Origin of the sequence: Acetobacter papayae JCM 25143, assembly GCF_000613285.1 — a bacterium.
Taxonomy (GTDB): domain Bacteria; phylum Pseudomonadota; class Alphaproteobacteria; order Acetobacterales; family Acetobacteraceae; genus Acetobacter; species Acetobacter papayae.
On record NZ_BAIN01000003.1, the window covers coordinates 57,672 to 98,850 of the forward strand.

General features: G+C 57.3%; 32 protein-coding genes, 1 tRNA gene and 7 pseudogenes (1 of these 40 running past the window's edge). 22 read left to right on the plus strand and 18 right to left on the minus strand.

Going from position 1 to position 41,179, the window contains the following annotated elements; genetic code table 11:
- Together atzF and JCM25143_RS01650 are read left to right on the plus strand one after the other, a co-directional pair.
- Positions 1 to 976: the 3' portion of an allophanate hydrolase gene (atzF, locus tag JCM25143_RS01645; protein WP_025859802.1), read on the plus strand. The gene continues 836 nt to the left of window position 1, outside the view; only the last 976 of its 1,812 coding nucleotides appear in the window; the start codon falls outside the window, past its left edge; the stop codon is at positions 974 to 976.
- Between the two features lie 244 nt (positions 977 to 1,220).
- A complete protein-coding gene (locus tag JCM25143_RS01650) occupies positions 1,221 to 2,189 on the plus strand; it encodes an ABC transporter substrate-binding protein (protein WP_035370325.1) in 969 nt (322 codons plus the stop codon).
- 70 nt (positions 2,190 to 2,259) lie between these two features.
- Here the strand turns inward: JCM25143_RS01650 and JCM25143_RS15885 are convergent.
- A pseudogene (locus JCM25143_RS15885) lies at positions 2,260 to 3,572 on the minus strand (PQQ-dependent sugar dehydrogenase).
- 170 nt (positions 3,573 to 3,742) lie between these two features.
- Between JCM25143_RS15885 and JCM25143_RS01660 the strand changes: the two are divergent.
- From JCM25143_RS01660 to glnT, 3 genes are all read left to right on the plus strand, one after another.
- Positions 3,743 to 4,759 carry an alpha/beta fold hydrolase gene (locus JCM25143_RS01660; RefSeq protein WP_025859804.1) on the plus strand — a complete coding sequence of 339 codons (1,017 nt, stop codon included), beginning with the start codon at positions 3,743 to 3,745 and terminating at the stop codon, positions 4,757 to 4,759.
- Between the two features lie 148 nt (positions 4,760 to 4,907).
- Positions 4,908 to 5,240, plus strand: coding sequence for a hypothetical protein (locus JCM25143_RS22565; RefSeq protein ID WP_199897789.1), 333 nt, complete (start codon positions 4,908 to 4,910; stop codon positions 5,238 to 5,240).
- Positions 5,177 to 6,289 carry a type III glutamate--ammonia ligase gene (gene glnT, locus JCM25143_RS15890; protein WP_199897790.1) on the plus strand — a complete coding sequence of 371 codons (1,113 nt, stop codon included), beginning with the start codon at positions 5,177 to 5,179 and terminating at the stop codon, positions 6,287 to 6,289. Before JCM25143_RS22565 ends, glnT begins: the two co-directional genes overlap by 64 nt.
- Positions 6,290 to 6,386: 97 nt before the next feature.
- Here glnT and JCM25143_RS01670 read toward each other — a convergent pair whose 3' ends face one another.
- The 3 genes and pseudogenes from JCM25143_RS01670 to JCM25143_RS15900 all read right to left on the minus strand — a co-directional run bounded on the left by JCM25143_RS01670 (position 6,387) and on the right by JCM25143_RS15900 (position 11,178).
- Positions 6,387 to 7,022 (minus strand): TetR/AcrR family transcriptional regulator, encoded by a 636-nt coding sequence (locus JCM25143_RS01670; protein WP_025859805.1) that lies wholly within the window; start codon positions 7,020 to 7,022, stop codon positions 6,387 to 6,389.
- 246 nt (positions 7,023 to 7,268) lie between these two features.
- Positions 7,269 to 9,589 (minus strand): annotated as a pseudogene (locus JCM25143_RS15895) (TonB-dependent siderophore receptor).
- A 342-nt stretch (positions 9,590 to 9,931) separates the two neighbouring features.
- A pseudogene (locus JCM25143_RS15900) lies at positions 9,932 to 11,178 on the minus strand (serine hydrolase domain-containing protein).
- A gap of 199 nt (positions 11,179 to 11,377) precedes the next feature.
- Between JCM25143_RS15900 and JCM25143_RS01685 the strand changes: the two are divergent.
- Together JCM25143_RS01685 and JCM25143_RS01690 are read left to right on the plus strand one after the other, a co-directional pair.
- Positions 11,378 to 12,325 (plus strand): SGNH/GDSL hydrolase family protein, encoded by a 948-nt coding sequence (locus JCM25143_RS01685; protein WP_035370314.1) that lies wholly within the window; start codon positions 11,378 to 11,380, stop codon positions 12,323 to 12,325.
- Between the two features lie 488 nt (positions 12,326 to 12,813).
- On the plus strand, positions 12,814 to 14,139 hold the full coding sequence (locus tag JCM25143_RS01690; RefSeq protein WP_025859807.1) for an MFS transporter: 1,326 nt from the start codon (positions 12,814 to 12,816) through the stop codon (positions 14,137 to 14,139).
- Positions 14,140 to 14,307: 168 nt separating this feature from the next.
- Here JCM25143_RS01690 and JCM25143_RS20550 read toward each other — a convergent pair whose 3' ends face one another.
- Both JCM25143_RS20550 and JCM25143_RS20555 read right to left on the minus strand, forming a co-directional pair.
- The gene (locus tag JCM25143_RS20550; RefSeq protein ID WP_051542744.1) at positions 14,308 to 15,435 is read right to left on the minus strand and encodes a methyl-accepting chemotaxis protein; all 1,128 of its coding nucleotides are present in this window, start codon (positions 15,433 to 15,435) and stop codon (positions 14,308 to 14,310) included.
- Positions 15,436 to 15,449: 14 nt separating this feature from the next.
- The gene (locus JCM25143_RS20555; RefSeq protein WP_234394868.1) at positions 15,450 to 16,016 is read right to left on the minus strand and encodes a CHASE3 domain-containing protein; all 567 of its coding nucleotides are present in this window, start codon (positions 16,014 to 16,016) and stop codon (positions 15,450 to 15,452) included.
- A 591-nt stretch (positions 16,017 to 16,607) separates the two neighbouring features.
- On the opposite strand from JCM25143_RS20555, the gene JCM25143_RS01700 reads away from it, so the two are divergent.
- The 4 genes from JCM25143_RS01700 (at position 16,608) to aspT (ending at position 22,314) form a co-directional block, all read left to right on the plus strand.
- Positions 16,608 to 17,708: a hypothetical protein gene (locus tag JCM25143_RS01700; RefSeq protein WP_025859808.1), complete on the plus strand. Its 1,101-nt coding sequence runs from the start codon at positions 16,608 to 16,610 to the stop codon at positions 17,706 to 17,708.
- 87 nt (positions 17,709 to 17,795) lie between these two features.
- Positions 17,796 to 19,139 (plus strand): hypothetical protein, encoded by a 1,344-nt coding sequence (locus tag JCM25143_RS24570; RefSeq protein ID WP_199897791.1) that lies wholly within the window; start codon positions 17,796 to 17,798, stop codon positions 19,137 to 19,139.
- Positions 19,094 to 20,503: an aminotransferase class I/II-fold pyridoxal phosphate-dependent enzyme gene (locus tag JCM25143_RS22575; protein ID WP_199897792.1), complete on the plus strand. Its 1,410-nt coding sequence runs from the start codon at positions 19,094 to 19,096 to the stop codon at positions 20,501 to 20,503. Before JCM25143_RS24570 ends, JCM25143_RS22575 begins: the two co-directional genes overlap by 46 nt.
- Before the next feature lie 122 nt (positions 20,504 to 20,625).
- Complete coding sequence (gene aspT / locus JCM25143_RS01710) at positions 20,626 to 22,314, plus strand: aspartate-alanine antiporter (RefSeq protein ID WP_035370316.1); 1,689 nt, start codon at positions 20,626 to 20,628, stop codon at positions 22,312 to 22,314.
- 222 nt (positions 22,315 to 22,536) lie between these two features.
- Here aspT and JCM25143_RS01715 read toward each other — a convergent pair.
- The 4 genes from JCM25143_RS01715 to JCM25143_RS01730 form a co-directional block, all read right to left on the minus strand.
- A tRNA-Ser gene (locus tag JCM25143_RS01715) sits at positions 22,537 to 22,627 on the minus strand.
- A gap of 86 nt (positions 22,628 to 22,713) precedes the next feature.
- A complete protein-coding gene (locus JCM25143_RS01720; RefSeq protein WP_025859810.1) occupies positions 22,714 to 23,346 on the minus strand; it encodes a phosphoribosylanthranilate isomerase in 633 nt (210 codons plus the stop codon).
- Position 23,347: 1 nt separating this feature from the next.
- Positions 23,348 to 24,061 carry an orotidine-5'-phosphate decarboxylase gene (gene pyrF / locus JCM25143_RS01725; protein ID WP_025859811.1) on the minus strand — a complete coding sequence of 238 codons (714 nt, stop codon included), beginning with the start codon at positions 24,059 to 24,061 and terminating at the stop codon, positions 23,348 to 23,350.
- On the minus strand, positions 24,054 to 24,410 hold the full coding sequence (locus JCM25143_RS01730) for a LapA family protein (protein WP_025859812.1): 357 nt from the start codon (positions 24,408 to 24,410) through the stop codon (positions 24,054 to 24,056). The genes pyrF and JCM25143_RS01730 overlap by 8 nt, the downstream gene beginning before the upstream one ends.
- 249 nt (positions 24,411 to 24,659) lie before the next feature.
- Between JCM25143_RS01730 and pdxA the strand changes: the two genes are divergently transcribed.
- The 7 genes and pseudogenes from pdxA to JCM25143_RS01770 all read left to right on the plus strand — a co-directional run bounded on the left by pdxA (position 24,660) and on the right by JCM25143_RS01770 (position 30,552).
- Positions 24,660 to 25,649 (plus strand): 4-hydroxythreonine-4-phosphate dehydrogenase PdxA, encoded by a 990-nt coding sequence (pdxA, locus tag JCM25143_RS01735; protein WP_025859813.1) that lies wholly within the window; start codon positions 24,660 to 24,662, stop codon positions 25,647 to 25,649.
- Positions 25,646 to 26,385 (plus strand): annotated as a pseudogene (locus JCM25143_RS15915) (pyridoxine 5'-phosphate synthase). The gene pdxA and the pseudogene JCM25143_RS15915 overlap by 4 nt, the downstream one beginning before the upstream one ends.
- The gene (locus JCM25143_RS01745; protein WP_025859814.1) at positions 26,382 to 26,777 is read left to right on the plus strand and encodes a hypothetical protein; all 396 of its coding nucleotides are present in this window, start codon (positions 26,382 to 26,384) and stop codon (positions 26,775 to 26,777) included. Before JCM25143_RS15915 ends, JCM25143_RS01745 begins: the two are co-directional and overlap by 4 nt.
- Positions 26,778 to 26,784: 7 nt before the next feature.
- Positions 26,785 to 27,960 (plus strand): anhydro-N-acetylmuramic acid kinase, encoded by a 1,176-nt coding sequence (locus JCM25143_RS01750; protein WP_081773436.1) that lies wholly within the window; start codon positions 26,785 to 26,787, stop codon positions 27,958 to 27,960.
- Between the two features lie 51 nt (positions 27,961 to 28,011).
- Positions 28,012 to 28,521 carry a hypothetical protein gene (locus JCM25143_RS01755; protein WP_025859816.1) on the plus strand — a complete coding sequence of 170 codons (510 nt, stop codon included), beginning with the start codon at positions 28,012 to 28,014 and terminating at the stop codon, positions 28,519 to 28,521.
- A 383-nt stretch (positions 28,522 to 28,904) separates the two neighbouring features.
- The gene (locus tag JCM25143_RS01765; protein WP_025859817.1) at positions 28,905 to 29,084 is read left to right on the plus strand and encodes a DUF3311 domain-containing protein; all 180 of its coding nucleotides are present in this window, start codon (positions 28,905 to 28,907) and stop codon (positions 29,082 to 29,084) included.
- A complete protein-coding gene (locus JCM25143_RS01770) occupies positions 29,074 to 30,552 on the plus strand; it encodes a sodium:solute symporter family protein (protein WP_051542750.1) in 1,479 nt (492 codons plus the stop codon). The genes JCM25143_RS01765 and JCM25143_RS01770 overlap by 11 nt, the downstream gene beginning before the upstream one ends.
- Before the next feature lie 83 nt (positions 30,553 to 30,635).
- Here JCM25143_RS01770 and JCM25143_RS01775 read toward each other — a convergent pair whose 3' ends face one another.
- The 5 genes and pseudogenes from JCM25143_RS01775 to JCM25143_RS15925 all read right to left on the minus strand — a co-directional run bounded on the left by JCM25143_RS01775 (position 30,636) and on the right by JCM25143_RS15925 (position 34,548).
- Positions 30,636 to 30,947, minus strand: coding sequence for a hypothetical protein (locus tag JCM25143_RS01775; RefSeq protein WP_025859819.1), 312 nt, complete (start codon positions 30,945 to 30,947; stop codon positions 30,636 to 30,638).
- Positions 30,948 to 31,050: 103 nt separating this feature from the next.
- Positions 31,051 to 31,233: a hypothetical protein gene (locus tag JCM25143_RS01780; RefSeq protein ID WP_025859820.1), complete on the minus strand. Its 183-nt coding sequence runs from the start codon at positions 31,231 to 31,233 to the stop codon at positions 31,051 to 31,053.
- Positions 31,234 to 31,380: 147 nt separating this feature from the next.
- Positions 31,381 to 32,514: an acetoin dehydrogenase dihydrolipoyllysine-residue acetyltransferase subunit gene (locus tag JCM25143_RS01785; RefSeq protein ID WP_148299971.1), complete on the minus strand. Its 1,134-nt coding sequence runs from the start codon at positions 32,512 to 32,514 to the stop codon at positions 31,381 to 31,383.
- Positions 32,514 to 33,540, minus strand: a pseudogene (locus JCM25143_RS15920) (alpha-ketoacid dehydrogenase subunit beta). Before JCM25143_RS15920 ends, JCM25143_RS01785 begins: the two are co-directional and overlap by 1 nt.
- A gap of 43 nt (positions 33,541 to 33,583) precedes the next feature.
- Positions 33,584 to 34,548, minus strand: a pseudogene (locus tag JCM25143_RS15925) (thiamine pyrophosphate-dependent dehydrogenase E1 component subunit alpha).
- 253 nt (positions 34,549 to 34,801) lie between these two features.
- On the opposite strand from JCM25143_RS15925, the gene JCM25143_RS01800 reads away from it, so the two are divergent.
- Positions 34,802 to 35,797 (plus strand): helix-turn-helix domain-containing protein, encoded by a 996-nt coding sequence (locus JCM25143_RS01800; protein WP_025859822.1) that lies wholly within the window; start codon positions 34,802 to 34,804, stop codon positions 35,795 to 35,797.
- 4 nt (positions 35,798 to 35,801) lie between these two features.
- Here the strand turns inward: JCM25143_RS01800 and JCM25143_RS01805 are convergent, their stop codons facing one another.
- Positions 35,802 to 36,290 (minus strand): PACE efflux transporter, encoded by a 489-nt coding sequence (locus JCM25143_RS01805; RefSeq protein WP_234394869.1) that lies wholly within the window; start codon positions 36,288 to 36,290, stop codon positions 35,802 to 35,804.
- 91 nt (positions 36,291 to 36,381) lie between these two features.
- Here JCM25143_RS01805 and JCM25143_RS01810 point away from each other — a divergent pair, with 91 nt between their 5' ends.
- The 3 genes and pseudogenes from JCM25143_RS01810 to JCM25143_RS01820 all read left to right on the plus strand — a co-directional run bounded on the left by JCM25143_RS01810 (position 36,382) and on the right by JCM25143_RS01820 (position 40,309).
- On the plus strand, positions 36,382 to 37,311 hold the full coding sequence (locus JCM25143_RS01810) for a LysR family transcriptional regulator (protein ID WP_025859824.1): 930 nt from the start codon (positions 36,382 to 36,384) through the stop codon (positions 37,309 to 37,311).
- A 130-nt stretch (positions 37,312 to 37,441) separates the two neighbouring features.
- A pseudogene (locus JCM25143_RS15930) lies at positions 37,442 to 38,943 on the plus strand (aldehyde dehydrogenase family protein).
- An 82-nt stretch (positions 38,944 to 39,025) separates the two neighbouring features.
- Positions 39,026 to 40,309, plus strand: a complete 1,284-nt coding sequence (locus tag JCM25143_RS01820; protein ID WP_025859825.1) for an NAD(P)/FAD-dependent oxidoreductase — start codon at positions 39,026 to 39,028, stop codon at positions 40,307 to 40,309.
- A gap of 9 nt (positions 40,310 to 40,318) precedes the next feature.
- Here JCM25143_RS01820 and JCM25143_RS01825 read toward each other — a convergent pair whose 3' ends face one another.
- Entirely contained in the window at positions 40,319 to 40,933 is a 615-nt protein-coding gene (locus JCM25143_RS01825; protein ID WP_025859826.1) for a TetR family transcriptional regulator, read from the minus strand.
- A partial coding sequence (locus tag JCM25143_RS23160; protein ID WP_234394870.1) for a hypothetical protein occupies positions 40,869 to 41,179 on the minus strand: 311 nt, incomplete at its 5' end. The genes JCM25143_RS01825 and JCM25143_RS23160, both read right to left, overlap by 65 nt.

A 41,179-nucleotide genomic window follows, 5' to 3' on the forward strand; every position in this document is an offset into this window, starting at 1 on the left:
CCGGTGCGAGGCCCTTGGCGGCACCGCAGTAGAACTGGATTACACCCCCCTGCGCGAAACAGCGGAACTGCTTTACGGCGGGGCGTTTGTGGTAGAGCGTCTGGCGGCGATAGAGCCTTTCTTTACCGCGCATGAGGCGGCCATGGACCCGACCGTTGCGGGTATTATCGGCTCTGCCAGACGTTATAGTGGTGCGGATGTGTTCCGCGCGGCTTACCGCCAGCATGAATTGCAGCAGGTAGCAGCCGATATGTGGCAGCAGTTCGATGTCATGCTGCTGCCCACCATGCCAAGGATTGTCAGCCGTGAGGAAGTGGCGGCACAGCCGGTAGCGGCCAACAGCCTGCACGGGGTGTATACCAATTTCGTCAATCTGCTGGATATGTCCGCCTGTGCGGTGCCAGCGGCTTTCCGCGATGACGGTCTGCCCTTTGGTGTAACCTTTGTGGCACCCGCTTTTGCCGATCATGATCTGGGCCTGCTGGCCGGGCGTTTCCATGCCGCCAGCCAGACCGGGGCAGGGTTGGCGCGTGTAGCCATTGGTGCAGGTGATGAGGCTCCCCGCCCTGCGGCGGAAGGCACGCTGCGCCTTGCTGTTGTGGGGGCGCATCTCAAGGGGTTGCCGCTGCACTATCAGCTTGAGCAGGAAAACGCCGTTCTGGTGCGCACAACCCGTACCGCACAGGATTACAAGCTGTTTGCCCTGCCTGCCTCCGTACCGCCCAAGCCGGGCCTGTTCAGGCAGCCCGGTTTTGAAGGCCCCGGTCTGGAAGTGGAAATTTACGAACTGTCCGCTTCTGGCTTCGGGCGGTTTGTTGCCTCGGTTCCGCAACCAATGGCTATCGGGCGCATTACCCTTGCAGACGGGCAGGAAGTGGATAGCTTCCTGTGTGCCGAGGCGTTTGCCAGCAAGGGGCAGGATATTACGGAACTGGGTGGGTGGAAGGCCTACCTGAAGACCGTGCAGGCCGGATAAGGCCAGCGAGCTAATACCCCATGGCGGGGGAAGGAGCCACCTGCGCATAGGTGGCCCTTTCCCTGCTGGGGCGAATTGCTCCATGATGGCGTCAGGCCGCCATGGAGGATGGTTTTTCCCGGCAGGTTTGTCGGCCTGTATGGGGGAATGGTTTGTCTATATTGTTCCTTTTACGGAATAACATTGAAGGAGAGTCATGCAGATGAAGACCAAGACCATGGGATCCAGGTTTCGCAACTTTCTCATGACCTGCTGCCTTGTCGCGGTAGGTGGCGTGGCAGGCAGTCTGGCACAGGCCGAGGCCGCGCCGCTCCAGGTTGGTTACAGCGACTGGCCGGGCTGGGTGGCCTGGCAGGTTGCGCTGGACAAGGGCTGGTTCAAGGAAGCCGGCGTGGATGTTTCCTTCCAGTGGTTTGATTATTCTGCCTCGCTTGATGCCTTTGCCTCGGGCAAGCTCGATGCCGTAACCGCTACCAATGGCGATGTGCTGGTAACCGGTTCCGGTGGCCATAAGGGCGTGATCGTTCTGGTGGATGATTATTCCAACGGTAACGACATGATTATCGGTGCGCCGGGTGTGACCAGCGTAAAGGACCTCAAGGGCAAGAAGGTTGGCGTTGAACGCGGTCTGGTGGACCACCTGCTGCTGCTTAACGCCCTGCAGACCGCCGGGATGAAGGAAACCGACATCACGCTGGTTGATACCAAGACCAACGAAACCCCGCAGGTTCTGGCTTCGGGCGATGTGTCGGCCATTGGTGCGTGGCAGCCCAGTGCCGGGCAGGCGCTGCGGCAGGTGCCGGGCTCACGCCCGATCTATACCTCTCATGACGCACCGGGCCTGATTTACGACGTGCTGGCAGTTGACCCGGCAAGCCTCAAGGCCCACCCGGATGACTGGAAAAAGATCGTAGGCGTGTGGAAGCGCGTTGTGGCGTTTATTGAAGACCCCAAGACCCAGCCGGAAGCACTGGAAATCATGTCCCGCCGCGTGGGGCTTGAAGCGTCCAGCTACAAGAAGCTGCTCAAGGGCACGCATCTGCTGACGCTCGAAGACGACGTGAAGGTTTACGAACGGAACGACACGCTGGCTTCCATTTATGGTTCGACCCAGAATGCCGACAACTTCAACGTGAAATACGAGGTCTACAAGACCCCGCAGAACATCGACACCTATATCGACCCGGCTCTGATTCACGCACTGGTCAAATAAGCCTTTTCCTTACAGGATAAGGTCTGGGGCGGGGTTTTATAAACCCCGCCCTTTTTGTTTTGGCAGGGGCTCAGGGCGCTGCTTTGACCTGCCATACAACGCCCCCCACATCGTCTGCCACCAGCAGGGCACCCAATCCATCAACCGTCAGGCCCACGGGGCGGCCATGTGCATGGCTGTCGTCAGGGCTGAGAAAATTCCCGAGCACTTCTGTTGGCGGGGCCATGGGCTGGCCGTCGGCAAAGGGGATGTAAATCACCTGATAACCGCTTTTTGGGCGACGGTTCCATGAGCCATGCTGGGAGATGAAAACCCCATGCCGCCATGTTTCGGGCAGGGCTATGGCATTGGCGGAAAACGCCAGCCCGAGTGAGGCCGTATGTGGCCCAAGCGCGTAATCGGGCACAACGGCGCTGGCCACGAGGTCGGGCCGCTGCGGTTGCACGCGCGTATCCACATGCTGGCCGTAATAGCTGTAGGGCCAGCCATAGAACGCACCGGGCCTGACGGAGGTAATGTAGTCAGGCACAAGGTCACTACCGATTTCATCGCGTTCGTTCACCGCAACCCAGAGCGCGCCGGTCTGGGGTTCCCATCCCAGACCGTTGGGGTTGCGCAGGCCTGTGGCGTAAGGGGTTAGCGCACCTGTTGCCAGTTCGAGCCGGGCGATCTGGCGCGGCCTTCTTCGGCCTCTATGCCGTGTTCGGCCACATTGCTGTTGGAGCCGACCGTAACATACAGAAACCGTCCATCCGGGCTGGCTAGCAGGTTTTTGGTCCAGTGGTGGTTATAGCCTGCAGGCAGGTCGGCCACCTTGGTGCCGGGGTCATGCACGAAGAGTGTGCCCGGCGTGTAGGGAAACGCCACGATGGAATCGGCATTGGCGACATAGAGCGTCTGCCCCACCAGCGCCATGCCAAAAGGGGAGCGCAGATGGTCAAGAAACACCGTGCGTGTATCGGCGGTGCCATCGCCATTCGTGTCCCGTAGCAGAACGATCCGGTCGGGGCTTTTTTCTCCTGCTCCGGCCCAGCCCATGACAAAACGGGCCGCTTTGTTTTTGAGCGTATCGATATCCGTGCCGGGCGAATTGGTTTCAGCCACCAGAATGTCGCCATTCGGCAGGGTATAAAGCCAGCGCGGGTGATCCAGCCCGGTTGCAAAGGCATGAACCGCCAGCCCGCGGGCCGGGTGTGGTGTCTGCTCCTTTTCCCAGCCAACGGGGGTTGCGACATTGATCGTGGGAACCAGCGTGGGGTTGGGGGACGGGAGCGTGGGAGTGGGGCCAAAGCCGCTGGCCAGAGGCAGGCGGGCCTGTTCGGGGCGGGCGATCACCTTCCAGCCTGCAATCGCACCGGCACCGAGCAGGGTGCCAGCGATCATCAGCGTGGCCAGTCGTGTGCGGGGTCTGATGACCATGGGTTTTTCCTGTGTTTCGGGAGTGACGAAAATTCGTTAATCAAACAATTAATAATTGACCTTTCCCCCCCACGAAGCTGAATATCGGGCGTAATCAGACAATACAGCACACAAAGCCGGGGGAACGGGAAAGAATGCAAAGCGGATATTTTTCCTGTGGCGATGTCAGGCTTGCCAGCGGGCAGACCCTGCACGATACGCGACTGGCATGGCGGATGTGGGGCACCCTGTCAGACAGGGCGGATAACTGTATTCTGGTGCCCGCTTATTATGGCGGCAGTACCGGGTCTTATGCCCCGCTAATCGGGCCGGGCAACGTGTTCGACACGGATCGTTACTGCGTCATTACGCCCGGCCTGCTGGGTGCTGGCGAATCCACATCGCCCAGCACGTATGGCGGGGGTGTTTTCCCGCTGGTGGATATGCGCGACAACGTGCGTTGCCAGCGCCGGATGCTGCGTGAGCAGTTCGGGGTAGAAAACCTGCCTCTGGTGGCCGGGTGGTCTTTGGGGGGCATGCAGGCCCTTTACTGGGCGGCCATGTACCCGCAGGCGGTTAGTCGGGTGCTGGCGACCTGTGCCACGGCAAATTGCTGGCCACAGAACAAGGTTTTTCTCGAAGGTATGGAAAGTATCCTGACGGCGGATGCAGGCTATGCCAAAGGCGGGTTTGCCGCCCCCCCTGTGGCGAGCGTGAAAGCATTTGCGCGCAGTTATTGCGGCTGGGCGTATTCCCCCGATTTTTTCCGCACACATGGTTATCGGGAACTGGGTTACCATACGCTGGAGAGCTTTCTGAACTATTGGGAGGAAGATCATCTGGAACAGAATGCGGCTGATCTTCTGGCGGTTCTGCGCACATGGAAATCTTCCTCTTTCCGGCATGGGCCGGGTGATGATGTGCTGGATCTGGCTGATATCACCGCCCGCGTGCTGCTTTTGCCTTCGGTTAATGATGCCTATTTCATTGAATCGGAGGTGAGGATGGAGGCTGCGTGGATCGCGCAGGCGGATGTGTGGCCTCTGGTTACCCGTTACGGGCATTGCGCGGGTGCGCCGGGGCGGTTTGATGAGGCCACGGTGCCGCTAGCCCGTGCTGTAACCAGCCTGCTGGCAGGAGAATCGAGCGAAACGGGCACCGTAAAAGGGTAAAAAACAGTTTTAAAACAAAGACTTGAAAAATTCTGCGTGTGAATCGTCGTTTCTTATTGATTAAACGTTCAATTAATTGATATGCAGGAAACAGAAACGGCGGTTCGTGCAGAAAGCAGCAGAGCGGCACAACAACGGAGAAAAGACAGTGTCAAAGCAATGGATGGTGGATTCCAGCGGTCAGGACATCAAAAGCCTGATGGCCGATATGTCCGAACGCGGCATCAAATACTGCATCGGCGCATATGTTGATATTCACGGGGTGCAGAAGGGCAAGGTTGTGCCGGTGGATCATCTGGCGCACATGGCGGCAGGCTCCGAACGCTATACCGGCTACGCGCTCGATGGTCTGGGCCAGAAGCCCAATGAAGATGAACTGGTTTCCATTCCCGATCTTTCCCACATTGTGCAGTTGCCGTGGGAACCGCTCTGGCCTGGATTCCGTCGGATCTGTCCTTCAAGGGGCAGCCTTACCCGCTGAGCACCCGTGTGGCGCTGAAGAACCAGATCGAAATCGCACGCAGCATGGGTTTTGAGTTCAATCTCGGGATCGAATGCGAAGTTTTCCTGCTCAAGCCGCAGGCCGATGGCTCTCTGGTGCCGTCTGACCCGACGGATAACCTGGTCAAACCCTGTTATGATGTGCAGGGTTTTGTGAACAGCTTCGGCTGGCTGGACAAGGTGGCCTCCTGCATTAATTCGCTGGGCTGGGACCTGTATTCCTTCGATCATGAAGATGCGAACGGCCAGTTCGAGTTCGACTTCAACTATGCCGATGCCCTGACCACCTGCGACCGTCTGACCTTCTTCCGCTTCATGGCCAAGCATTACGCCAAGGAAGAAGGGCTGATCGCAACCATGATGCCCAAGCCCTTTGCCGATAAAACCGGTAATGGCGCGCATTTCAACATGTCGCTGGCTGATCTCAAAACCGGGCAGAACCTCTTCCAGTGCAGCCCGGAGGAAGATCCGCGCGGTATCGGCCTGACCCAGCTTGGCTATTACTTCATCGGTGGTATTCTCAAGCATGGGCGTGCGCTGTGCGCGGCTTTTGCGCCTACGGTCAACAGCTACAAGCGTCTGGTTCGTCGTGGGGCCATGAGCTACTTCTCATGGGCGCCGGTGTTCAACTCTTATGGGTCCAACAACCGTACCAACTCGGTGCGCGTGCCGGCTGGTGGCGGACGTTGCGAATCCCGTAATGCCGATGGTGCGGTCAACCCGTATCTGGCAGCGGCTCTGGTGCTGGCGGCGGGTCTGGAAGGTATTCGCGAAAAGCTCGACCCCGGTGCCCCCAACGAAGACAACCTGTACGAAATTTCCGAACAGGAACGGGCCGAGCGTGGGATCGAGTTCCTGCCCCAGACCCTGCAGGAAGCCGTGGCCGCGTTCGAGGAAGACCCGTTTGTTGAAAGCGTTCTGGGTGCCAGCCTCAAGGCGGAATTCGTGCGCTACAAGCTCGAAGAGTGGAACAGCTACCACCTGAGCATTTCGCCGTGGGAAATCGAGCGCTACGCTTCGATGTTCTAAGCCGGTTTTTCAGGCCGGGCGCTGCCAGTCAGCGCCCAAAAGGCGGCGCGCATCCTTGTGGTGCGCGCCGTTTTCTTTTGTCCGGCTGTGTGCGGTCTCAGGCCTTGAGATGGCTGAGGATGATATCCACCAGATCATCGATGGACTGTCTGTAATCAAAATCAGGGAACATGAAGGAACGGAAAAGACAGCCATCCAGAAAGGTGGAAATGAAGATGGAAATCTGGCGTGCTTCCACGCGGCGGAATTCGCCGCTTTCCATACCCGCTTCGATTGCGCTGTCCAGTATCTCGAACTCTTTTTGATAAAAACGCTGTATGGCTTGGTCCAGCCTGTCTTCACGCTCATGCGTGGTGGCGTAGTCCAGACTGACCTTGGCCAGCTTTTGCAGCATGATGTAGTGGGTGGCGTGTACCTGTATCCACCCTGTAATGGTATCGGTCGGGGTCTTGTTGTCCCGGCTGGCTTCTTCAAAAGTCCTGAGCGCTTCCTGTGTGGCTTTTTCCACGGTTTTGAGGAACAGGTCGGACTTATTGTTGAAGTAATAATAGATCAGCCCGGAATTGATGCCCGTCGAGCGGGATATATCCTTGATCGTAACGGATGAATAATTGTTTCGGGCGAACAGGTCGAGAGATTCCGTCGTCAGCAGGGCGATGGATTCTTCCGGTGCGCGGCGCTTGCGCCGTGTCGGGGCCGCAGAGGTATTCTGCCCGGTTGTCTTGCTCACCATGTCTGTCTGTCCTGATCGGTGCGTGCCGTATCTTTTATCAGATGTGGCTTTCTCCTTGAGCGCTGGCGCAGGCCGCGTCAAGGCTGCAACCTTATACAAACCGGTGTTTTGGCGAAAAACAGGTATCAGGAAAAAATGCGTCTACAGACTGAACGAACTGCGGTGCGTTGCTCTGTATACGATCAATGTGCTCTGGGCCACAGCACAGGGCCGGAGTGCGCCCACAGGGGCACCCCGGCGTGGTGGTTAGAACTCTGCGGAAAAGGTGAAGTGGTAGACACGGGGCAGACCGGCATAGAGGCTTTCCGCCGCATTGCTGGTGGCGCCCGGTGAACCCGTATAGACCGAAGCCCAGTAGCGCTCGTTTGTGGCGTTGCTCACCCCGAAACGGACAACCCACGGAAAGCGGTAAACATGAAAGCCATACCGCGTGCTAGATCCAGCGTGGTGTAGGAACCGACATGCAGGGTATTGGTCAGGTTTGCGGCGCGGTCACCCACATAATGAACATTGGCATTGAACGCCCAGCCAGAGGCAAGCGGCCCCAGAGAGGACGGTAGGCGATAGTCCAGCAGCAGGTTGGCCTGTATTGGGGCTACCCCAACAATTTCCTTGTTGTTGTATTGGGCTGTCTGGCTTCCCACCAGTTCCGCGTCCAGCCAGGTCATGCCTGCCAGAACGGACAGGTTCGGCAGCACTTCGCCGGAAATCTGTGCTTCTACACCGTAATTGCGCTGGGTTCCGATATAGCCATATGTCTGTTTTGTGCAGGTGGTGCCTGTCGAACAGAAGTTACCGGCGTATTGTGATGTCATGCGGAAAGCAGCAACATTGAACTGCATTTTCCCGTAGCGGAGTTTGTAGCCGACTTCATATTCTTCAGGCCGCGCTACCGGGAGTGCCTGATAGGCATTGGTGTTGGAAGCATTGGCCACGGGGCCTGCCTGTACGGAGCGGGCATAGGTAAAATAAAGGGTCTGATTGTCAGTGGGCTTGTACAGCAGGCTGGCAGTGGGGCTGAAAGCCGCCGCCGGAGGGGCCGGGTTTACCTCAGTCAGAGCGCTTTTGTAATTGCGTGCGCTTTTCTGGTCTATCCAGCTCCACGCAAATGTTCCCATAATGGCCCAGTGTTTGTTGAAGGTCATCGTATCACCCACGATGAAGGACTGGCTGGACACAACGCCAGACTGCCAGCGGCCATGGTAATAGGGCTGCGTGCCATCAACCTTGCGGGGGTTGTACATGTTCGCGGGGTCGGCGCTGGTTATGGTATTCTGTGTCGTGCCTGCGGTTGTCGGGTTGTAGGTGCCCATGATGTAACCGTTGGTGCCAATGACCAGATCATGCTTGATGGGGCCGGTGTAAACCCGACCGTTGAAATACGCCATGTTGCTGCCGGTGCGGAAGTCATCCGCAGTGGCGGCTGCTGTTACTGTCTGGGTATAATCACCGGCATTGTTGATGAGTGTGTTGGTGGAAGAGAATGACTGGCGGATGGCGTCCTGATACAGCCCACCCAGTGTAAAGCTCCAGTCCTTGTTGATCTGATGCTTTATCTTGGCAAGGAATGTATTGGTTTCCATGTTGTAGCCGCTCCAGTCCTGCCCCAGATAGGGCTTACTTAGGTCGGGGGCCTCGGGTATGTTGGTAACGGCGGTATTGCTGGAAATACCAAAGCCCGGAGCCAGACCGCGTGCGGCATAGGTGTAGTGGCTGGCATCGAGTTCGATAACGGTTTTATCGTCCAGATGGATGTCAAAATCCGCACTCACCATTTCACGGCGGATCCAGCTGCCTTCCGTATAGGCCGTGCCATCGGCATGGAGCATGTTCAGGCGGTAGCCGAACCAGCCATTTTTGCCGATACGGCCAGAAATATCACCGTTGACCGTGGGGGTGCCAATGGAATCCACACCAACAGAAAGGCGCTCTGTACGGCGGTCTGTCGGGCGTTTGAGCGTGTATTCAAATACACCAGCCGGGTTCTGGGGGCCATACAGGGAGCCCGCCAGCCCGTTAAGAACCTGAAGGTTATCCACCCATTCCGCCGGGTAGGGGGTGGTGGATACGACATTCAGCCCGTCCAGCCGGGAGTTGGAGACCACGTCAGCCTCAAACCCGCGGGACTGCGGGCGCGCTGTGTTGGGGTCGCCTCGGATTTCAAGCTGTACTGATGGCAGATACTGCGCCATGTCATTGATGTTACGGAGCTGCTGGTTGATCACAACATCATGCGGAACCCCCATGACAGAATAGGGCGTATCCAGCGTATCCCGGTTACCCAATGGGCCGAGATAGACGATCTTGTTCATGTATTTGGCACTCGTGCCATCCGCCGCATGGTGGCCATGGACATTGATGGTCTCGCCGTTTGAGCCATCGAGAATGCCAGCAATGGGGGCGGTAGTGGAGGATGCCGGGGCGTTCTGGATTTTTGTTTCAGTTTTGTTGGCAGCAGTATTTTTCACAGCGGGTTGCTGTGTGGAGGGTGCGGCTTGTACTGCTGTTGTCAGAAAAAAAGTGCTGAATGCTGCAGAGGCAAAAAGAAGCTGGTGGCGGCTGGGCATAAACATGGTGGTTTGCCTCTGAAAGGTGATGGTGCGCCCCTTCTGCCGGGCAGGGGGGCGGCTTGTCTATATCTGTTGGGGCATAAACCTATATATGAATGAATATGGACACAGGGTGGTGCAGGAATAACACACTGGGGTTACCGTTAAGAACAAATCGCGGAATTAAAGGTTTTTTCAATAGAAAAAATAGACAGTTTTATAGGGTAACGATTTCTTTGCGGTTCCCCTAAAAATCGCCTCACCTTGCACAAGGCAAGAGTCAAGGTGCTTAAACGGGCGTGCGGAAATGGCTTGTTCCATCAAAGAGTAACGCAGGCCATGGCCTGAAAAGGCTGTCCGTTACTTTTGTGGCAGACCCGGTTGGGAGGGCTGAGCAACGGGTGTCGGAGCTGCTGTGCCGTCATGCAAGGCCAGAGCCGCGGCTGTGGCGATATCGTGCCGCAGGGCAACAATGGATTGCCCGCCGCGTGGGTGCACGCGGTTGGTCAGGATTAGAACAAAGCTGCGTGTGTCAGGAACCATCCAGAGGGATGTGCCGGTAAAGCCTGTATGCCCAAATGAATTTTTTGGAAAATAATCGCCACGGGGCGTTGAGTAATGTGTGGCAATATCCCACCCCAGTCCTCGCAGGTCTGTCTTGCCCGAAGGCTGCTGCGGGGTGGACATCAGGCGTAGCGTGCGGGTCTGTAATGGAAAAGGACTTGCAAGCCCCGCGCGTTTGTCGAGAAGCGCCTGAGTGTAGCGGGCCATGTCCTGTGCGCAGGAAAATAATCCGGCATGCCCGGCAACGCCTCCCATGCGGCGGGCCGTGGGGTCATGAACGACCCCTTGCAGCATGGTGCCGTTTTCATCGTACTGGGTGGGGGCTATGGCCGGGGCGGCTTCCGGGTGGGGCAGAAACATCGTGCGGTGCAGGGCCAGTGGTGCAAAAATATGCCGTGCTGCATAGGCGGCTAGTGAGAGCCCGCTCAGCCTTTCAACAATAAGCCGAGTGTGATGAAGTTGATGTCACTATAGACAAACCGCTCCCCCGGTGAGCTGGTCGGGTGGCTGTTCATAACCAGTCGGACAGCCTGTTCATGTCCCTGCCACGGCGTATCAAGTGGCAGATCAGGGGGGAGGCCTGAATAATGGGTCAGCAATAACCGCAGGGTAATATCCTGCTTACCCTGCGCCTCAAAGCCGGGCAGGTAGCGCCAGGCTGGTGTATCCAGATCCAGCAGGCCTCGTTCCTGTAACTGCATAATGGCGGGGGCTGTTACCAGAACCTTGGTGAGCGATGCCATGTCGAACAGGGTGGACCAGAGCATGGGGGCCGGGGTTGGTAACAGCGCGCTCTGGCCGAATACACCGCGCCATACGACCTGCCCCTGATCGCCAATGGCGGAGACCGCACCGGGAACCAGCCCGCTTGATACGGCGTTTTCAAACAGGTGGTTTACGGCGGAAAAACACTCCGCAGGTATAGCGGCGCAGGCCTGTGGTCGCAGAAGCGGCAAGCCTGATCCGAGGCAGGCCACGGCAAGGCCATTCCGTACAAAGGCCCGACGGCTATGGGGCTGGGTAAACGGAAAGGCTGTGGGCATGCGAACTCCGGCAGGCTGTATGGGGCGGGGGTATTATACGTGGTTTTGGGCCGTAACGAAGGCTGTAATGGCAGGGGCCGGGCAGGGGGCGGCAAGTGCCTCAAAAACGGACACGGGTAAGGCGATTATATTCTAGCATTGTGAAAATTGAATCATGCAGGGTGAAGGGTGATCCAGAACATGACACGGAGCCGCGTTCATGCGTAGAAGCCTTTCCCGATTGTGTTTGGTTGCCGGTGTGGCCCCCCTGCTTTTGCTCGCGCCAGCAAGGGCGGCTGAACCCACAGTCAAAGCACTCTATGTTTTTGGTGATAGTTACAGCGATAACGGGGCGGCCCGAGCCCTGTCGCTGGAGGCAGTTAAGGCGAAAGTGCCGCAGGCAAGTGTTCTGCCTGCGGAAGAGAGTGCGGGTCTTTACTGGAATGGCCGCTGGAGCAACGGCCCGACCGCAGTTGAAGATCTGGCGCATGCGCTGGGGGCTCACCTGACAGATTTTGCCGTTGGTGGTGCCCGGTGCGGTAGCGGTAATTACTACACATGGCTTGATGGATGGCGCGATAGCGGTTTGCGCGGACAGGTTCTGTCCTTTGTCGCGCGGGAGCAGAAGCTGGATGCGAAGGCCCTGTATGTTTTGGGGGCCTCGGCCAATGATTTCTTTCTGCATACCGATATGGCTTCGCCTGCAACACTGGGAGAAATAGCTCAGAGCTGTGCGCAGGACATGAAAGATGCAGTACAAATCCTGCATGATCATGGTGCGAGGAATTTTCTTGTTCTTGGGGCTTATAATCTCGATCGTGTTCCCGCTGTTGCACAGGACGCCCATGCGGCGGCGGAGGCCCGGACATTTGTTGCGGATTATGACCGCATAACCCAACAGGCTCTGGCTCCTATTGCTGCGGAATCCGGTGTGCATCTCATCTGGTTTCCATGGAGTAGCGTCGTGGAAAGCCTGATGGCCGATGCACAGGGCAGTCATTTGGCGGATATAACGCATCCCTGCCAGCCAACCCAGCCTGCACCGGGTAAAGTGTGTGCTGCACCGGATACGGCATTGTGGTGGGATGAATACCACCCAACCCGGCATGTTCATGCCCTGATCGCGCAGCGGATGTTTGAAACCCTGCGCCAAAATATGCAAAAGTAATAAATATAGGAATAATCATAAAGGGTCGGAAAAAGCGTTCAGGATAACGGCGCTTTTTTCGGCTCTTTTTTGGGTGGGGGCTGGCACGCCTGCGCATGGATCGATACGGCGTGAGATCAATAACAATATCCGTTTGTTCTTAAAAAATGTTTTTTGTATTTGTAAAATAAAAATAACATAAATGCTCTATAGTAAAAAATAATAAATAAACTTATCAGGCATATTTGATCATTATTTGATTCTTATTTATAAATAAGTACTATAAAATATGAAGATAAATGGTTGAAATTGTGTTTTTTATCTGTTAGAAAACTCCACAGGCACCAAGAATCATTGTGCTAATATTTTCGTGGCGCGTGGCCTTTGCCCGCGTGTTTATCCAAATGTCCCCAAGCGCTCTCGTAGGGGACATGCACGGCGCAGCCTTTTTCCATTTTCAGGGCCATGGATGCCTGCGGGCTGCTGTCAGGTTTCAGGGAGATTGTGTCTTGTCAGAGACTTCCTCCAGCCCTTCGTCGCGTGGACTGGCTGGCCTGCTTGGTATTCCTCAAGCTCTTTTCTTTGGTTTTGTCGGTCTACTGCTCTTTATGGTCGGTGATGGTGTTGAGGCAGGGTATCTTGATACCTATATGCTCCACCACGGCCACACACAGGGCGATGTCAATCTGATGTTCACCACCTATGGTGTAACCGTCATGATTTCAGCATGGCTGGCCGGGCCGTTATCCGACCTTTATGGCCCACGCCGCACAATGTGGGCTGGCCTGCTTTTGTGGGCTGTACTGGAAGTCGGGTTTCTTTCATTCGGCCTCGGGCCGGATAACCTGTCCATGACCCTGCTGTTCTACACCCTGCGTGGCTTTGCCTATCCGCTTTTTGCCTACGGGTTTCTGGTGTGGATTGCAGCGGCAACGCCTGCGCGCATGCTGGGCTCGGCCGCAGGCTGGTTCTGGTTTTCCTTTTCCGCAGGCCTGCCCACGCTTGGTTCACAGTTTGCGCGCTACACCATTCCCGTGATTGGAGAACTCGCCACGTTCTGGTGTTCTCTGGGGCTGGTGATTGCAGGCGGCCTGATTGCTCTGCTGTTTGTGCGCGAGCCTACGGGTAGCCGTCCTCTGGCTCGGGGGGATGTGGATCGCAAAGCTATTTTCTTTGGTTCGATCAGCATCATGTGGCGGGAGCCAAAAACGCTGGTTGCCGGGATTATCCGCACGGTCAATACCTCTTCGGAATACGCATTTCTGGCAATCATGCCTGCGTTTTTTGTTGATCAGCTTCATTTTTCGCAGGGGCAGTGGTTGGATCTTCTGTCCATTATCTTCCTTGGCAACATCCTCTTCAATCTTGTCGCGGGCATGCTGGCGGACCGTCTTGGACACCGTTTTGTGGTGGCCGTGGGCGGGTGTCTGGGTTGCTGCGTGACCATTCCGCTGTTTTACTATGTGCCGCTCTGGTACCCGGGTAATTTCACGCTGGCTATTCTGGCGGGTTTTGTTTACGGCGGAACGGTTGCGGCCTTTGTGCCCATGTCAGGTCTTATGCCGCTGATCTGCCCCAAGGAAAAAGCCGCAGCCTTGTCTATTCTGGGGCTGGGTGCAGGGGCCAGTACATGGTTTGGCCCTGCTGTGGTTGGCGTGTGTGAGTCCACCTTCGGGATGGGGATGGAAGGCGTGATCTGGACTTTTGTCGGCCTCTATTTCCTGTCAGCTATCCTGACGATCTGCTTGCGGATTTCGCCTGAAGCGCGCCGGCATACGCAGATGATGGAACGTCGTGCCAGCCGGGATGAGGAAGCTCAGGGGTGTGTTGCCTGATACATTTCGGACTCTGGAAATAATGCTGCTCAAAAATCATGATGGCGCATAATACCATCGGTTTTTGAGGAGCATGCCGGGCTTCATATATGGCGACATGGCCACCCGATATAAGCACGGGTGGGCATGTCGCCATTATTGTTTTCTATGTTTTGAAATGCAGCCGTTTCAGTGGCTGTTCTGGGCCAGTTCAAACTGTCGAACCAGTTTCTCCAACTCGCCGGCCTGCATGGCCAGTGTATGGCTGGCTGCCGCACTTTCTTCCGCTACGGCCGCATTCTGCTGGGTAGTCTGTTCCATGCTGCTTACGGCAACGTTGAGCTGCGTAATGCTGGTTGCCTGATCATCCGCAGCGCCAGCAATATTGGAAATCAGGTCACTGATTGTGTTGACCTGCGCCACAATGCGATGAAGCACGTCGCCCGTTTCCACAACGGAAGACACGCCCGCCTTAACCTGTTCTCCAGAGCTGGAAATAAGGGCGGAAATATCCTTTACCGCTTCAGCGGATTGGTGTGCCAGATTGCGCACTTCCCCCGCGACAACCGCGAAACCGCGCCCCGTTTCTCCCGCGCGTGCGGCCTCTACACTGGCGTTCAGGGCGAGGATATTTGTCTGAAATGCGAGGCTGTTGATCATATCCACAATTTTTGAGATGGACTGAGAGGACTGATCAATGCGGGTCATGGCTTCTATGGCCCGGTTCACTACATCCTCGGCATGTTCTGCATCCGAACGGGATGTTGTCACCACCCGGTGCACGTTCTGTGTGTCTTCGGTTGTTTTCTGCACACGCTGCGTAATCTGCATCAGGGCTGCTGAGGTTTCTTCCAGAGTTGCAGCCTGCTGTTCTGTCCGGCGGGAAAGATTATCGGCAGCAGTCGCCAGCTCTGCCGTGGAGTTGCCGATACTGTAAGCAGAGCCGGAAACGGAGAGTAGTGTGTTCCCCAGTTGCTCAACCGAGAGGTTGAAGTTCTCGCGCAGGGGTTCCAACTCCGCGGAGAACTGGGTCCGGATCTGGATTGTTAGATCACCTGCCGCCATTTTCTGTAATCCGCCAGCCAGACTGTCCGTGGCCAGTTTCAGTTGGCGTGCGGCTTCTTCTGTCCGTTCCTGTGCTGCCTGTCGTTCGGCTTCCTGCTGGCGGCGTGTCTGTGCGGCTTCCTGTTCCAGCAGGGCTTTATCAATGGCGGCTTGCCGGAAGACCTCAACAGTCCCCGCCATCGTCCCAATTTCATCATGCCGATCTGTGCCGGGCACGCTCACGCCTGTATTGCCTCCAGCCAGCACACGCATGACGGCCGTGAGTTTTACAACCGGTGCTGCGATCGAGCGTACCAGCCCATGCCCACAAGCACCGAGAGCAGGGTGGTCAGGCCACCGCCTATGGCGAGAGTCAGTCCGCCAGTCTGGAATGCGGTATTCGCAGCCTGTGTGCGCTGGACCACGACAGCCTGTTCCTGCTGATCCAGCTTGCCAATAATGTTACGGATATCCGTGAGCCTAGCCGTGCTGGCGATTTCTGTGCGTGTCTGGTTCAGCAGGGCGGGGTTGGACATGGCGGCGACGGTTTTTGCCATCTCATCATTGAAAACTGTTATCGCCTGCCGGAGCGCTGCAAGTTCACTCTGGACGGTTTCAGGCGGGAGAACTGCTTCCAGAGTGGCAAGGCGTTGCGGCACAGAAGCCTGATACTCGTCGATACGGGTGATGAACTGTTTATTCGCGCTGGAGACATAGCCGCGCATGGCGTTCTGGCTTTCAACCAGCGTGTTCAGCAGGTCGTTAACCGTGTTGATGGTCTGATGCGCCTGATCGCTTTCCAGCTTGGCATTGCGGATCTGCCCGAGTGACGTGAACACGACAACAGAAAACAAGAAAACGGTTGCCACGACGAGGGAAAAAGAAACAATGATTTTCCCGGATATACGAATGTTCTTGAGCATTTAGATCTCGGATGCAGCGAATTAAAACCAGACGTTAAGGTATATAGCGCAGGAATCTTAAGTTAAAGTGCGCTGTTACAACTATGGTGCATCACGCTGGCAATGTTGCCTGAAAAGCACCTGAAACCCGTAACGATCCGTAATTGGCCGGGGTGATGCTGCATGGTCTTGTCCCCCACAACGCAGGGCGGACGAACGGCTGAGTGCCCGATAACGCTGTTAAGATGATATCGGGCCGATCTCACCGGATCATCGTGTGTCATGACAGGATACACAATCCTGCCTCGCGCAGCATGGCAGGCTTCGCAAGGCTGCAGTGGGGCATATGGCTGGGGGTTTTAAAGCTGCCATTTCAGGGGGCAGTGCGGCAGCACCAAGCGACATTACCCTTTGGTTTCTTATCATACTGCGCTGATTCTGCTCCGCTAACAGTGTGTGAGAGTGTAAGTTTATTTAGAAAAAATTAGATATTATCGATTACCGTCAGAGCCGATGAAAAAAATACGGCTTAGAGGGTAAGAAATGAGACGTGTAGCACTTAAAATATTGTCTCTCTCTCTTTTGCCCTTTCTGAGTGGATGTTACAGCCTAGGAAATTATCGATTAGGAAAAGATCAGGATCAGTATTCAACATCCATCATAGAATCGAATAAAAAACAGACATTAATGAATCTTATCCGCCTGCGGTATGCGGATACGCCCGGCCTGCTGGATACCACGCAGTTGATATCAGGTTATCAGTTGCAGCGTAGCGCTTTTGTCGGTGTTGCTTCTGATACATTCCCAATCAGACCAAATGGTGGTCTGGCAGCGCAGTTGCAGGAAAGTCCAACCTTTACCTTCCAGCCTGTAACGGGTGATGCCTACGCACATAGTTTCCTGCGCCCGTTGCCCCCGGCCACGTTGCTACCTTTGGCTATGGGGGGACTGCCGATAGATGTTCTGCTGCGGCTTTCCGTGCAGTCAATCAATATGATGAGTAACAATCGACCATTTTCGCGTAATAAAGGCGATATAGACGATCATATTGATCCAAAAATTGATAATTTTTTCGAACTTATTCACGATCTCCGCCTGCTTCAGGCTGCTGGTCTTCTGGGGATTCAGATACAGCAGGTGGCTGATCCATCAGGTAAGTCAGCAGCGACCAATCATGTTTATCTCAGCATTTCCTCAACCGGTGATCCTGTATTGCTGGATGTTGTTAGAAAAACGAGAGAACTGCTCAATTTTTCTCCAAAATATGATCGCATGGAAGTGGTTTATGGCGTAGGCGAGCCACGGCCGGGAGAGATCAAAATACTGAGCCGCAGCATGCTCAGCATTCTGGGGCAGGTCGCTTATCAGATTCAGGTTCCTGATGATGAAGTGACATCAGGTAGCACGACCTCACATGTGGATGTGTCTATTCATCAGGAAGACAGGTCGCTTATTACCGTTCACTCCAGTCATGATGAGCCAAAACAGGCATTTGTGTCTGTTTTCTATGACAATTATTATTACTGGATTGATAAAAGAGATTTTGAAAGCAAGCTGGCTTTTACTATCACGCAAATGCTTTTCGAACTGTCGAAGACATCACAGACGCCCGGTGCGCTCGTGACCATTCCAGTCAGCAAATAGCCCCATGCTTCACGCCTGAAGAATCACAAAGACAGAATGCGATCAGCACCCTGCGGCTGATTTCGCCATGGAAAGAGGAAACGTGCCATGACTGACTCCGTGCCGTCCAAAGAGATGCCGCATTCTCTTATAAGTTCCGCATTGGCTACACCTGCCCTGCGTGCTGATCGCTGGCTTTCAGTCCTGTCCCTTGCCCGGACATGGGCGGATTCCCATAAGGACGAAACAAAGGCTGCTCTGGTTAAGGCGCTGGCCGACCTCAAGGCTGTTGAGCGTTTTTTCGCTTATCCGGGTGTAGCCCTGCTCGATCGTTTGAATGGCTGGCTGGATGATGACGATGCCAGGGCATTCCTGCGCCTTGCTCAGCGTATTTCTACAACCATCATCTCGAAAAAATATCACCGGGATGTCGGCGCATGGAATGTCGAGGAGCTGGAAGATGAGCCGCTCAATCGTCTGCCGCAGGCCATCACACATGTTAAAAGTCGGCCGTATTTTGAAGTGTTGAGCGTTGTGCCGCACTCTCCGGCGCGCTGGCGGTTGATTCAGGAAGAAGTCGCCGGCGTCCGCAGGCCAGAGGATGACTTCATTTATCAGGCGGTTATTGTCGGCAATGCGCCTGACGCGTTGACAGCGATCCTGCTTAATCCCGATATTGGGGCGGTTGTGCTTTATGAGGGCTTTGCCGCAGAAGGGGGAGAGACCAACCCGCTTCTCGATGTCTTCCGCAATATCATCGATATCTCCCCGACGGGTGATGATGAAGTTCAGGTCATCCGGCTTGCTCAGGCTATCCGAAAAATTCGCCCTGAACTCGATATCTATCTGTTGAGTGATAGAAATATCGAAACTTTGGCCGGGCGCCCTGAAATCCGTATCATCAATCGGATTTTCTATCAGATGGAAGAGCCGCTGGAACTGCATCTGTCCATTATCGAAGGGATACGCAAGCGCTACAGAACGCCCTTTTTCGATAACCTCAAGCGTTATGCCCAACGCCCTATTGCGACATTCCATGCCCTGCCGATCGCCCGGGGGAAGTCCGTTTTTACGTCCAACTGGATCAGCGATATGGGCGAGTTTTACGGCCCCAACCTGTTTCTGGCGGAAAGCTCGGCAACAACCGGCGGGCTGGATAGCCTGCTTGAGCCGACAGGGAACATCAAGGAAGCGCAGGATATGGCCGCGCGCGCCTTTGGTGCGGATCATGCGTTTTTTGTTACCAACGGCACCTCAACCAGCAATAAGATGGTGCTACAGGCGCTACTTGCCCCCGGTGATATCGTTATCCTTGATCGCAACTGCCATAAATCGCACCATTACGGGTGTGTGCTGGCTGGGGCCCAGCTTACTATGTCGAGGCATTCCCGCTCATTGAGTATTCAATGTATGGCGGCGTACCCCTGCGGACCATCAAAGAGGCCCTGCTAAAGCTGAAAGCACAGGGCGAGCTGCATCGTGTAAAAATGGTTGATCTGACCAATTGCACGTTTGACGGTCATGTTTACGATACCCGTAGGGTCATGGAAGAATGTCTGGCGATTAAGCCCGATCTCATTTTTCTCTGGGATGAAGCGTGGTTTGGTTTCGCGCACTGGTCACCTTTGTTGCGGCAGCGTACGGCCATGGGGGCCGCCGCTGTGTTGACGGAAGAGCTGGCAAAGCCAGAAGCCGTAACAGCATGGGAAGAGCAGCAGAAAGCACTGGGTGACAGCCCTTCAGAGGATGTCCTGCTGGCCACGCGGCTTGTGCCAGACCCCCGTGCAGTGCGATTGCGCATTTATCAGACAAACTCCGTGCACAAATCCATGTCTGCCCTGCGTCAGGGATCAATCGTTCTGGTGAAGGACGTTGATTTCGAGCATGTGGAATCCCAGTTTCACGAGGCGGTGTTTACGCATGCCTCCACAAGCCCGAACCAGCAGATTATTGCTTCTTTGGATGTTGCGCGCAGGCAGATGCAGCTTGAAGGGTATGGCCTGGTTGCCAACGCTTTGCAGATTTCTCTAGAAATTCGGCGGCAGATTAACAGTCACCCGATTATCTCGAAATACTTCAAGGTGCTCAGCAATGCCGAGATGATCCCGGATTCATTCAGGCAGTCGGGGCTTGATGATTATAATGACCCCGATATCAGCTGGGGGAAGGCCATCCAGTCGATCAGGGATGACGAGTTTCTGCTGGACCCGACCCGGATGACCTTGTCGTGCGGGCATGCCGGATTTGATGGAACAACCTTTAAAAATATTCTGGCTGAAAAATTCAATATCCAGCTTAACAAGACCTCACGAAACAGCATTCTGCTCCAGTCCAATATCAACAATACCCGCAGCGATATTGCTCTGCTTATTCGTGTGCTGGTTGATATTGCGATGGATCTGGAAACAAAAATTACCGAAAATGGAGAGGGTTATCGTACGGTATTCGCGCAGCAGGTGCGCGAACTGGTTGACGACCTGCCAAAGCTGCCCAATTTCAGTTGCTTTGATGACCGTTACCGGGAAGATGCGACGGCTGACACCCTGCATGGTGATATTCGGCGCGCCTTTTACGATGCCTATAAAGAGGCAGAGTGCGAATACCTTGCTCTGGATAGTCAGGAGCTCGACAAGCGGCTCCAGTCAGGCCCTACACTTGTTTCAGCCAATTTTGTCATTCCCTATCCGCCGGGCTTCCCGATTATGGTGCCGGGACAGGTGATTACACAGGAAATCGTGGACTTCATGCGTAAGCTGGACGTGAAGGAAATCCACGGTTTCAACAAGGCTCTGGGGCTTAAACTGCTCAAGCGTTAAGCCGGGACGCGCCGTTTTATTACGTTCTTCATTCTCCACGCCTCCATCAGAAAAAACTGGTGGAGGTGTCTTGCAGGACTGGCTGCCGACACCGGGCCATCCCATGAGTAAAGGGCTGACAGATGATCTTCCATTGGGTTGAACAGACATTACGGGCCTCGCCGGAGTTGGCAATTTTTCTTACACTGGCAATAGGTTTCTGGATCGGTGCTCTCAGGTTTGGCAGCTTCAGTCTCGGAGCGGTGACAGGAACACTGCTGGTTGGTGTTCTGGTCGGCCAGATGGGAATAATAATTTCACCACAGGTGAAATCGGTATTCTTTATCATGTTCCTGTTTGCTGTAGGCTTTGGTGTAGGACCACAGTTTGTCAGAGGTATCGCGAATGATGGATTGCCGCAGGCAGTGTTTGCAGTCATCATTTCCTTTCTTTGTCTGGGCTGTATTTATATCGCGGCGCGTCTTTCGGGCTATGGACCGGGCATGGCAGAAGGACTACTTGCCGGGTCGCAGACCATCTCTGCTTCAATCGGTCTTGCAACCGATGCGATCAATCGCAGCACGCTTTCTCCAGAAAAAATACAGTCGGAACTCAATGCAATTCCGGTTGCCTATGCTGTTACCTATCTGTTCGGCACGGTTGGCACGGGTTGGATACTGGCGTTTCTCGGCCCCAAATTGCTTGGCATCAATCTTGAGCAGGAATGCCAGCGCTACGAACGAGAGATGAATATCAAGCCGGTGAACGAAAATGCCGAAACAGCCTGGCATGAATATATTGTGCGTGCCTACAGACTGAAAACAGTCGGGCTTATTGCCGGTAAAACCGTTGAAGAAGCGGAGTGCGTTACGCATTCACGCATTTTCCTCGAAAACTTACGGCGTGATGGAAAAATTATCACCTTCGACAAAACAACGGTGTTGCAGGAAGGGGATATTGTTGCGGTATCAGGTCCGCATGACGCACTGGTTTACTGGTCCAATCATGCAGAAGAGGTTTCTGACCGGGAACTGATCGATATTCCGATTGAAACAGTCGATGTTGTCGTCACTAGCAAGGCGCTAGACGGCCGCAAACTTACGGAATTGTCGGATGCTCCTTACGCGCAGGGGATTTATATCAACAGTATCCGTCGTGGGTCCATGAATGTTGAAATTCCAGTGCTGTCGGAAACAGCGATTAACCGGGGTGATATCATCAGCATTACGGGTAGCCGGCGCAATGTCGAGCGCGTTGTCAGCGAAGTCGGTTATGCTGATCGGCCAACAAACGTAACCAGTATGGTGCTGGTTGGCGCTGGTATTTTTGTGGGTGGCTTGTTGGGTTCTCTTGTTCTGCCGGTTAGGGGTATTCCCATTACATTGTCGTCTTCCGGTGGGGCGCTGATTGCCGGGCTGGTTCTTGGCTGGCTGCGCGGGGTTACACCGCGCCTAGGCAGTGTGCCTGCGGCATCCGTATGGTTCATGAACACCGTGGGGCTGAATATTTTTATTGCGGTTGTTGGAATTTCTGCTGGCCCGACCTTTATCAAAGGATTGCAGGATGCGGGCGTGAATATTTTCTTCTGGGGGGTATTTGCCAGCGCTGTTCCCATGATTCTTGCGCCGTTTATCGGAAAGTATATTTTCCGCTTTGACCCCGCCATCAATCTTGGCTGCTGTGGGGGGGCGCGTACAAGCACGGCCTCTGTCGCCATGATTGCGGATGTCGCAAAGAGCAATGTACCAATGCTGGGATATACCGTCCCCTATGCAGTCAGTAACACGCTGCTGACCATGTGGGGGCTGGTGATCGTGCTCCTCCTGTCCTGATCAATAAGACTGCTTGACTGAAGACGCACCGTTATCGGGGAGATAGCGGTGCGTTGATGTTTGTGTGCTGGTGCAGAGAGTACAATCAGGCCGAACGCACCGCTTTGCGGCTGTCAGAATAAAACTGAGCCAGGCCTCATGCTGCCCTGAATCGTATGGCATGCTAAATGCTCATGGCGCTCGGTAGCGCTATAAGTATTTTATTTTTGTGGGATTTTTTGTTGGCGGAGAGAGAGGGATTCGAACCCTCGGTACGCTATTAACGTACACACGCTTTCCAAGCGTGCGCCTTAAGCCGCTCGGCCATCTCTCCAGCGCGAGAGAGGTAATAGCAAGTTTCCGGGCGCAGGCAAGAGGGAAAGCGACTATCGGGGTGATTTTTTGATGTTTGTCCGGGTTTTATCGCGCCGCAGCGTCACGGGCATGGGTAATGAAGCGTGCAATGGCCTCAGGGTCCTTGATGCCGGGGGCTTTTTCCACGCCGGAGGAAACATCGACAGCGGGAGCACCTGTCGTACGAATGGCCTGTGCAACGCTATCCACATTCAGCCCGCCCGCCAGCATCCAGTCGAAAGGGGGCTGCCAGCCGCTCAGGAGAGACCAGTCCAGACGTTGCGCGTTACCGCCTGGCCGTGTGGCGCTCTGAGGGGGGCGGGGTTCAACCAGAATACGCTCCACCGGGCAGGATAGTGGCAGGTCCGCCTGTGTGGCTATGGGGCGTGAGAGCCAGACTGGCAGGCCAAAACGCTGGCGGATGTGCCGGGCGCGTTCATCGGTGGCATAAATCTGCAGGATATCCAGCGGCACATGGCGCAGGGTGTTTTCCACGCTGGCGTCATCCGGTTCCACAAACAGGCCAACACGCTCAGGCCCGCCAACAGTGCGGCGCGACAGGACGGCTGCCTGTTCGGGGGTGACAAAGCGGGGGGAGCGGTCAAAGAAAACAAAACCGATCCAGTCCGCACCGTGGGTTACGCAGGCATCAAAGCCTTCGGCTTCTGTCAGACCGCAGATTTTAACACCTACGGGCATGTCAGCCTGCCAGTTCCGCTGCAATGGCCGCTGCGGCTGCTGCCGGGTTTGCTGCGCGGGTAATGGGGCGGCCCACGACAATCCAGTCCGCTCCGGCATCGCGCGCCTGAGCGGGAGTCATGATGCGTTTCTGATCCCCCTGATCACTCCCAGCGGGGCGGATGCCGGGGGTGACCAGAACGGGTTTTGCCCCCAGTTCCTGCCGCAGAAGTGCTAGTTCATGTGCGGAGCAGACCAGACCGTCCATGCCGGAATCCATGGCTAGCGCGCCAAGCCGGAGGACCTGATCACGCGTGCCGCCGGTTACGCCGGTTTCTGCCAGAGCGGCATCGTCCAGACTGGTCAGAACCGTTACGGCCAGCAGTTCAGGCCGGGCATCCGTGGGGAATGCTTCGTCACAGGCGGCGCGTGCGGCCTGCATCATGGCGCGGCCGCCACTGGCATGGAGCGTGAGCAGGCGCGGACGCAGGCGGGACAGCGAGCGCACGGCTGAGGCCACGGTATTGGGAATGTCGTGCAGTTTTAGGTCAAGGAACAGGGGCTGCGTGCCCGCAACGTCAGAGACCGCATCAAACCCGGCGGCATAGGCGAATTCCAGCCCGAGCTTGATCATGTCCGCATGGCCACCTAGCTCGGATGCCCATTGCCGGGCCTGCGCTGTGTCCTGCGTATCCAGCGCCACGATAAGTTTAGTGTGCCGTGGCGTATCAGACATTGGGGTTCCGTTCGTTTTCCGGTTCGGGGAGGGGAATATGCGGGGTGCCTGCCAGTGTGGGTTCAAGCCGCATGGGGGTGGCCAGAGCCGCCTGTGCCTGTGCAAGCTGGGCTTCAAGCTCGCGCACGTGCTGCTCCGCCTTACGGGCACGGCGGCGCTGGCGCAGTTCCACCACCCATAGGCAGAACGCACCCAGCAGGAATGCAATGCAGGCCACGCTAAGGGCTAGCACCCCTGCGGAGGTCTTCCAGCTATAAGTCAGCAGCCACATGTCCAGAGGGTCCTGATTACTGGCGGTGAACGCCACGAGAACCAGCAGGAACGGCACAACAAGTATCAACCTGATCATGGAGTTGTGGTAGCCTTATCGCCCGGAAAGAACAAACGGAAAGAACAGATGGGCCTCCCTGTTCGCTCCGCTGGCGGGAACAATAACAGTTCCCGGACAGTGTGGGGCAGAAAACGCGCGGGCGGGGTGTACCGTTGCACGCAGGCCGCTGTCTGTGCCTTTACGGGCGGGCGTTTCTAGGGTTTTGTGGCCGGGAACTCAATCTGTCCCGCCTGACAAGCGCTGACCTTCCATTATTCGGACCCTGAAATGCTGGTTCTGACACAGGGCGACCCTGCAGGGATTGCGCCGGAAATTACCGCAAAAGCCTGGCATGCCCTGCGTGAGCAGGGGCCTGTTTTTGTGTGGGTGGGTGATCCAGCCCTGCTGGAAGGGCTTGCGCCGGTTAGCGTTATCCACGACCCGGCGCAGGCGGCAGAGGTTTTTGCCCATGCCGTGCCGGTGTTGCCTCTGTCTCTGGCAGTGCCTGCGGTGCCCGGCCAGCCAGACCGCCGCAACGCGCCGTCCATACTGGAGAGTATTCGCCGGGCGGTGGCGCTTGTGCAGCAGGGTGTGGCGGATGCGGTCGTGACCAATCCTATCAGCAAGGATGTGGTGCAGGGGCCGGATTTCACGCATCCGGGACATACCAGTTTTCTGGCCGAGCTCTGCGGGGCGGAAGGGCGCGAGGTTATGATGCTGGCGGGGCCATCGTTGCGGGTGGTGCCGGTAACCGTGCATGTGGCACTTAGAAAAGCCATCGAGCAGCTAACAGCCGAGCGCATTGTAGAGACGGCACGCACGGTCGCAGCCGGTCTTGCACGGGATTTTGGCCTGATGCATGCGCCCCGTCTGGCTGTGGCGGGGCTGAACCCCCATGCGGGCGAAAACGGCCTGATGGGGGATGAGGAGCAGCGGATCATTATCCCCGCCATCGAAACCCTGCGGGCAGAGGGCTATGAGGTGGCAGGCCCCATGCCGCCGGACACTATGTTTACCCCACAGGCGCGGGCGGCGTACGATGTTGCCCTGTGCATGTACCATGATCAGGGTCTTATTCCGCTCAAGACACTGGATATGGCGCAGGGTGTGAATGTGACGCTGGGCCTGCCCATTGTCCGCACCTCGCCCGACCACGGCACGGCTTTTGACAGGGCTGGGCAAAACAGGGCAGACCCGACCAGCCTTGTCTGCGCCCTGCAGTTAGCGGGCAGACTGGCAGACAACCGGCAGAAGGCAGAGGGAAGGAAGACGGCATGACAGCGGCAATACGGCTGGGGGTCAATATCGATCATGTCGCCACAGTGCGGAACGCACGCGGTGGCGCACATCCTGACCCGGTTGAAGCCGCGCGTCTGGCCGTGCAGGCCGGGGCGGATGGTATTACAGCGCATCTGCGCGAAGACCGCCGCCATATTCGCGATGCCGATCTGCGCCGCCTGCGGCATGAAATCAAAGCTCCGCTCAACATGGAAATGGCGGCCACGGATGAAATGCTGGCCATGGCGCTGGACCTGTTGCCCCACGCCTGCTGTATCGTCCCGGAACGGCGTGAGGAACTGACGACCGAAGGCGGGCTGGATGTGGCCGGGCATGAGGCATCACTGGCCGGGCCTGTGCAGAAATTAGCCGCTGCTGGCGTGCGTGTGTCGCTGTTTGTCGATCCTGATCCCTTGCAGATTGCAGCCGCCGCGCGGATTGGTGCGCAGGTAGTGGAACTGCATACCGGTGCCTATGCCGAAGGCGCGTAGGTGAACTTGAGCGCCTGCACGCTGCCGCCCGGCAGGCGCTGGCTCTGGGGCTGGAAGTGCATGCAGGCCATGGACTGACTTATGAAAATGTTGGGCCGGTTGCGGCTATTGAAGGGTTGAGCGAACTCAATATCGGCCATTTTCTGATTGGACAGGCCATATTCGACGGGCTGGCCGCTGTGGTGGTGGAAATGAAGCACTGTATCGCTTTGGGTGCTGCGGCGGGCCGGGGTGCTGGCGTATGACACAGGAAAACGAAGCTCCGGCTGAATACCGGACACCTCGCGCGCTCATGGCGGCTGTTGTCGGTATGGGGGTGCTGATTGTGGTGGGCACGGCCCTGCTGATTGGCGTGATCCTGCATCGGATGAATGGTGGTGGCCATAAGGCGCCGGCTGGCGTGCCGCTGGTGGAAGCAACGCCTGCTCCCGCAGTGGTACCTGCTCCCACCGGTCCGGGTGCGCCTGTTGTACATCTGCCTTTGGGGGTGGATGAGCATCTGTTGGGCCTGACCCGTGTGCAGGATGGGCTTGTGGCCATACAGGTGTCTGGCCCGCATGGTGATCGGGTTCTGCTGTGGCAGGTAGGAACCGGGCAGGTGCGTCCGGGGCTGGATACTGCCGTTTCGGCACCCTGAGGGGATTATGGCGCTTTCTGCTCATGCTTTTATCGGCCCGGTGAATGTTGTCGGGCTGATGAGCGGCACCTCGCTCGATGGGGTTGATGCGGCCCTGTTGTGTACGGATGGAGAGCAGGTGCTGGCCCATGGGCCTTCGCTTACACAGCTATACCCGCCGGAACTGCGCGCAAGCCTGCGTGACCTGCTTGACCGCGCTCCAATGCTGGCACCGGATGACCCTGAGCTTCTGGTGGCAACCCACGCTCTGAGCCGCCTGCATGCAGAGGCCGTGCTCCAGCTTTGCCGGAGGGCGCCGGATATGCCGCCCGAGCTGGTCGGCTTTCATGGGCAGACCATTCTGCACGCTCCCGCAAGCCTTGCCACGGGGCAAGCCGGTGCAGGGCGTACATGGCAGATTGGTGATGCCGCGTTGCTGTCCGCCATGACGGATCTGCCCGTTATCCATGATTTTCGGAGTGCCGATGTGCGGGCCGGGGGAGAGGGCGCGCCACTGGCTCCTCTTTATCATGCGGCCCTGCTGGCTGGTCAGCCACGCCCTGTGGCCGTGCTCAATCTGGGCGGGGTGGCCAATCTTACTCTTGTGCGGGGCAATGGCGCTGTACTGGCCTGCGATACCGGGCCCGGCAATGCACTGCTGGATGACTGGGCTATGCGCCACACCGGGCGGCCATTTGATCAGGATGGTGCGCTGGCCCGCGCGGGGCGGGTGGATAGCGCCGTGCTGGACGCCATGCTGGCCCACCCGTTTTTTGCCCGGCCAGCCCCCAAATCGCTCGATCGGCTCAGCTTTCACGCCCTGCTGGCCCTGCTTGATGGGCTGGGAGCGGCGGATGGAGCCGCGACCCTTACGGCTTTGAGCGCACAGGCGGTAGCCCGTACGCTTTTGCCGGAACAGCCTGCGGCATGGTTTGTCTGCGGGGGTGGGCGGCATAATCCCGCTCTTATGCAGGCTTTGGCCAATGCGCTGTCTGCACCGGTGCAGGCCGTGGAGGCACTGGGCTGGAAGGGCGATGCGCTGGAAGCCGAGTGTTTTGGCTTTCTGGCGGTGCGCAGCCTGCGGGGCCTACCGCTTTCCCTGCCAACCACAACGGGCGTGCCGACACCGCAGACCGGTGGCCGCCTTACCTGCGGGGGCATTACGCCCTATGGTCGCGCAGCATGGCTGCCGTTTACGCCGTAGCGTGAAACCGCTACCGAAGAGGCGGACCGAATCAAGAGAAGGAACTTCCGCATGAAACGTTTCCTGGCCCTGTGTGCCATTCTGCCCGGACTGGGCTGCCTTGGCACAGCCGGTCTTGGTTTGGTGACTGCCGCTTCTGCCCAGACGGTTGTTGATGGCAGCATGCCCAAGGCCCCCACACCTTTTGTTTCGGCCTCGCTCAAGGCGCTGCTTAGCCGCGCGCAGGACAAACATGCCGCCGTGCGCCACCTGAGCGTGCATGAAACGGTGGAAAAGAAACAGGTTCTGTGTGGCGAAGTCAGCACCGACCCGTCCACCCCGCCGTCTGAAGGCAGCTTCATGAAGTTTGGCGCGCTGGAAGGCGGAGATGGTCCGATCGTTTTCGAAGGGCGGGACATTCCCGCAGCCCTCGATTTCCGGGAAGTCAACCAGTGGATCAACTATGGTGCGGACATGGAAGATCTGGAGGAAATGGGCTGCGTGCCGGAGGGGAGCTACCGCGCTTACAGCGACAAGCTCAACAAGGTGCTTCAGCACCGCAAGGTGGACGGGCTGCGCTAGTCCTTACGGGCTCGCTGTAAGGGCCCGCTTTGTGCGGGTCTGCTCCTGTCGGGAAACAGGTGCCTGCAGCGCGCCGGAAGGCGGCTGTGCGAATCCAGCCCTGACTGGCTGATAAGGCGATCAGACCTGTTATCTGCTGAAAAAGACGCGGGATCAGGGGGTGTACACGCTATGCACCATCTGGCTGCAACCCTTGGAAAACCGCCGTTTTGTCAGCATGCTTTCTCACATTGCTGTTATAACAGGACATAACTGGGATGCAAAAGCAACAAAGCTTGCGCGTCTGTCGTAAAATGCAGTGAGCGTGATTGACAGGGGACGGGTTGTTGCGTCATTCCTCTCCTGTTACGCACGAAAAAAACAAAAAGAAGCGATTTTTTGTAATGAAATATCTCAACCTGCTGCTGTTGCTGCCCTTTGTGGGGCTGCTCTGGATGCCGCTCTACGACAAGGCCGACCCGGCCCTGCTCGGTTTTCCTTTTTTCTACTGGTACCAGTTCGCTTGGGTGCCGGTTACATCCGTGATCATCTGGATTGTATGGAAAAAGGGTCATGACGCATGAGCGACATCAATCCGTGGGCGTTGGCGTCTTCATTGTTTTTTTTGCCGCGACCATCGTCATCGGCTCTTCCATTCAGGTTATCCGCCGCCTGTTCCGCAGCCATAGCAAGGGCAGCAACGCGCAGGAAGAATGGGGCCTGGGTGGGCGTGGGTTTGGTCCGTGGGTCACGTGGTTTCTGGTCGGGGGTGATTTCTACACCGCCTATACCGTTATCGCGGTGCCGGCACTGGTCTATGCGGTGGGGGCTTATGGCTTCTTTGCCCTGCCGTACACGATTATCGTGTACCCGTTCATTTTCCTTGTCATGCCCAAGCTGTGGAAAATCGCGAATGATGGCGGCCACTCAACGGCGGCGGACATCGTGCGGGCACGCTTTGACAGCCGCCTGCTGGAAGTCATTGTCGCACTGACCGGGCTTGTCGCGGTCATGCCGTATATTGCGCTCCAGCTTATCGGTATCCGTACCGTGGTGCAGTCGCTGGGCCTGCCGGGCGATCTGCCGCTGATTATCGCCTTCCTGTCGCTGGCTGCGTATACTTGGATGGGTGGGCTGCATGCGCCTGCGCTGACAGCCTTTATCAAGGATATCATGATCTATATCGCGGTTCTGGTCGCGGTTACGGTCATTCCCATGCACACGGGCGGGTATGCTGCACTGTTTTCCAACGTTGCTCCGCATGAAGCGGTGCTGAAGGCGGGACAGGGTCTGCCCTATGCCACGTTGGCGCTGTCTTCCGCCCTTGCAGCGTTCCTGTATCCGCACACGCTTACGGGTATTCTGGCTTCGCGTTCGGCTGATACAATCCGCCAGAACGCGGTTTACCTGCCAGTGTACACCATTGTGCTGGGGCTGATCGCCATGCTGGGCTTCATGGCGCACGCGGCGGGCATTGTCACCACCAACAACTCGCTTGTGGTGCCCATGCTGTTCCAGAAGGTGTTCCCTGCATGGTTCGCCGGTTTCTGTCTGGCTGCTATTGCCGTGGGCGCTCTGGTGCCTGCCGCTGTGATGGCGATTGGCGCGGCCAATCTGGTCACCAGCAATCTGCTGCCTGCACAGTCCAACCCGGTTATGGCCAGCCGGATGACGGCGCTTGTTGTTAAGGTGGGTGCGCTGCTGTGCGTGCTGTTCCTCAATGCCAAGTTCGCCATTGATCTGCAGCTTCTGGGCGGTGTTATCATTCTACAGACCTTCCCTGCTCTTATTCTCGGGCTGACCCGTTTGCGCCTGTCCACCATTTCTATGCTGGCGGGCTGGATTATTGGTTCCGTTGTTGGGCTGGGGCTGTGCTGGATGGATGGCCTTAAGCCGGTGCACCCCATTAATCTGGGGTTTGTTTCGGGCAATGTTTCCACCGGGCTGCTGTCGCTTGGTGTCAATATCGCCGTGGTGCTGGCCATTTCCCTGCTGAAGCCGGGTCGTGTTCATACTTCGGCTGGTCAGGTTGTTTCAGGCGAGGCCGCCTGAAACAACCTCCGCTTTCAGCGGTGCAAGCATTAAAAAAGGGGGGAAGCCTAGGCTTCCCCCCTTTTTTGTGACGTCAGGCCAACTCAGAACGGTGAGCGGGTCAGATCCTGAACGGCGCTTTTGGTGTTGTTGATGCGGTCTTTCTCGGTCTTGACCTTGTTCTGCACCTTGTCACGCTCGGTGGTGTATTTGGAACGTTCCTGCTCAACCCGCTTGGAGACATTGCCTGTAGCGGCATCGACGCTGTTGCGTGCGGAGGTTTCGGCGCTGCTCTTGGCGGAGTTCAGCGCGTTTTGGCCGATTTCGCTGGCGGAGGGCAGAAGCTGCGCATTGGCGTCCGCTACGACGAGACCGGAAGCAGCAATGATAAGCGAGGCTACAAAAAAGCGTTTCATAAAATAAGAACTCCTTGTGATACCAGAGGGTTGTAGCGCCAGAAAAGGGCATTGGTGTGACCCTGTAAAGGCGCTTTACCCTTTCTTTATGGCATGGCGGTCATTACCAGCGCGGTTGCTGCGGCCGGTTCCAGCCATCGCCACCACCGGGGGGCTGCTGCCAGCCGCCCGGCGGGGGTGGCCTGTGGTCTTCATGCCAGTGCCGGTGGTGGTCGCGCGGTCCACCGTAGCAGCCGGAGAGAAGTAGCATGGCAAAGGCGAGGGGAATGAAGGATGCATGTTTCATGATTTGTATCTCCTGCTCTGTTAACAAAGCATGCAAAGCAGGCAGAAAATCGGCATGTTTTAGGCTGGAGGGCCAAAAAAATAGCCTGCCCGCTTTCCGGTAAGGGAGCAGGGCAGGCCGGGTTTTAATCGTAGGAACGCCTGAGGGTCAGGGTGTGCCGTGCAGCGTGGCCGCAAGCAGGTCGTTCACCTGTGCTGCTTTTTCCATCTGTGGCATGTGGCCTGTCTGGGGCAGGCGGGTCACGGTTATGGAGGCGGGTAGCCCCTGAGCCGCTTCGGGCGAGAGGATTTTATCGGCCTCGCCCCAGATCACCTGCACCGGACCACCGAACGTGCTCAGCACATCGCGCAGGCTGTCTTTCTGTTGCCCGTTCGGGAAGCAGGCTGCCGCAATGGTTTCAAGACCCTGTCTGGCACCATCAAGGCGTTTGAAACGGATAATCCCTTCCACCATGTTGCGGGTGATGAGCGAAGGATCATTGACCAGCAGAGCCAGCACGGGTTCGAGCGTTTTGCGCCGGTCAGCGGTAATGAACCCTTCAATAAACTCCATGTTGATGTCCGGCCCCAGCCCGGCTGGGGCAATCAGGCCCAGCGAGGCTACCTTGTCGGGGTGAGCGCGGGCCAGCTCCAGCGCAATGGCGCCACCCAGAGAATGGCCCACCACATGGGCGCGTTCGATGCCCAATGTTTCCAGCAGCCGGGCGGTTATGGCAGCCAGTGCCGCCGGTGTGCCGTCGCTCACCTGTTTGGTGGAGCCGCCATGCCCCGGCAGGTCGAAGGCGACAACCCGCTGCTGTGCTGCCAGTACATCCTGATTAAGCAGCCAGTTTGTCAGGTCGCCGCCAAAACCATGGATCAGCAGCACGGGCAGTCCGTCGCCTTGTCCCATGTCCTGTACCTGCAGGCTCAGCCCATCCACATCAATCAGGGTGGGGCGGGCCTGCTGGGTGCTGGCATCGTCCTGTCCATCCGATGCGCTGAACGTGCTCTGGAACTGCTCGATAAAAGCGTCGATCTCGGCATCACTGGTGCTGCCTTCGGCCAGCACGCCAATTAGCGCGCCCACGGGCAGGGTTTCTCCTTCCGAGGCCACCTGCCTGCGCAGCACGCCCGAAGCCGGGCTTTCATAGCCATTGGTGATCTTGCTGGTTTCGATATCCGCAATTTCCTGCCCGGCTGACACCGTGCTGCCGGGTGTGACAGACCATCCGGCCAGTTTGCCTTCTGTCATGGCCAGACCGAATTTGGGCATGGTGATGGGGGTAATGACAGTCATGATCAGGCCTCCTGCCGGGCTTTGTACCCCATGACGGAGCGGACAGCGGCTTCGATCCGTCCGACATCGCAGGTAGAGTTTTTCAAGAACAGTTGCGAAGGGCACGGGCGTATGTGGCGGCGTGACACGGCGGATCGGCGCCTTGAGGGCATCGAACGCCTCTTCCGCCACCAGGGCTGCGACATCGGTGGCCATGTTGCAGCGTGGGCTTGATTCATCCACGATAACAAGCCTGCCGGTATCCGCCACGCAGTCCAGAATAGTCGCACTATCCAGTGGCGATGTGGTGCGTGGGTCTATGACCGTGCAGGAAATGCCATCCTTTGCCAGCCGGTCTGCTGCCTCATTGGCAAAGCCTACCATACGGCCAAAGGCCACAAGGGTGACATCATCACCCTCGCGCGTCAGGTTCGCCTCGCCAAAGGGGATGGTGTAGGCCTCGTCCGGCACTTCCTCCTCATCATCATACATCACCTTGTTTTCAAGGAAGATGACCGGATCATCATCGCGGATGGCTTCGATCAGCAGGCCCTTGGCTTCGTAGGGGGAGGACGGCACCACCACCTTAAGCCCCGGAATATGGGTAAAAATGGGATACAGCGCCTGACTGTGCTGGGCAGCGGCATTGAAGCCCGCACCATACATGGCCCGGATAACCAGCGGGGTGCGTGCCTTGCCGCCAAACATGTAGCGGAATTTGGCCGCCTGATTCATAATCTGGTCCAGACAGCAGCCGACAAAATCGACAAACATCAGTTCCGCCACCGGGCGCAGGCCCGTAGCCGCCGCCCCTGCCGCCGCCCCGATATAGGAGGCCTCGGTAATGGGGGTATCCAGCACGCGCTCGGGGCCAAACTCGGTATAAAGCCCTTTGGTGACACCCAGCACGCCGCCCCATGCGTCTGTCACGCCTGATGTGCCGCCCTGTCCACCTGCCACGTCCTCGCCCATCAGGATGACGCGCGGGTCACGCCGCATTTCCTGCCGCAGGGCTTCATTGATCGCCTGCCGAAAGCTTTTTTTTGACATTGGAGTCTTCCTGTTTTCCTGAAATCTGTTTTATCCGGCGGGATCAGTACGAAACGTACACATCGCGCATCAGGTCTTCCTGTTCGGGCAGGGGGGCTGCCTTGGCGGCCTGCACGGCGGCATCGACCCGGCTACGCACAGTGCTGTCGATATCATCGAGGCTTGCGCCATCCAGCAGACCCGCCCCCGTGGTGCGAGTGCGAAAACTGCTGAGGCAGTCATGTTCATGCGTTGTTGGGCGACTTCATCACTGGCGCGGTAGGACATGGCGTCCCCTTCGAAATGGCCGTACCAGCGTGCCAGATGCACATGTAGCATCACCGGCCCCTTGCCCGAGCGGGCATAGGCGATGGCTTCTCCCGCCGTTTCGTAAACAGCAAAGAAATCCGTGCCGTCACATTCGAAATAGGGCATGCCAAATCCGGCGGCCCGGTCTTTCTGGGTGCCCGCACAGGCATAGGAAGCCCCTGTGGCTTCGCCGTAGCCATTATCCTCGCATACAAAAACTGCAGGCAGTTTCCACACACTGGCCAGATTCAGGCTCTCGAGCGTGGTGCCTTCGTTGGAGGCACCATCGCCATAGAATGCTACGGCAACGCCGTCCGTCTTCAGCAGCTTGTGTGAGAGTGCGGCCCCACAGATCAGCGGTGGCCCGCCGCCTACGATACCGTTGGCTCCCAGCATGCCTCGTGCCAGATCGGCAATATGCATGGAGCCTCCCTTGCCCCGGCATACGCCCGTGCTGCGGCCGTAGATTTCGGCCATCATGCCTTCAACTTCCACGCCCTTGGCAATGCAATGGCCATGGCCGCGATGCGTGCTGGCAATGGTGTCGCTTTCTCCCAGATGCGCGCACACCCCAACGGCCGAGGCTTCCTCGCCGCAATAAAGGTGGACAAAGCCCGGAATTTCTCCCGTGGCGAATTCGGTATGCAGCCGTTCCTCGAATTCGCGGATTGTCCGCATCGAACGATAGGAGTGCAAAAGAATATCCCGTGCGATCTGCATGGTGTTGTCTCCGGCCTGCCATCTTGCGATGGACCAAGAAAAATGCTGGCGGAGCAGTGTGGATTTTTGAAAAATGCCTGTATTGCGCCGCCGTGTCCGTAAAGGGAACATCTTGCTTGGCAGGCGGTAAAGCCGTGCCGGGGCGGACGTAACAGGGATGTGACGCGACGCGGGCTTATTTGTCGCTGTTATGACACATATAAGGAATGAGGATGATATAACAGCGTGGACAAGGCAGGAGAGGGGGGCGAGTATGACCCGTGTTACCGTGTCTGATAGTCAACTGGCGGTGTTATCCGCCCGGCTGCGCCCCTCGTGGCTGCGCTGTGCCAATGACTATAACCTGCCCGCCAGCGCCATTTCTCTCGATACCCTGCTGTGTGCCGCGGAACTGCGGCAGGCGCGGGCGCGCATGGGGGTGACCATGCGAATCTGCGACCCGGAGTTGGATCGCCTACAGGCGATTGTGTCCACACTGGATTATAATGTGCTGCTGGCCGACCCGCAGGGCATTGTGGTGGCGCACAGGGGAGACGCCCCGCAGGAAAAAGGTTGCCGTCGCTGGCATTTGTGGTCGGGTGCGAACTGGAACGAGACCCGTGTGGGCACCAACGGCATAGGCACCTGTCTGGTGGAGCAGGTGCCTGTAACCGTGCACCGCGAGCAGCACTGGAGCATGGACCTGCGTTATCTGAGCTGTTCCGCCGTGCCGTTTTACGGGCCGGATGGGCAACTGGCCGGTGCGCTGGATGCCAGCTCAACCCGCCCGGACCCCTCGGAGCGTATCAGCACCATGATGGAAGCCGTGCTGATTGATGCGGCCCGCCGTCTGGAGCGGAGGAGTTTTCTGGAGGCTTTCCGCGCCCATACCGTTATCCTGATGGGCGAGGGGGCTGGTATTTCCCTTCCCATGGTGGCGCTGGATGAGTCGCGTACCATTGTGGGGGCCACGTTTGCCGCGCGCCGTCTGCCGGGGCTGGGTGATCTGGAAAACCACTGCGTGCGGTTTGATCTGGGCTCTCAGGCCGCGCTGGCTTCAGGGTTTGAGGAAGCCGAACGGGGTGTTGTGCAGGGAGCACTGGCGATGTGTCAGGGGCGGGTAACGGCTGCGGCCACTCTGCTGGGTATTAGCCGCTCCACCCTGCACCGCAAGATCAAGGCCATGGGCGGGCGCAGCAATCTGGCCCGCATGACAGCCCGCTCGGCCCTGCAGGCGCAGGAGCGGCGCGTTTCGGCGGTGCAGCCGTAAAGTATCAGGCCTTGCAGAGTTCTGGCGTGGAAAGTGGCAGCGGAAAGAGGTGGTCATACGCCAGATTGAAGAGAAACGCGTAAACCAGATAAAACCCGGCCAGTGAGAGTGTGAGCGGCAGCGAGGCCAGAATGGACAGGCCGCAATACGCCGCAATGGCGGGCAGAAGAATGACCTGCAACCCGGCTTCGAACCCGATGGTATGCACTACGCGCGTCAAAGTCGTCTTATGGGTGGTTGCCCGCCAGCGTAGCATGATGTGGTCGAACAGCAGATTGTAGAAGAAATTCCATGTTGTAGCGGTTATGGCGCTGCCAATGCCGATCACACCCATGGCGCTTTCATGCAGGCCGAACAGAATGCTGCCGCAGGGAATGACAATGGACAGGGCTACCAGTTCAAACAGCAGCACATGGCGCAGGCGATCCGCGCCGGTGCGCAGGCCGTGGCTGGTTTCTTCAGCAGGAATTGGGGCGGAGGGTGCTTGTTTCATGGAGGTGTTGACGCCGTTTCGTGTTGACATGGGCGCAACCTATCTTTTTCTCTGGGTTTACAAAGATAGAAACCATCTGGAAAACAGATAGATGAATGTCTCGCTCGAACAGTTGGAAGCCTTTGTCGCAACAGTGGAGAGCGGCTCCTTTTCTGCCGCGGCTCGCTCTTTGGGGCGAGCGCAGTCCGCTATCAGCACGCATGTGGCTAATCTGGAAATTGATCTGGGTGTGGCGCTGTTTACGCGCAGCGGACGTGTGCCGCAGCTGACAACGGAAGGAGAGCGGCTATTGCGCGAGGCCCGCGTGGTGCTTGAACGCCGAGAGCACCTGATAGGCGTTGCCCGCTCCATGGGGGATGGGGTGGAAAACCGGCTGGTTGTCGCCTTGGACGAACTCTATCCAGAATATGTTCTGGGGCCGATTTTTTCAGAATTTTCCAAGGTTTTTCCGCATGTCGAGGTCGAACTGCTTTTCCCTCTGATGGAAGATGTCGGGCATCTGGTGCTCGAGGGCACGGCCCAGCTTGGTGTGATGTGGCAGCAAAGCCGTATGCCAGCAGATCTGTCGTTCAGGACAATCGGGCGCACGGAACTGCTGCTGGTGTGCGGGCGGGATCACCCACTGGCGCAGGGTGGACCGGTTTCATGGGAAGATCTGAAGCGCTATCGCCAGATTCTGGTGGCATCGCGTGGGCAGGAGCGCGAACGCCAGCATTTGCGGGTTGCGGGTGAGGTCTGGTGGGTGGAGAGCTACTGGGTCATTCTTGAAATGGTCAAACATGGCGTGGGCTGGGCTTTTGTGTCCGACCATGTTCTGGCCTCTTCCACCACCGCGCCGGATATTGTCACGCCGGAACTGGCGTTTGATGCCGGAGGGCGGCAGGTGCCCATGGCGGTGGTGTGGCACCGTAAGCGCCAGAGCGGCATGGCCATGGACTGGCTGAAAAACCGCCTGTGCGATAGGCTTATTCTGGAAAGATCGCCTCCTGTAAGGGTATTGGACGCGGAGCTTAAAAAATGACACTCAGTGTCAAAATTCACATGGATGTGATGAGCAGGGTGATTGTCTGCCCAGTCATGACTGTATAACACCGTATACGAACAACAGGCCTAAATTAGTCCTGTTTCCTGTCAGATTATGGAGCCTGTCCGTGTCCGTAACTCAAGAACCTCCCTTTAAAGCCCGTTATGAAAATTACATCGGTGGTGAATGGCGCGCGCCCGTAAAAGGGACGTACATGAAAAACACCACCCCGATCGACGGGCGTGTGCTGTGCGAAGTGCCCCAGTCCACGGCTGAAGATATTGAGCTGGCACTGGATGCCGCGCACAAGGCCTTCAAAAGCTGGGCGCATACTTCCGTTGCTGAACGCGCGGCCATTCTGCTCAAGGCCGCCGACCGGATGGAAGCCAATCTCGACCTGCTGGCCCGCGCCGAGACATGGGATAACGGCAAGCCCGTGCGCGAAACGCTGGCGGCCGATATTCCGCTGGCCATTGACCATTTCCGCTATTTTGCTGGCTGCATCCGCGCGCAGGAAGCACGCTCAGCGAAATTACGGATACCACCATCGCCTATCATTTCCACGAGCCGCTTGGCGTTGTGGGGCAGATCATTCCGTGGAACTTCCCGCTGCTGATGGGCTCATGGAAGCTCGCACCCGCTCTGGCGGCTGGCAACTGCGTAGTGATGAAACCTGCTGAAACCACGCCTGCCAGCATTCTGGTGCTGATGGAACTGATCGGCGATCTGTTCCCGCCGGGCACGCTTAACATTGTTAACGGTCTGGGGCGTGATGTCGGGGCCGCTCTGTCCACCAGCCCGCGCCTTGCCAAGATCGCCTTTACCGGCTCCACCCCCACCGGCAAGATGATTGCTCATGCTGCCGCCGAAAACCTGATTCCGGCCACGCTGGAACTGGGTGGCAAGTCTCCCAACATCTTCTTTGCCGACATCATGGACCAGGATGACGACTATCTGGACAAGGCGATTGAAGGCTTCACGATGTTTGCCCTCAACCAGGGCCAGATCTGTTCCTGCCCCAGTCGCGCACTTGTGCATGAATCCATCTATGACCGGTTTATCGAGCGTGTTCTGCCGCGAGTGAAGGCGATCAAACAGGGTAACCCGCTTGATCCTGAAACCATGATGGGGGCCCAGAACTCCGTCATGCAGCAGGAGAAAATTCTCGAATATATCGCTATCGGCAAGGAAGAAGGCGCGGAACTGCTGGCAGGTGGCGGCAAGCCTGATCTGGCGGGCAGCCTGAACAACGGGTGCTTTGTGCAGCCGACGGTGTTCCGTGGCCATAACAAGATGCGTATCTTCCAGGAAGAAATCTTCGGCCCGGTTCTGGCGGTCACGACGTTCAAGACCGAGGAAGAAGCGCTGGCTATTGCCAACGACACTCCGTTTGGCCTGGGTTCTGGCGTGTGGTCGCGCAATGCCAATATCTGCTACCGCATGGGGCGAGGGCTTGAGGCCGGGCGCGTGTGGGTCAACTGCTATCACGTCTACCCGGCTCATGCTGCCTTTGGTGGTTACAAGAAGTCTGGTATTGGTCGTGAGACACATAAAATGGTGCTCGAGCACTATCAGCAGACCAAGAACATGCTGGTCAGCTACAGCGAAAAGAAGCTCGGCTTTTTCTGAGCTGAACATGGTGGGCGGGGAAGAGCGCGCCCCGCCCACCATGACTTTGACTCTGCCCCTTGAACGGAATTTGTAACAGGCTATGGCGACAAAATCAGAAATCCTCATCGTTGGCGGCGGTGTCGCGGGGCTGGCATTGGCAACCCGGTTGGGAGAAACGCTCGGTAAACGCGGCGAGGCCCGCATTACCCTGATCGACAAGAGTTTCTCTCATGTCTGGAAACCCATGCTGCACTGTTTTGCGGCTGGCACGGTCCAGAACGAGAATAACCGTATCAGCTTCATGTCGCAGGCTAGCCGGCATTATTTCGATTTCTGGCCGGGTGAGGTGATCGCGGTGGATCGCGAGAACCGCAAGGCCGTGCTTGGCCCGGTGCAGTCCACCGATGGTACGGTGGTGCTGGAAGAGCGCACGGTGGAATACGATGCGCTGGTGCTGGCCATAGGTAGCTGCGCGAATGATTTTGGCACGCCGGGTGTGGCGGAGCATTGCCTGTTCATCGACAATCTGGTTGAGGCAAACGGCTTTAACGAGAAATTCCGCCTTGAACTGCTCAAGGCGTTTGCCGCCAACAAGGAACTGGATATCGCCATCGTCGGCGGCGGTGCGACTGGCACCCAGCTTGCGGCAGAACTACATAAGGCGCTCGACCTTGTGCGCCTGTACTCATTCGAGGGGAATCCCCCGCGGCTCAAAATCACCCTGCTGGAAGCCGGCGCGCGCATTCTGCCCGCCTTCCCTGAGCAGGTATCGGAAGCCGCACGCAAGCAGCTTGAGCATATTAAGGTGGAAGTGCGCACAGGCGCGCAGGTTTCCGGGGCGGATGCGGGCGGCTTCATGCTCAAGGACGGCAGTTATGTGCCAGCAACGCTGCGGGTATGGGCCGCAGGCGTAAAGGCTCCCACCGTCACAACCCGTTTCGGGGGGCTAAGCCTCAATCGTTCCGGTCAGGTGATTGTACAGCCGAATCTGCGGTCGGTGGATGACGAGCGCATTTTTGCCATGGGTGACTGCTCGTTTATTAGAGATGAACCTCTGCCCCCCACGGCGCAGGTCGCCCGGCAGCAGGCCCATCACCTTGCCCGCCATCTGCCTGCGCTGATCCGCAATGGCACGGAGGTGCCGCACTGCGTCTTCCGCAACAAGGGCGCTATTGTCGCGCTGGGGGATTATAACGGCTGGGGTACCTTGCCCGGCGGTACCGTTTTCGGCGGTGGCATGTTCAAGGGCCTGTCCGCGCGGCTTGGGCATCTTATGCTGTATCGCCAGCATCAAGTTGAGCTGTACGGATTATACCGCGGTCTTCTGTCCTGTCTGGCAGACTGGATCGATGCGCTGGTTAAACCCTCAATCCGTCTGGATTGAGGGCTCTCGCTACACGTCTTCCAGAATGCGTGCCTGCAAGGCCATGACCTTGCGCATAATCGGCACGAGAGACGGACGGCCTTTAAGCCGTATCCATTCATCAATTGCGGTACGAAAAGCAGCAATGCCAGAGCGTGCCGCCACACGGGCCGCCAGCCCGCTATCGGGCTGGTTGGTCAGGTGGTGCGAAAGTGCCTCAGCCAGACTGTCTTCCCACTGTGCGTATTTACGCAGGCTGACAGGCAGCAGTGCCGGTGTGCGTTCAATCAGATAGACAAACGCATAGGCTTCAGGCTGGGTGCGTGCCATATGCGGCACCACGGCTTCCAGTGCCGAACAGAGCATGGCCTGCGGGCTGGTTCCGGGTAGGCACCCAGCCACATGCGCGCGCAGGACATCGGTCATCTGCTGCGCCCAAGCCGTGACGATATCCGCCTTGGTCGGAAAATAACGAAATAAAGTGCGGCGCGAGACTCCGGCTACCTGAGCGATTTCGTCGGTGGTGGTTTCTTCAAAGCCCTTGGCCGCCAGCAGGGCCATGGCTGCACTAATCAGTGCGTTATGCGTTTCCTGCCGCCGGGTCTCCCGCCGTGACAGAGGAATATCCTTCTCTGGCGCTTCCACCGGGGGAGGCGCTGTGTGGGGCTGAGGGGAAGAAGGGGGGAAGGGCAACGGTCTCGCGCTCCGGGTTCACTATAGAATGCGGACAGTATGCAAAGGCTTCTGCCTTGCCCGTCCGGATGGCTGCATCAGATGCAGGGAACAGGCGGCAAGCCTGCTCCAGTGCCTGATTATGTACCTGATCCACTGCCAGATGGGAAACCCAGCCCGATTCCGCCATTGGTCGGGGGCGGGAGAATCGGTTTGCAC

Excerpts from the sequence above, each read along its gene's own strand:
- JCM25143_RS01650 (WP_035370325.1), top strand. The coding sequence starts at position 1,221 with ATGACCTGCTGCCTTGTCGCGGTAGGTGGCGTGGCAGGCAGTCTGGCA.
- JCM25143_RS01660 (WP_025859804.1), top strand. The coding sequence starts at position 3,743 with ATGCAAAGCGGATATTTTTCCTGTGGCGATGTCAGGCTTGCCAGCGGG.
- JCM25143_RS01670 (WP_025859805.1), bottom strand. The coding sequence starts at position 7,022 with ATGGTGAGCAAGACAACCGGGCAGAATACCTCTGCGGCCCCGACACGG.
- JCM25143_RS01685 (WP_035370314.1), top strand. The coding sequence starts at position 11,378 with ATGCGTAGAAGCCTTTCCCGATTGTGTTTGGTTGCCGGTGTGGCCCCC.
- JCM25143_RS20550 (WP_051542744.1), bottom strand. The coding sequence starts at position 15,435 with ATGCGTGTGCTGGCTGGAGGCAATACAGGCGTGAGCGTGCCCGGCACA.
- JCM25143_RS01700 (WP_025859808.1), top strand. The coding sequence starts at position 16,608 with ATGAGACGTGTAGCACTTAAAATATTGTCTCTCTCTCTTTTGCCCTTT.
- JCM25143_RS24570 (WP_199897791.1), top strand. The coding sequence starts at position 17,796 with ATGACTGACTCCGTGCCGTCCAAAGAGATGCCGCATTCTCTTATAAGT.
- JCM25143_RS22575 (WP_199897792.1), top strand. The coding sequence starts at position 19,094 with ATGTATGGCGGCGTACCCCTGCGGACCATCAAAGAGGCCCTGCTAAAG.
- aspT (WP_035370316.1), top strand. The coding sequence starts at position 20,626 with ATGATCTTCCATTGGGTTGAACAGACATTACGGGCCTCGCCGGAGTTG.
- JCM25143_RS01720 (WP_025859810.1), bottom strand. The coding sequence starts at position 23,346 with ATGCCCGTAGGTGTTAAAATCTGCGGTCTGACAGAAGCCGAAGGCTTT.
- pyrF (WP_025859811.1), bottom strand. The coding sequence starts at position 24,061 with ATGTCTGATACGCCACGGCACACTAAACTTATCGTGGCGCTGGATACG.
- JCM25143_RS01730 (WP_025859812.1), bottom strand. The coding sequence starts at position 24,410 with ATGATCAGGTTGATACTTGTTGTGCCGTTCCTGCTGGTTCTCGTGGCG.
- pdxA (WP_025859813.1), top strand. The coding sequence starts at position 24,660 with ATGCTGGTTCTGACACAGGGCGACCCTGCAGGGATTGCGCCGGAAATT.
- JCM25143_RS01745 (WP_025859814.1), top strand. The coding sequence starts at position 26,382 with ATGACACAGGAAAACGAAGCTCCGGCTGAATACCGGACACCTCGCGCG.
- JCM25143_RS01750 (WP_081773436.1), top strand. The coding sequence starts at position 26,785 with ATGGCGCTTTCTGCTCATGCTTTTATCGGCCCGGTGAATGTTGTCGGG.
- JCM25143_RS01755 (WP_025859816.1), top strand. The coding sequence starts at position 28,012 with ATGAAACGTTTCCTGGCCCTGTGTGCCATTCTGCCCGGACTGGGCTGC.
- JCM25143_RS01765 (WP_025859817.1), top strand. The coding sequence starts at position 28,905 with ATGAAATATCTCAACCTGCTGCTGTTGCTGCCCTTTGTGGGGCTGCTC.
- JCM25143_RS01770 (WP_051542750.1), top strand. The coding sequence starts at position 29,074 with ATGACGCATGAGCGACATCAATCCGTGGGCGTTGGCGTCTTCATTGTT.
- JCM25143_RS01775 (WP_025859819.1), bottom strand. The coding sequence starts at position 30,947 with ATGAAACGCTTTTTTGTAGCCTCGCTTATCATTGCTGCTTCCGGTCTC.
- JCM25143_RS01780 (WP_025859820.1), bottom strand. The coding sequence starts at position 31,233 with ATGAAACATGCATCCTTCATTCCCCTCGCCTTTGCCATGCTACTTCTC.
- JCM25143_RS01800 (WP_025859822.1), top strand. The coding sequence starts at position 34,802 with ATGACCCGTGTTACCGTGTCTGATAGTCAACTGGCGGTGTTATCCGCC.
- JCM25143_RS01805 (WP_234394869.1), bottom strand. The coding sequence starts at position 36,290 with ATGAAACAAGCACCCTCCGCCCCAATTCCTGCTGAAGAAACCAGCCAC.
- JCM25143_RS01810 (WP_025859824.1), top strand. The coding sequence starts at position 36,382 with ATGAATGTCTCGCTCGAACAGTTGGAAGCCTTTGTCGCAACAGTGGAG.
- JCM25143_RS01820 (WP_025859825.1), top strand. The coding sequence starts at position 39,026 with ATGGCGACAAAATCAGAAATCCTCATCGTTGGCGGCGGTGTCGCGGGG.